42 protein-coding genes and 1 tRNA gene are annotated in these 48,257 nt (G+C 56.4%); 22 read left to right on the top strand and 21 right to left on the bottom strand.

Annotated features, from left to right (window positions below):
- The coding region (locus AC5RE1_RS05345) for a nicotinate phosphoribosyltransferase (protein ID WP_179370261.1) at window positions 1-1,340 on the bottom strand (1,340 nt) is incomplete at its 3' end.
- Between the two features lie 81 nt (window positions 1,341-1,421).
- Between AC5RE1_RS05345 and clpS the strand changes: the two genes are divergently transcribed.
- The 4 genes from clpS to AC5RE1_RS05325 are packed head-to-tail and all read left to right on the top strand — an operon-like array spanning window position 1,422 to window position 3,930.
- Window positions 1,422-1,709 carry an ATP-dependent Clp protease adapter ClpS gene (clpS, locus tag AC5RE1_RS05340; protein WP_179370262.1) on the top strand — a complete coding sequence of 96 codons (288 nt, stop codon included), beginning with the start codon at window positions 1,422-1,424 and terminating at the stop codon, window positions 1,707-1,709.
- Complete coding sequence (locus AC5RE1_RS05335; RefSeq protein WP_006681847.1) at window positions 1,706-2,281, top strand: DUF2017 family protein; 576 nt, start codon at window positions 1,706-1,708, stop codon at window positions 2,279-2,281. Before clpS ends, AC5RE1_RS05335 begins: the two co-directional genes overlap by 4 nt.
- A gap of 9 nt (window positions 2,282-2,290) precedes the next feature.
- A complete protein-coding gene (gene murI / locus AC5RE1_RS05330) occupies window positions 2,291-3,127 on the top strand; it encodes a glutamate racemase (protein WP_006681846.1) in 837 nt (278 codons plus the stop codon).
- Window positions 3,124-3,930, top strand: coding sequence for an MBL fold metallo-hydrolase (locus AC5RE1_RS05325; protein ID WP_006681845.1), 807 nt, complete (start codon window positions 3,124-3,126; stop codon window positions 3,928-3,930). The genes murI and AC5RE1_RS05325 overlap by 4 nt, the downstream gene beginning before the upstream one ends.
- An 18-nt stretch (window positions 3,931-3,948) precedes the next feature.
- Here the strand turns inward: AC5RE1_RS05325 and AC5RE1_RS05320 are convergent, their stop codons facing one another.
- A complete protein-coding gene (locus AC5RE1_RS05320) occupies window positions 3,949-4,881 on the bottom strand; it encodes a LysR family transcriptional regulator (protein WP_103632397.1) in 933 nt (310 codons plus the stop codon).
- 140 nt (window positions 4,882-5,021) lie between these two features.
- Between AC5RE1_RS05320 and AC5RE1_RS05315 the strand changes: the two genes are divergently transcribed.
- Window positions 5,022-5,150, top strand: coding sequence for a hypothetical protein (locus AC5RE1_RS05315; RefSeq protein WP_006681843.1), 129 nt, complete (start codon window positions 5,022-5,024; stop codon window positions 5,148-5,150).
- Between the two features lie 123 nt (window positions 5,151-5,273).
- Here AC5RE1_RS05315 and rdgB read toward each other — a convergent pair whose 3' ends face one another.
- Together rdgB and rph are read right to left on the bottom strand one after the other, a co-directional pair.
- The gene (rdgB, locus tag AC5RE1_RS05310) at window positions 5,274-5,897 is read right to left on the bottom strand and encodes an RdgB/HAM1 family non-canonical purine NTP pyrophosphatase (RefSeq protein WP_006681842.1); all 624 of its coding nucleotides are present in this window, start codon (window positions 5,895-5,897) and stop codon (window positions 5,274-5,276) included.
- Window positions 5,897-6,664: a ribonuclease PH gene (gene rph, locus AC5RE1_RS05305; RefSeq protein WP_006681841.1), complete on the bottom strand. Its 768-nt coding sequence runs from the start codon at window positions 6,662-6,664 to the stop codon at window positions 5,897-5,899. Before rph ends, rdgB begins: the two co-directional genes overlap by 1 nt.
- Window positions 6,665-6,719: 55 nt before the next feature.
- Here rph and nudC point away from each other — a divergent pair, with 55 nt between their 5' ends.
- Together nudC and AC5RE1_RS05295 are read left to right on the top strand one after the other, a co-directional pair.
- Window positions 6,720-7,727 (top strand): NAD(+) diphosphatase, encoded by a 1,008-nt coding sequence (gene nudC / locus AC5RE1_RS05300; protein ID WP_179370263.1) that lies wholly within the window; start codon window positions 6,720-6,722, stop codon window positions 7,725-7,727.
- Between the two features lie 40 nt (window positions 7,728-7,767).
- Window positions 7,768-9,804, top strand: a complete 2,037-nt coding sequence (locus tag AC5RE1_RS05295) for an ATP-dependent DNA helicase UvrD2 (protein ID WP_179370264.1) — start codon at window positions 7,768-7,770, stop codon at window positions 9,802-9,804.
- A 15-nt stretch (window positions 9,805-9,819) separates the two neighbouring features.
- Here AC5RE1_RS05295 and AC5RE1_RS05290 read toward each other — a convergent pair whose 3' ends face one another.
- Window positions 9,820-10,728, bottom strand: coding sequence for a hypothetical protein (locus AC5RE1_RS05290; RefSeq protein ID WP_493938433.1), 909 nt, complete (start codon window positions 10,726-10,728; stop codon window positions 9,820-9,822).
- 140 nt (window positions 10,729-10,868) lie between these two features.
- A complete protein-coding gene (locus tag AC5RE1_RS05285; RefSeq protein WP_493938432.1) occupies window positions 10,869-12,401 on the bottom strand; it encodes a zinc-dependent metalloprotease in 1,533 nt (510 codons plus the stop codon).
- A 132-nt stretch (window positions 12,402-12,533) separates the two neighbouring features.
- On the opposite strand from AC5RE1_RS05285, the gene AC5RE1_RS05280 reads away from it, so the two are divergent.
- Window positions 12,534-13,745, top strand: coding sequence for a YlbL family protein (locus tag AC5RE1_RS05280; RefSeq protein WP_285069770.1), 1,212 nt, complete (start codon window positions 12,534-12,536; stop codon window positions 13,743-13,745).
- Between the two features lie 16 nt (window positions 13,746-13,761).
- Here the strand turns inward: AC5RE1_RS05280 and AC5RE1_RS05275 are convergent, their stop codons facing one another.
- Complete coding sequence (locus AC5RE1_RS05275) at window positions 13,762-14,328, bottom strand: PPA1309 family protein (protein WP_006681835.1); 567 nt, start codon at window positions 14,326-14,328, stop codon at window positions 13,762-13,764.
- 194 nt (window positions 14,329-14,522) lie between these two features.
- Between AC5RE1_RS05275 and AC5RE1_RS05270 the strand changes: the two genes are divergently transcribed.
- From AC5RE1_RS05270 to AC5RE1_RS05255, 4 genes are all read left to right on the top strand, one after another.
- Window positions 14,523-17,570 (top strand): UPF0182 family membrane protein, encoded by a 3,048-nt coding sequence (locus AC5RE1_RS05270; protein WP_493938436.1) that lies wholly within the window; start codon window positions 14,523-14,525, stop codon window positions 17,568-17,570.
- Between the two features lie 121 nt (window positions 17,571-17,691).
- Window positions 17,692-17,768: transfer RNA gene (locus AC5RE1_RS05265), tRNA-Met, on the top strand.
- 146 nt (window positions 17,769-17,914) lie between these two features.
- Window positions 17,915-18,085, top strand: a complete 171-nt coding sequence (locus AC5RE1_RS05260; RefSeq protein ID WP_285067980.1) for a hypothetical protein — start codon at window positions 17,915-17,917, stop codon at window positions 18,083-18,085.
- A complete protein-coding gene (locus AC5RE1_RS05255; RefSeq protein WP_006681826.1) occupies window positions 18,082-18,897 on the top strand; it encodes a sulfite exporter TauE/SafE family protein in 816 nt (271 codons plus the stop codon). Before AC5RE1_RS05260 ends, AC5RE1_RS05255 begins: the two co-directional genes overlap by 4 nt.
- Window positions 18,898-19,027: 130 nt before the next feature.
- Here the strand turns inward: AC5RE1_RS05255 and AC5RE1_RS05250 are convergent, their stop codons facing one another.
- The 8 genes from AC5RE1_RS05250 to AC5RE1_RS05215 form a co-directional block, all read right to left on the bottom strand.
- Complete coding sequence (locus AC5RE1_RS05250; RefSeq protein ID WP_050998834.1) at window positions 19,028-19,444, bottom strand: rhodanese-like domain-containing protein; 417 nt, start codon at window positions 19,442-19,444, stop codon at window positions 19,028-19,030.
- Window positions 19,445-19,681: 237 nt separating this feature from the next.
- Complete coding sequence (gene fumC, locus AC5RE1_RS05245; RefSeq protein ID WP_006681824.1) at window positions 19,682-21,088, bottom strand: class II fumarate hydratase; 1,407 nt, start codon at window positions 21,086-21,088, stop codon at window positions 19,682-19,684.
- Between the two features lie 48 nt (window positions 21,089-21,136).
- Complete coding sequence (locus AC5RE1_RS05240; protein WP_493938435.1) at window positions 21,137-22,363, bottom strand: MFS transporter; 1,227 nt, start codon at window positions 22,361-22,363, stop codon at window positions 21,137-21,139.
- A gap of 65 nt (window positions 22,364-22,428) precedes the next feature.
- Window positions 22,429-22,959, bottom strand: a complete 531-nt coding sequence (locus tag AC5RE1_RS05235) for a dihydrofolate reductase (protein WP_103632411.1) — start codon at window positions 22,957-22,959, stop codon at window positions 22,429-22,431.
- Window positions 22,956-23,714, bottom strand: coding sequence for a thymidylate synthase (locus AC5RE1_RS05230; protein WP_218840569.1), 759 nt, complete (start codon window positions 23,712-23,714; stop codon window positions 22,956-22,958). The genes AC5RE1_RS05235 and AC5RE1_RS05230 overlap by 4 nt, the downstream gene beginning before the upstream one ends.
- 210 nt (window positions 23,715-23,924) lie before the next feature.
- Complete coding sequence (locus AC5RE1_RS05225) at window positions 23,925-24,674, bottom strand: hypothetical protein (RefSeq protein ID WP_006681819.1); 750 nt, start codon at window positions 24,672-24,674, stop codon at window positions 23,925-23,927.
- A gap of 1 nt (window position 24,675) precedes the next feature.
- Entirely contained in the window at window positions 24,676-25,122 is a 447-nt protein-coding gene (locus AC5RE1_RS05220; RefSeq protein WP_103632423.1) for an OsmC family protein, read from the bottom strand.
- Window positions 25,123-25,243: 121 nt separating this feature from the next.
- Window positions 25,244-25,723, bottom strand: coding sequence for a DUF2505 domain-containing protein (locus AC5RE1_RS05215; RefSeq protein ID WP_006681817.1), 480 nt, complete (start codon window positions 25,721-25,723; stop codon window positions 25,244-25,246).
- Window positions 25,724-25,767: 44 nt separating this feature from the next.
- Here AC5RE1_RS05215 and AC5RE1_RS05210 point away from each other — a divergent pair, with 44 nt between their 5' ends.
- Window positions 25,768-27,228, top strand: coding sequence for a sensor histidine kinase (locus AC5RE1_RS05210; RefSeq protein WP_006681816.1), 1,461 nt, complete (start codon window positions 25,768-25,770; stop codon window positions 27,226-27,228).
- A gap of 92 nt (window positions 27,229-27,320) precedes the next feature.
- Here the strand turns inward: AC5RE1_RS05210 and AC5RE1_RS05205 are convergent, their stop codons facing one another.
- Window positions 27,321-27,569 (bottom strand): WhiB family transcriptional regulator, encoded by a 249-nt coding sequence (locus AC5RE1_RS05205; RefSeq protein ID WP_006681815.1) that lies wholly within the window; start codon window positions 27,567-27,569, stop codon window positions 27,321-27,323.
- Window positions 27,570-27,686: 117 nt separating this feature from the next.
- Window positions 27,687-30,854, bottom strand: a complete 3,168-nt coding sequence (locus tag AC5RE1_RS05200) for an FtsK/SpoIIIE domain-containing protein (protein ID WP_179370548.1) — start codon at window positions 30,852-30,854, stop codon at window positions 27,687-27,689.
- Window positions 30,855-30,993: 139 nt separating this feature from the next.
- Between AC5RE1_RS05200 and AC5RE1_RS05195 the strand changes: the two genes are divergently transcribed.
- Entirely contained in the window at window positions 30,994-33,552 is a 2,559-nt protein-coding gene (locus AC5RE1_RS05195) for a DNA ligase LigA-related protein (protein WP_179370547.1), read from the top strand.
- Between the two features lie 41 nt (window positions 33,553-33,593).
- On the opposite strand, the gene AC5RE1_RS05190 is transcribed toward AC5RE1_RS05195, so the two are convergent.
- Complete coding sequence (locus AC5RE1_RS05190) at window positions 33,594-34,811, bottom strand: phospholipase D-like domain-containing protein (RefSeq protein WP_493938434.1); 1,218 nt, start codon at window positions 34,809-34,811, stop codon at window positions 33,594-33,596.
- A gap of 129 nt (window positions 34,812-34,940) precedes the next feature.
- On the opposite strand from AC5RE1_RS05190, the gene gatC reads away from it, so the two are divergent.
- From gatC to AC5RE1_RS05160, 6 genes are all read left to right on the top strand, one after another.
- Window positions 34,941-35,237 carry an Asp-tRNA(Asn)/Glu-tRNA(Gln) amidotransferase subunit GatC gene (gatC, locus tag AC5RE1_RS05185; protein ID WP_040318742.1) on the top strand — a complete coding sequence of 99 codons (297 nt, stop codon included), beginning with the start codon at window positions 34,941-34,943 and terminating at the stop codon, window positions 35,235-35,237.
- Window positions 35,237-36,742: an Asp-tRNA(Asn)/Glu-tRNA(Gln) amidotransferase subunit GatA gene (gatA, locus tag AC5RE1_RS05180; protein ID WP_006681810.1), complete on the top strand. Its 1,506-nt coding sequence runs from the start codon at window positions 35,237-35,239 to the stop codon at window positions 36,740-36,742. The genes gatC and gatA overlap by 1 nt, the downstream gene beginning before the upstream one ends.
- Window positions 36,742-38,238 (top strand): Asp-tRNA(Asn)/Glu-tRNA(Gln) amidotransferase subunit GatB, encoded by a 1,497-nt coding sequence (gatB, locus tag AC5RE1_RS05175; RefSeq protein ID WP_179370545.1) that lies wholly within the window; start codon window positions 36,742-36,744, stop codon window positions 38,236-38,238. The genes gatA and gatB overlap by 1 nt, the downstream gene beginning before the upstream one ends.
- A gap of 343 nt (window positions 38,239-38,581) precedes the next feature.
- On the top strand, window positions 38,582-40,150 hold the full coding sequence (locus tag AC5RE1_RS05170; protein WP_006681808.1) for a sugar ABC transporter ATP-binding protein: 1,569 nt from the start codon (window positions 38,582-38,584) through the stop codon (window positions 40,148-40,150).
- A gap of 17 nt (window positions 40,151-40,167) precedes the next feature.
- Complete coding sequence (locus AC5RE1_RS05165; RefSeq protein ID WP_006681807.1) at window positions 40,168-41,424, top strand: ABC transporter permease subunit; 1,257 nt, start codon at window positions 40,168-40,170, stop codon at window positions 41,422-41,424.
- 156 nt (window positions 41,425-41,580) lie between these two features.
- Window positions 41,581-42,708 (top strand): substrate-binding domain-containing protein, encoded by a 1,128-nt coding sequence (locus AC5RE1_RS05160; protein ID WP_006681806.1) that lies wholly within the window; start codon window positions 41,581-41,583, stop codon window positions 42,706-42,708.
- 182 nt (window positions 42,709-42,890) lie between these two features.
- Here AC5RE1_RS05160 and AC5RE1_RS05155 read toward each other — a convergent pair whose 3' ends face one another.
- Both AC5RE1_RS05155 and AC5RE1_RS05150 read right to left on the bottom strand, forming a co-directional pair.
- On the bottom strand, window positions 42,891-43,640 hold the full coding sequence (locus tag AC5RE1_RS05155; protein WP_179370544.1) for an ATP-binding cassette domain-containing protein: 750 nt from the start codon (window positions 43,638-43,640) through the stop codon (window positions 42,891-42,893).
- Window positions 43,637-44,824 (bottom strand): ROK family transcriptional regulator, encoded by a 1,188-nt coding sequence (locus AC5RE1_RS05150; RefSeq protein ID WP_040318749.1) that lies wholly within the window; start codon window positions 44,822-44,824, stop codon window positions 43,637-43,639. Before AC5RE1_RS05150 ends, AC5RE1_RS05155 begins: the two co-directional genes overlap by 4 nt.
- 151 nt (window positions 44,825-44,975) lie before the next feature.
- On the opposite strand from AC5RE1_RS05150, the gene AC5RE1_RS05145 reads away from it, so the two are divergent.
- Complete coding sequence (locus AC5RE1_RS05145) at window positions 44,976-46,178, top strand: sugar ABC transporter permease (protein ID WP_493938431.1); 1,203 nt, start codon at window positions 44,976-44,978, stop codon at window positions 46,176-46,178.
- 321 nt (window positions 46,179-46,499) lie between these two features.
- The gene (locus AC5RE1_RS05140; RefSeq protein WP_493938430.1) at window positions 46,500-47,924 is read left to right on the top strand and encodes an NAD(P)-dependent malic enzyme; all 1,425 of its coding nucleotides are present in this window, start codon (window positions 46,500-46,502) and stop codon (window positions 47,922-47,924) included.
- A gap of 55 nt (window positions 47,925-47,979) precedes the next feature.
- Here AC5RE1_RS05140 and AC5RE1_RS05135 read toward each other — a convergent pair.
- The coding region (locus AC5RE1_RS05135) for a hypothetical protein (RefSeq protein WP_493938429.1) at window positions 47,980-48,257 on the bottom strand (278 nt) is incomplete at its 5' end.

The following is a 48,257-nucleotide window of genomic DNA, read 5'->3' as shown; positions in this document are numbered from 1 at the left end:
CAGAGCTTCACATAGCGTGTCGGGATCGCGACCTCGCCCTCGGACAGGCGCCAGGCCTGATAGGGAAGTTCGTTACGCGAGCGCACGTGCGTTGCTTGTGCTTTCTCTAATGCGTCGTCTCCCCAGAGGGAAGAATCGATTGTGCCGTCAGTGATCAGCGGAATTTGAAGTTCGCGTGCGCCCCGCTTGGCAAGTTCAGCCTTCGCATCGGCTTCAGAATCGGTGACAACCAGGATCTCTTCGGCTGCGTATCCGTCTTCGTCGATAACACGACCAGCGAACTTCTTGCCACCGACCGTCGACTTGGATTCCGATTTCTTCGCGACAGGCTTCGGATTGCCGTTCTCGTCTTCGCGGGACACGAGTTTGTACACGAGGGCCGCTGTGGGCACGCCCGAACCGGTGACCAGCTTCGTTCCAACCCCATAGGAGTCGATCGGCGCGGCGCCTAGGGCCGCGATAGCGTACTCATCCAGATCGTTGGTGACCGTGATCTTCGTGGTCGTTGCACCAAGAGCATCAAGCTGACCGCGAACCTTGAAGGCGGTGGCAACAAGGTCGCCAGAGTCCAAACGAACGGCGCCTAGTTCACCGCCGGCAGCGCGTGCGGCCTCAACAGCGTTGATGACGCCCTGTTCGACATCGTAGGTGTCAACGAGCAGCGTCGTCGATGGGCCAAGCAGTGCAATCTGAGCGTCGAATGCTTCGCGTTCCGAATCGTGCAGGAGTGTGAAAGAGTGGGCTGCGGTGCCAATCGCGCGGATTCCGTAGCGCTTGGCTGCTTCCAGATCGCTGGTTCCAGCAAATCCGCCGATGATTGCTGCGCGCGCTGCGGAAACAGCGGCTCGTTCGTGGCCTCGTCGAGCTCCCATATCCATGCACGGGCGACCGTGGGCGGCGATTGTCATACGTGACGCGGCCGACGCGATCGCGCAGTCATGGTTCAGGATCGACAGAAGAAGCGTCTCGAGCATCGTGCACTCGGCGAAGGTTCCCTCCACGGTCAGCAGAGGAGAGCCTGGGAAATAGCATTCGCCTTCGGCGTAGCCGCGAATCGAACCGGTGAAGTGGAAATTCTTCAGATAATCGAGTGCGTCATCGGAGACGATTTTCTCGGCGTGAAGCCAATCGATCTGAGCGGGCTCGAATTCGAAGCGTTCGAGCGCTTCGAGAATGCGACCAGTACCTGCGACAACACCGAAGCGTCGGGTTGCGGGAAGACGACGCCCGAAAACCTCGAAAGTGGATGTGCGCCATGCGGTGCCGGCTTTCAAAGCAGCATCAAACATGGTCAGTTCATACATGTCCGTCAGCAGTGACGTTGAAATTGATGAGGGCATATAGCAAACCTAGCGCGATATACCACAAGTTCGCGTGTTGAAACCGCACCATGGTACGAAATCGTTGCTTAGGCTTGAAACATGCCAACGACTTCATCGACGCCACTTGAACGCCCGGCCCCCACCTTAGCTGGGCTCGCGCAGTGGCGTACTGTCGTTTGGGACGACCCGGTCAATCTGATGTCGTATGTGACCAACGTGTTTGTCCGTCACTTCGGCTATTCGCACGATCGCGCTGATTCCCTGATGCGTGAGGTCCACGTGCTCGGCAAAGCAACCGTATCTACGGGACTTCGCGAACGCATGGAAGCCGATGTCGTGGCGATGCACGGGTACGGTTTGCGCGCGACGCTGGAACTCGACTCGTGATTGGTCCTTTTGTATACGAGGCCGGCGCTTTCAGCGCCGAATTGCACCCCCCGTATTCGACGTTGATTGCGCAGCTGATGCGTGAGATTCTTGTTGTCCTTGATGATCCAGGGGATATGCCAGCGTTCGTTGCGGCGGCAACCTCGTTGGAGAATCATCGCGAGGCTCCAGAAGAACACTCCCTGGACTATTTACTTCCAGCGATGAGCTCTGACCCTCAGGACGCAACGGGTTTGCGTGCGCTGACGGAAGATTTTTTGCGGGCAGAAAAGTCTGCTCGACTGCGTAAAGTGTGCGCGCATATTGAGCGCGCCGAAGCCCTCGGTATTCAAGAAGTCAGTTTCGATGCTGACGAGGTCTGGGATTGGCTTGGTGCGCTTAATGATGTTCGTCTCGGACTTGCCGGTGAACTTCAGATCGCTTCCGATGATGACGTGGAGCAAATCGCGAAGATTGCAAGCGAAAAACCGAATGGGACCCGTCAGCAGTCGGCAAGCGCTATCTACATGCTCCTTACCTGGTGGCAAGACTCACTGGTGTTAGCCCTGAATTCCCAAGGCGGTAGCAACTAGGGTCAAAGCATGGATAACGCGCCTATCGGTATTTTTGATTCTGGCCTCGGTGGCCTGACCGTCGCGCGTGCCGTCATTGATAAATTGCCGGACGAGGAAATCCTCTACCTCGGCGACACCGCCCACACCCCCTACGGGCCTCGTGCAATTGCAGAAGCGCGTCGCTTCACATTGGAATGCTTGGATGAACTCGCTTTCCGTGGTGTGAAAGCGCTGGTGATCGCCTGTAATACGGCAACGGCTGCAGCCCTTTCAGATGCGCGCGAACGCTACTGGATTGACGCGCATATCCCCGTCATTGAGGTCATCACTCCGGCCGCCAAGCAGGCTGTCGCGACCACGAGGAATCGTCGTATTGGCGTGATTGGTACGCAGGCAACCATCCAGTCGGAAGCATATCGAAACGCGCTTGCGGCCGTTCCAGGTCTCCATGTCTCACAGCAGGCGTGCCCTGATTTTGTTCCCTTTGTTGAGCGTGGTGTGACAACCGGAGTTGAACTGGAAGCTGTCGCGCGCGAGTATCTTCAGCCACTCAAGGACGATGGCGTCGACACTCTTATCCTGGGATGCACGCACTACCCGTTGTTGACCGGCGTTATCGGCCGTGTCATGGGCGAAGGAGTGTCCCTTGTGACCTCGTCAGAAGCGACTGCCAACGTGACGTACAACGAACTGACCGACCGCGATCTCTTACATGAACCATGGGCGGAAGGTGACGGTCCCCATCACCAGTTCATGACAACCGACTCCGGCGATACGTTCCCACGTCTGGCCCGACGTTTTCTTGGCCCCGAAGTTGGCAACGTGCAAGAAATCTCGATTGCGTCAGGAGCCAGTGCCCAATGAAACTGACAACGATCGGGTGCACCGGTTCCATGTCCGGTCCGAAGTCTCCGGCCTCGTGCTACTTGGTTCAAGCGAACGGCGTTGATCCGAGCACCGGTGAGGATCGCGTGTGGAACGTGGTTCTCGAGATGGGCCCCGGTTCTTTCGGTGCTCTCTGGCGTTGGATTAGCCCCCGCGATATTGATGCGGTGGTCCTTTCGCACTGCCACGCTGACCATATGGCTGACATCATCTCGCTACAGGTGTACCGCAAGTGGGGCCCCGGCTCTGATTTGCCTCCGCTGATGGTTGTCGGTCCCGAAGGTCTGTTGGAACGTATCCGCCAGATCGACGGCGTCGTCGAAGAAGAGCTGTATGCGAACGAATTCAATATTCGAACCGTTGAAGATGGCCAGTCCTATCAGATTGGTCCGATGACTCTGACATCGTTCAAGGGTATCCACACAATTCCCTCGTTCGGAACGCGCATTGAGGGGCCGAGTCAGTCAGATCCGTCGACCGCGGTGTCGATGTTCTTTACCGGCGATACGGATGAAAGCCCTCGTATCGATGCTGGAGCTATGAATGTGGATCTTCTTCTGAGTGAAGTTGGTTTCACTCGTGAAGATTCAGTTCGTGGAATCCACATGGATGGGGTGCGCGCAGGTAGCTTTGCGACGCGAGCACATGTTGGTCGACTGGTTGCGACGCACATTCAACCGTGGACAGAAACTGAACAGGTGCTTGCTGAACTGCGTCAGACCTGGTCTGGTCCCGTTGATTTCGCCTGCCTTGGATCTTCGTTCGTGGTGGGTGACACGTAGCGCTCATCGCTGGGACTGCTACTGAGTGGTCTCGTATGTGTTGCCACGCCAGTCATTGTGGTGGGTTGCAACCCACTGGAAGAGGGCAGCAAGGACCTGGCCGGTTGCAGTGTTCGGTGAATCTTCTCCGTTGCGGTGACGCACCAAAATGCGCCTGAAGCCCAGTGCTGGCAGAGTTGTGACACGCATACCTCCCAGTGCAATTCCTTGGATAGCCATGTAGGGCATGATCGTTGAGCCTTTACCGGCGCGAACAAGGGCGTGCGCCGCCTCGTAGTTGATGTACGAGTAGGGCACCCAGTGGATGTGTGACGTTGCAGCTGCCACACGTTGCATGGGGAGTGCGCCGATCGTGTCCGGTGCGACCCGGAGCCATTGGACGTCGGCAAGGTCGCGTTCGGATCCCACTAGCGGGGCGTTGGAGGGGCTGACCAGTACCCAGGGTTCGTCGATAAATTGGACATCGGTGAAGCCGCGTGGCGCGTTGCCGGGGGCGGTGTCACGTTCCAGCATGAGCAGGTCGAACTTGCCTGAACGCATCTTCGTCATGCCCGGGCCTTCGCCGGATTCATCGATGTGGATTTCGACGCCGGGAAGCTCTTGTTCCAGCTGGGAGGTGAGGGGGAGGAGGACGTTACGAATAACCGTGTGAAAAGCGCCGATGTGTACGACACCGGTCAGGTGTCCGGCGATGGGGCGAAGATTTCGGGCAATGTCGTTAAGGTCATTCTCGATGCGTTCGGCGCCGTTGACAAGAATGCGCCCTGCGGGGGTAAGAAGAGCGCCGGCTGGGTTGCGATCGACGAGGTCCAGACCGACTTCTTCCTCGAGTTTTTTGATTTGTTGTGACACCGCTGATGCAGAGACCCCCAGGTAGTCTGACGCGGCGACGATTCCACCTTCTCGGTGAACTTCAAGAAGAACTTGGAGTCGTTTTGGATCGAGATGCATCGGAGCTCCTATTGCTTAAGTAAAACTTAAATTACAAAAAAGAATAGTTCAATTGAACTGTATGTGAGTGGCGTGCATACTTATATGTATCGAGTCGTGAACAGTGAGGCATACGACACAGAGTTGAATGGAGAAACGTCATGATGTCATTGGTCCGTCGTCAGCTAGACCGCTTCCGTTCCTATGTCACTCGCTATCGCAGACAGCAGCGTGATGAACTGCAGTTCTGCATGGATCGCCCGATTTACGGCAATCTGGTCGCCCGCTGAATCCGGCTTGGTGATAAACACCGCTCTCGCTAGCGTGACAACTTAATAGACAAGAGAGGCGATGCCACCGGTGGCATCGCCTCTCTTGTCATGCCTGCTTACTGAAACAAGGATGAATTGAGATCACTGGCTCTGTTGGAGCGCATCGACAACCGCGGGAGTGAGGGCGCGGAATGCAATGCCTCGATGGCTGATCGCATTCTTCTGCTGGGGCGTCATTTCCGCTGTCGTCACGTTAAAGCCATCGGCAACGAAGATCGGGTCGTAGCCAAATCCGCCACTACCACGGCGCTCGTGAAGCAAAGTACCACGAACCTCTCCGCGCTGAACGAACTCGCGCCCGTCAGGCAGAACCAATACAGCAGCAGAGACGAATGCGGCACCTCGTAGCGCATCAGGCACATCGGCCAACTGAGCAAGGAGCAAATCGAGGTTTGCTGCATCGTCACCGTGGTGGCCACACCAGCGAGCAGAGAAAATGCCGGGCGCTCCACCCAGAATGTCAACGCACAAACCGGAATCGTCCGCGATCGCCGGCAACCCGGTCAGCTTCACCAAAGAACGAGCTTTGATCAGAGAGTTTTCTTCGAAAGAGGCACCGTCTTCTACCGGTTCGGGCGCATCAAAGTCACTCATCTTGGCAATGATCCCGGCCTCGTACCCTGCGTATGCGGGGGCCAGAATTGCTTCCAACTCCGCGATTTTGTGGGCGTTGCCGGTGGCGAAAACCAGTTTGGGGGTCGTCATCAGAGGGTGACCGTCTCAAGTTCGCCAGCGGTCAAACAACGACGTTGCAGATCGGCCAGTTGCGCGTTGCCGATCGCTGCCAGGTCAAGCAGGTCTCCCAGTTCATCACGGTTGAAGGGCGCGTGCTCGGCAGTGCCCTGAATCTCGATGAAGTTGCCGTTGCCGGTCTGAACGATGTTCATGTCAGTTTCTGCGCGGACGTCTTCAACGTAGGGGAGGTCGAGCATCGGGGTGCTGTCGATAATGCCAACGGAGATCGCCGACACGGAGTCGGTCAGCACGGACGTGCCAGCCTTGGGTGTGATGAGACCTTTTTCGGTGCCCCAGCGGACCGCTTCAGCCAGCGCAACGTAGGCGCCGGTCACGGACGCGGTGCGAGTGCCACCGTCTGCACGCAGAACGTCGCAGTCGAGGACAATTGTGTTTTCGCCCAGAGCTGTCACGTCAATGATTGCGCGCAGGCTTCGACCAATGAGGCGTGAGATTTCCTGTGTGCGTCCACCGACCTTGCCCTTGATGGATTCGCGCTGTGAGCGTTCAGCGGTTGCGCGTGGCAGCATCGAGTATTCGGCGGTGACCCAACCTTCTCCGCTCCCTTTACGCCAGCGCGGAACACCCTCTGTCAGCGAGGCGACGCAGAGGACGCGAGTATTTCCGAACTCGACAAGGACGGAGCCTTCACCGACGCCCGCCCAACCGCGGGTCATGGAAATGGGACGGAGCTGGTCGAATGAGCGCCCATCGGCGCGAGATACATCATGAGTCATGCCTCCAGCCTAGTTCACTTCGCGAAGCGAACCCCAGGAGGGTTAGCGTTGAGGTATGACACTTCACCTTCCCCTTGTCCGGCTAACTCCTCGCGCCCTGGTTTCCGTGCGTGAGAATGTCAGCCCACGCGCGCTCCTTGAACGCGGCGTAAAGGCTTTGGGTGCAGGGGTGAGTGAAGAGGATCGCGCAGGGCTGTCGTCCGTCCGCGCAGTTGTAGTAAAGCCAAATGGCGCGATCGGCGTTATTCCAGTTCGCGATGCCTGTGCAGAGATTGAGTTGGCAACGATTTCCACCCCGGTCGCCCTCTCTCTGATCGACGAGGCCGCCCCCGCCTATTTCGTCGGTGCCACTGATGATGGGGCGGGGCAGATTGTGCTCTGCCTTGACAATGACGCTGAGCTTCCGGGCGTGCAGTGGGTTCACCTGCGATGGGGCGGGCATATGTTGAGTGCTTCGGATTCTGGGGTTGCGATAGTGGGTGTGTCTCTTGCTACTTGGCATGCCTCCTACCGTTTCTGCGCTCGTTGTGGGAAGCCTGTTCGCTCGATTCTGAGTGGCTGGGCGACGGAGTGTTCCGGGTGTGGGCACGTGGAATATCCGCGACAGGACCCGGCAGTTATCGTGCGCATCCACGATGATGAGGATCGTGTGTTGCTTGCGCACAATACGGCGTGGCGCACCACAATGTGTTCTCTGATCGCCGGCTTTGTCGAGGCCGGAGAATCGCCTGAACATGCAGTTATTCGCGAAGTTAAAGAAGAAGTTGGTCTGGATGTGGCCAGCGTTGAATATCAGGCGACGCAACCGTGGCCGTTCCCTCGTTCGCAGATGATTGGGTACACCGCGCGAGTAGCTGTTGGAACACCGGTTGTGCCGATTCCCGATGGGGAAGAGATCGAATGGGCGAGGTTCTTTAGCCGGAGTGAATTGCGCGATGCTCTTCACAGCGGTGAAGTGAGTGCGCCGGGCCCAACATCCATTGCGTATGCCCTGCTTGTGGATTGGTACGGAAGCGACTTGCCTGAGAGCCCAAGCTCGCTTGACCCGCTTCGGCGCCCATGATGCACATTGGTTTCTCCATGGTCAGTGGGACAATCGTTCTATGAATTTGCCAGACCCGAATGCTCTTCTTGACGCGCTTGACCCGGATCAGCGCGCTGTTGCCCTGCAAGTGAAAGGGCCATTGGCTGTTCTTGCTGGCGCAGGGACAGGGAAAACGCGTGCGATCACCTATCGCATTGCGTACGGTGTGGCAACGGGTGCGTTCACGCCACATTCGGTTCTTGCAGTGACGTTCACGCGTCGCGCTGCTTTTGAAATGGGGCAAAGACTTACCCAGCTTGGCGTTCCCGGAGTTCCTGCTCGAACCTTCCATTCGGCTGCACTCAGTCAGCTGAAATTCTTCTGGCCAACAGCAATTGGTGGTCAGATTCCAGAGCTCATCCCCAGTAAATCATCGCTTGTTTATCCCGTGATGTCCCGCCTTGGAATAGCGCAGGGAAATGTTGAATTCCGCGATGTTGTTGCCGAAATTGAATGGGCGAAAGTGTCGATGGTTAACGCAGAGCGCTACGGCGAAGTAGTGCGCGACGGACACCCTGTTCCAGATGGCTTAAGCGCTGATGAGATGGCAACGATACTTCGCCTGTATGAGGACGCTAAGCGCGAACGTGGTGCGATCGATTTTGAAGACGTCCTTATTTTGATGGCCGCCATCATGCAGGATCGTCCTGACGTTGCTAGGCAAGTGCGTAACCAGTACCAGAACTTCGTGGTTGATGAATTCCAGGATGTGTCACGCCTGCAACAGTCGTTGTTGGATCTATGGATCGGTGATCGTCACGACGTGTGTGTCGTTGGCGATGTTGCCCAGACAATTTATTCATTTGCAGGTGCTCAATCATCATTTCTTGTCGATTTCCCAAAGAAATTCAAGGGCGCGCACGTCCTTGAACTGACCAGAGATTATCGGTCGACCCCTCAAATTGTTGATGTCGCTAACTCGGTCATGGTGGGGGCAGGAAAAACCAGTGGCGCTGTCATACTCAGCTCTCAACGACCTTCGGGTGCGCATGTTGAATTCGCAAGCTATTCGTCAGATAGGGAAGAAGCTGAAGCCATCGCGTCGAAGATTCAAGAGCTCATACATCGTGGAACACCTTCCCACGATATCGCTGTCCTCCTTCGTATCAACGCTCAATCCGAACTCTACGAAGAAGTGTTTTCAGCGCGTCAGATCCCGATTGCTCTTCAAGACGAGACCCCATTCTTTGATAGAGAATCAGTTCGCCGTGCAGTCAGCCATCTGATCGCGGTGTCGAAGTCTGGCCAGGATTCCCCTGGCTCTCTGCGCGACCACATAGAAGAACACTTGGGAGCCATCGGCTGGACGCCTCAAGCTCCCAATGGAGCAAATGCGCTTGAACGCTGGAATAACCTCAATACGTTGATCGCATTGGCTACTGATTCATCTGCTCCGGATCTTGCTGGGTTCATTGAAGAGCTCACGCACAAGCGCAAGGCAGCAGAAGAGCCAAATAAAGAGGGCGTGGAAGTCATGACTCTTCACTCGGCGAAGGGGCTGGAATGGTCAGCTGTTTTTATGCCGGGGCTCAGCGAAGGTCTGCTCCCTATTTCCTACGCTCAGACCCCAGAAGCAATCGAAGAAGAACGTCGCCTTCTCTACGTTGGTATCACTCGTGCGCGGGACATTCTTGAAGTGTCGTGGGCGCGAAGCCGGCGTGATGGGGATCGTTCGAAGCGTAAACGTAGTCGTCTGCTGAACAGCGTGTGGCCGCAGAGCCCCTCGATAAAGACGAAGAAGCCCGCTCACGCTCACGCATCATCATCGAAGCAAGCGACACGCGAGTTCCAAGCAACAGCGTCGAAAGAGACCCTCGATCTTTTCGAAGCCCTCCGCTCGTGGCGAAGTGATGTTGCAAAGCTCGCTGGTAAGCCTCCCTATACGGTTTTTTCGGATGTCACGCTTCGTGAGCTTGCGACAAGGCGTCCGAAGAACCATCGTGAGCTTCTTGGGATTTCCGGCATCGGCGAGATCAAAGCAGATGCGTTCGGATCATCCGTTTTAGCGATCCTGGACGGCGAAACAGTTGAAGTGACTAAGGACGATCTTCTTTAATACGTTCTCTTCGTACTATCGATCGGAAGTACGCTCGCTTAGACTGTTCTCCTTACACCCGCAGTTCGCTTCAGGTACAGCTTGTCGTATCGAGAAGCCACCGTGAGCATCAATATGGTGAATGCTTGATGTCATCAGGTGATCATTCCCCATAAAAGTCTGGATAAACCTGGCAATCGACCAGGCTGCGCCATGGGTGGCAAGAGGGGTGGGAGCAACCAATGGTGTCCGCATCGCTGTCTTACGGTGATCAAGAAAATCAGGATCTCTAGCGTTTTCTTGGGAGAGTAAACACGCTCCACACGCACTGAGTCCTGGGATGACAAGAGGCCCGACGTCATAGCCGTCTTCCAGTTCAGTGACCAGAAGGTGGGGGATATCTTCTTTCACGAGCATCCAGGAGTCTTCGAACGCGGGAAACCGCTGAGAGGACACAATCGTTAAAGCCTCATTTTGACCATGAGTATGAGGTGCATAGCGGGGGAGTAAATCATAGCGATTTGATAGTGACCGTTTCAACGGCAACCCTAGAAAGCCTTCACCAATCACCCTGGCAATCCGGTCATCAACCCGACGTGGTTGCAGGGGAATGACCTCAAGATAGAAGTCATTTTTCACCAGATCCAAAACTCGCGCGGATACGTCATCGAAGACGGTGAACGTCAACGCGAGGTGTTGGGGCAGAGTGACATCTTCTAAGAATCCAGCGTGTTGCAGGCGCATCCGAAGACGAATCGGCAAAGTGCTCGGCAAAGGATCATCTTGATCGGCATCCAAAGACACAGAATGATGACTGCACGCGATCAAGGCATTGATCTGACGATCATGCAGGCCACGAAGGACCATGTGGTGACCGTGATCTGTTCCAACCTGGACCGAATGATCCCCAACCCTCAACACCGTGACACCGGGCTTCAACTTCATCGCACACCTCTTCGTGAGAACTCGATGGCGATGAGTATGCCAGCCTTCAACCCGGCTCAGCGTTTATCCACAGGCCGAGCGTGCTCGCGCGAAAAAGTTATCCACAAGCATCAGCGCGGAGGTGACGAGGGGCTTCATCGTTAGGCCTGAGTATCCCCCGAAGAAGGATCAGAATCCTTGTCTTCAGAACCGTCAGCAGAATCATTGAACTGATCCTCGGCCTGATCGTCTGGAGCAAATCCTGCCCGCGCCAACGTTTCACTCTCGGGATCACTCTCCGGAGAAAGCCCTTCAGCCCACCCCATCGTGCCGTCCAACAGGGCATTGAGAGCAGCATCGATATCCGCGTCTTGTTCACGAGCCGCCTGGCGGATCGTCAAGAAGGTGTCGGGAGAATCAAGCTCTGCCTGCGTCGGCACCATGTCAGGATGTGACCAGAGGGCGTCGCGAGCTTCCCTCCCACCGTCGGCTGCGACAAGACCGAAGATCGATGCGGCGCCTCGTGCACGACGCGGACGCATCTGCAATCCGATCAACTGACCCAGCACCCGCTCGGCTGGGCCGCCGGTAGCGCGACGACGACGGATCATTTCGCGCAACTGATCGGCGTGAGGAAGATACGGGGCGGTCGCTTGAGTCGTCACAACTTCAACCCAGCCTTCGATCAGCGCAAGCATCGTTTCAAGACGCTCCAAACTACGCTTCTGCTCGGGCGAAATATTCATCGCAAACACGCCACCCGACAGGGCTTCCTCGATCGACTGCTGATCCGTCGGATCCAACGTGCGGGCAACATCAGAAAGAGCTTCCATGTCGATCTCGATATGAGTCGCGTAGTTTTCGACGGCTCGCATCAGATCGCCCTCAAGCCACGGAACTGAAGCAAAAAGACGACGATGAGCGCACTCGCGAACAGCAACGAACTGTAGAACCTCTTCGAAAGGAATATCCAGCCCGTCTGCGAAATCCTCAACGTTCGACACCACCAAACCAGTTGTCGGCTTCGTCAAGAGGGGAATACCCACGTCATTCGTGCCGAACGTTTCGCGCGCAAGCGCGGTCAGTGCCATTCCAAGCTGGGAAGAAAACATCATTGTCGCCAGCTTCGGAGTCAGGCTCTTCATTTGGCTTGCCATAGAGGCAAAGCCCTCAGGAAGAAGCGAAGGATCACCTGAGATCCCGCCCATCTGGTTTTCAATCACAGACGTGAGCGCACGAGAAACATTCAGCGCAATTGGTTCGCAGATTCGTTTCCACTGCTCAAGAGTAACCTCGGTCCACTCAATGCGACTCCACGCCGCGCGCTCGACCTGTCCGGGGGCAAAATCGGTGACAGTATCAAGCCACAAGTCAGCAACGCTCAACGCTTGACGTGCGCGCCCCGCCTGGGCTGCACTCACAGCTGGATCGCCCGCAGAGTAGATCTGTTGCCGTGCAGAATCATTCACGATTCGCCAATCAACGGGACCCGTGGACGTATTCATAAAGAACTGCATCTGCTTCAATGCGGCGTTCAAAGCGTTTGGATTCTGAACCTCCGGAGGCAACATTGAAGGATCGAACCCTTGTGCGTTCAACGCCCGCATTGCTTCTTCCGCTGCGTTGGCACCGAGCATATTGCGCAGAAAGTCTTCGAATGGATTGTCCTGGGGGAACGTTTCGTCCTCGTTCATACTGCGAGCCTACCCGCGCCACCTGTAGAATCGCGCGATGAACCATGGGCGTGCGCTGAAAGAGGAATTGGAAAACACTGAAATAGGCATCCCAGCGTGCCCTCGGGGCAAGCCATGGGTGACAATGATCCGGTGAGTATTGATGAACAGCAGGATCACAGCCTCCTAACCGGCGAGCTTGAAGACGCCACGGTGCGGTCAGAAAACACGGCCGACACCCCCAGCCAGCGGGTAAAGAAATGGATGCCGAGTCGTCCCACCATCGCCGCGATCGCCGGTGGCGTGATTCTAGGAGTCACACTATTCGCTCTACCAATGCCGTATGTACTGGAATCGCCGGGACCGACGTTCAACGTCGTTGGGTCATATCGAGGCACCGACCTGATCACAATCTCCGGCACCGACCCTGATTCGGGACAGTCCGTCGCTGTTGAACCTTCGACGGAAAGTGAGGACGGTGTCGGACAGCTTCGGATGGTGACAGTGTCTCAACGAGGTGGGCCGAGCGCCCGTTTGAATCTTGCTGAGCTGATCATGGGCTACTTCGATTCGAAGTCCGTCCTTGTTCCCTACGACGAGGCATATCCCTCAGATGTCAGCCAAGAAGAGGTTGACCAAGCCCAATCAGCGATGATGTCGAATTCGCAGTCGACCGCGGAAGTTGCGGCTCTGGAATCGCTTGGCTGGGACGTGCCCGCATCAGTGCGTGTCGTCCAAGCGGTCAAAGGAACAAACGCAGAGGGTAGCGTTCAATCGGGTGACTTGCTTGTGTCACTCACTGATGCCCAAGGAGTCGTCCATCCGATTGATCGAGCCTCAACTGTTTTTGCGCTGGTCAAGACTATCCCCGCTGGCACAACACTGACATTGACCGTTGAACGCAACGGGGAACAGGTCGATATTCCGATCACGACGGTGGCCGCTCCCGAAGGACAGCAAGGCTCCCGCCTAGGCGTTTACCTGTCTGTTGAAGCCACGTTTCCGCTTGATATTCAGTTCAATCTGAAAGACGTGGGCGGTCCCAGCGCAGGCATGATGTTTGCGCTTGGAATTATCGACCGCATGACCCCTGGTGCCCTCGCAGGAACTGAGAGCATTGCCGGAACAGGGACTGTGTCCTACGACGGTGAAGTGGGTGCGATCGGTGGCATCGTGCAGAAGATGTGGGGAGCCAAGCGCGACGGGGCTTCGTGGTTCCTTGCCCCCTCTTCGAACTGCGATGAAGTTGTCGGAAACGTCCCCGAAGGCCTCAGTGTCGTCTCTGTCTCGACCCTGTCAGAAGCCAGAAGTGCCGTAGAAACAATCGCGGCCGGCCAGGGGGATACCCTGCCGACCTGCGAGTGATGTTTGGAAATAGCCGTCAGTCGACGTCCGGTTCGAGTGATGCGAGAAGAGCGTCGACGAGGTTCGGAATAAGGTTTGTTCCCTGACCAACCTTGTCGTCGGAGTCGAATGCTTTCGTGCGCAGAGCACACCAGGATTCGCCGGTGCGAAGCGCGCCAACAGCAAGACGAACATCCGCGCGTGACGGGTGGTTCGAAATGAACTGGATGGCTTCTTCGGGATCTTCGGGAGCCTGATCTTCAACCTCCGGGGGTACGACAAGACGTTCAACCGTAATCGCAGCACCAGCAACCTGCTCTGGCCAGCCAAGATGTCCGAGCACCTCTTCGAGGTCGTCTTCCCGAAGATCTTCCTGAATCACGGCAGACAGGTGTTCTTCGCTCCCATCCCACCCCTTGCGGATCTGCTGAGCAATATCCTCGGGCAAGTCCGGCTGGGCAAGAAGCTGGGACGTGTGGACAAGCGCATAGAGCGAGGGGGCATGATCCCAACCGATTCGTGCAGCGCTACGTTCAATGTCGACAACAACATTCGCAAGTGCAATCTGACGCGCGCTCGGCATCTGAGGTTCTTCGATAGTCATGGAATGTATGTTCTCACGTCGAGCACGCAAAGGTGTCACCGAATTGTGAGTTCTGATGAATGCCAGTCAAGGCTAGCGTTCCAACAGGAGCCTCGTCGCGCACTCTCACGCGCACCGCGGGTAGGATGAGGGCACGATAATCAACGTAGAGGAGTGACGCTGTGAGCGCCTTTCCCATGCCCGAACCTCAGTCAATGAAGCCACAGAGGGGAGGGAACAACACTGACCGTCCGCGTTTGGGCCCAATGACTCTGACGCTGCTGATTCTGGTTGGAATTGGCGCGATCATCTATGCGGCCTCAGTCGTATGGACCGAGATCCTCTGGTTCCGCCAGATGCATTCAGTGCGTATCGTGCTGACCCAATGGATTGCTCACGCCGGCCTCTTCGTCATTGGTTTCCTTGTCGTGACCGGCCTGATTCTCTGGTCGCTCAACTATGCGTATAAGCACCGCGAAGCCTCCACGCGAGGTCAAGCGTCCGCAACCCTTCGCGAATACCAGAAGGCACTGGACCCGGTTCGTCGTATCGCGTTCTGGGTGGTCGCGCTGTTCCTCGGTTTCACGAACGGTGCCAGCCTGGCGAATGATTGGCAGACGGTTCTGCAATTCGTGAATCAGACACCCTTCGGGAAGACGGATCCTCAGTTTGGTTTCGATATCGCCTTCTTCGTCTTCACAATGCCGATGCTGAAACTAGTCGTCGGATTCCTGCTGAAAATCTCGGTCCTCTGCTTGATTGCAGCATTCGTTGTCTCCTACGTGTACGGCACCGTTCGCCTGCTTCCGCGTCCTCACGCGTCAAAGCCCGCTCGTCTACAGACGGGAGTCTTCGCTGCACTGGTTTCTTTCTTCATCGGAGCGAACTATTGGCTCGGCCGCTATGACCTGCTCACTCAAGACGGCGCCAATATTGATGGCGCCCTCTACTCCGATATCCACGCAACGCTTCCAGCTCATTCGATCCTGGCCGTTATCTCGTTCCTGATAGCTCTGCTTTTCCTTGTCGCAGCGTTCAGGGGCTCCTGGCGTCTGCCCACGATCGGTGTCGCCGTGACCGTGATTTCTGCTGTCATCATCGGTGGCGCGTACCCCGCGCTCATCCAGCAGTTCCGCGTCACCCCGAACGAACGAGCCCTAGAATCTGAATACATTCAGCACAACATTGATGCCACCCTCGCAGCATACGGCCTCGATGATCTGGAATACACCAACTACGACGCCGCAACCAGCGCTCAGCCCGGACAGCTGCGCGAAGACTCTGAATCAACGTCGCAGATTCGTCTGCTTGACCCGCAGGTGATCACGAAGACCGTCCAGCAACTGCAACAGTCGCGTCCCTACTACGGTTTCGATTCGGGAATGTCCGTGGACCGTTACACGGTCGGTGATGAGCGTCGAGACACGGTCATCGCAGTGCGCGAAATGAACCTCGCCGGTTTGTCTGCGGAACAACAGACCTGGGTGAATACGCACACCGTATATACGCACGGCTACGGTGTTGTCGCCGCCTACGGTAATTCGCTGAACTCTGATGGCCTGCCCTCATACTGGGAGCAGTCGGTGCCCTCGGTCGGCGAAATGGGGGAGTATGAAGAACGCGTTTACTTCTCCCCGAACGCCCCCTATTACTCGATCGTCGGTGCTCCGGAGGGTAGCGATCCGCAAGAACTCGACTACCCGGATGACAACGTCCAAGGCGGTCAGGTTGCCACAACCTTCACTGGCGACGGTGGCCCAAGCGTCGGCAACGTTTGGAACAAACTCCTCTACTCGATCAAGTTTGGTTCCACCGACATCTTCTTCTCGTCTCAGACCAACTCTGCTTCGCAGATCCTCTACAACCGTGATCCGTTGGACCGCGTCGCTAAGGTTGCCCCGTTCCTGACTTTGGAACAGGAAGCCTACCCGGCTGTCGTCGACATGGATGGGGATCCGTCAACCGAGAAGCGCCTGGTTTGGATCGTTGATGCCTACACGACAACAGACTCCTACCCCTACTCGCAACACCAGTCCCTGTCCAGCTCAACCGTTGACTCCCGATCCTCGCAGGTTGGCGAATATGTGCGCGCAGAGACGATTAACTACATGCGCAACTCAGTGAAGGCTGTCGTTGACGCATACGACGGGTCCGTTCACCTCTACCAGTGGGATCAGGAAGACCCGATCCTCTCGACGTGGATGAAGATCTACCCGGGTCGTGTTGAACCCCTGAGTGGAATCAGCGGTGACTTGATGAGTCACATGCGCTACCCGGAGGACATGTTTAAGGTCCAGCGTGAGCTTCTTACCAGCTACCACGTCACCAATGCATCCGACTTTTACGCCGGTGGTGACCGTTGGCGCCTCGCCGAAGAAACATCAACCGCAGTGTCCGCATCCTCGAACGCATCGCAGTCGGGCGGAGTTTCTTCCGGAGTGACGGCTCAGCCTGCCTATTACCTGACAATGCAGATGCCGACCCAGGAAACCGCGGAGTTCTCACTGACCTCCGTGTTTGTTCCCGGTGGTGAATCCAAACGTGAAGCAATGGCAGGCTTCCTCGCCGTCGACTCAGAGACAGGGAACGAGGCCGGAAAGATCCGCGATGGGTATGGAAAGCTCCGGTTGCTAGCCTTGCCGTCATCGACTACCGTGCCCGGCCCAGGCCAGGTGCAGAACGCATACGACTCGAATGAGACTATCGCGCGCCAGCTCAACTTGTTGAATCAAGCGGATTCGCAGGTTATTCGAGGCAATCTCTTGACTCTGCCCGTTGGTGGCGGTCTGCTTTACGTCCAGCCTGTCTACGTCCAGGGCACCGGCTCAGCGTCCTACCCGGTTCTGCGTTCAGTCCTGACTGCCTTCGGTAATCAGGTCGGTTTCGCGCCGACTCTAGAAGAATCCTTGGATCAGACCTTCGGCGGTGACTCGGCCGCGACAGTCGCGAACAACGCAGGTGGAGAAACCGCAGAAGGTGACGATACTTCAAACACCGTCACCCAAACTGCTCAACAGCGCTTGAATCAAGCACTGACCGACGCCTCAGCGGCCATGCAAGCCGGCCAAACAGCCTTGAGTAGCGGAGATTGGAGTGCGTACGGCGAATCCCAGAAGAAGCTCAATGACGCATTGGCGCGAGCCCTTGCCGCACAAGAAGAACTTGGACAGTCCACTGGCGTCACATCCGGCTCCACCGATACGCCACAATCCGGTTCGACCCTCGGCTCTCCGGGCGCTGACGCAACGCAGTCAAACGGCTGATCTTCCCCCGCGCACTCAGCCCTATCCTTGACGAAACCCGGGCGGTGAGCTTCTACGAGACGAAGCTCACCGCCCTCCGTTTGAAGCTCTGTCGCGAGCACGCTAGGGTAGTAACTACCGACGCGGGGTGGAGCAGTTCGGTAGCTCGCCGGGCTCATAACCCGGAGGTCGCAGGTTCAAATCCTGTCCCCGCTACCAAGTAAGGTCGGGACCTCAATCGAGGTTCCGACCTTTTTATATTCGGCCTTCAGTTTGTACATGGTTCCCTCTATCGTTAATCGTGGAATGGTCAGAGAGAAAACAACCGTGAACATCACCGCATACTTCACCCGCTCAACAGGCGGATGGAGCATTATTGTTCCATCGCCGACGGATACACAACCAAGGTCCAACGCCTCGCAGAAGCCGAACCCGCAGTCAGTGGCGCATGCGCTAACCACGGAATCGTCATCGATAATCTGACACTCATCTACGCTCACCCAAGCAACACAGCAAAGGACTGCGACGCCTTATGACTCAAACACTACAACCAGCGAAAGACCAACCAGCAGGACACTTCTCTCGCACACTCCTTGTCATCCTCACCGGGCTACTTGCCGGCTTCCTCGCCGGCCTCTTCGGCGTCGGCGGTGGACTCGTTATCGTTCCAGCACTCATGTCCGTCCTCGGGATGGATCAACGTCGTGCCTCAGCAACTTCATTGCTTGCCCTCATATTCACCGCGCTCACGGGCACAACCTCATACGCCCTCAGTAGCAACGTCTCCTGGAGCGCAGCAATCATCCTCATCGTCGGCGCACTTGTCGGTGCCCAAATCGGCGTCTGGCTCCTACGCAAACTACCAGACCGAATCCTCCCCTGGATCATCGTCGTCTTCGCACTCTTTGTGATTGTTTCTCAGCAAATCAACATCCCCGTACGCGACGCCGGACTCACCCTCGATATACCACGCGGAATAGGACTCATCTTCGTCGGCGTCCTCTCCGGAATCCTCGCCGGACTCGTCGGCATCGGTGGTGGATCAGTCCTTGTCCCTGGCATGGAACTTGTCGTCGGCCTCGGCGACCTCCTTGCCCGCGGAACCTCACTACTCGTCATGATCCCCACCGCCATCTCTGGAACCTGGACAAACGCAAAACACGGTATCGTCGACCTCAAAGCCGGTATCATCGTCGGCATCTCCGCAGCATTCAGTGCACCCGCAGGCACATTCGTCGCAGGCTGGATTTCACCCGAAACTGGCAACATTCTCTTCACGATCTTCCTGATCGTGGTCATGCTCAATACTCTGCGTAAAGCCGGAATCTTTAAACGACGCCAGAAATAGCTATCTTGTGCTCTCGGGAAGGCTCGGCTGTCCACAGCCTCGGCTCATTCTTTGTCGATTCTGATGCCCAACTGAACCATCTGAACCTCCCCGCGATTGCCTTTACGCATTGGTTGGGGGACGCGTTTGACTACTCGGTGACCAGCTCGATGCCCAGATTCTTGGACGCATCTTGAAAGCCACCAGCATTCATGACGTTCGTGAAGCCGGCTTCTTGCATCAGCTTCAGTGCCTGACCCGCACGGTTGCCGGAATGGCAGTGCAGAGTGTAGGTGCCGTTCTTATCAAGCTTCGTAATGTCATTGGCGAAAGCGTCGGAGTTGAAATCGATATTGGTCGCACCCTTGATGTGGCCGTCAGCGTATTCATCGGGAGTACGCACATCGATCACCATGCCGACCTCAGTTGCTTGAGAGGCGCTGGCCGAAGACTGCGAAGTCGTTGAAGCTCCATCTGATTCGCTGGTCAAAGCTGAAGAACAACCAGCGAGTAGTGCACCAGTAAGTCCGACGCTCAAAACGGAAGCGAAACGGCGAGTGAACAACATGGAGCCTCTTCGATCACAACTCATCTTATGGCTGCGATATCGCCTCCTTGTGAGAGGAGAAAGTCCTGTTCACCTCCGCGCAGAGAATGGCAAGGGGCCGGTGGGATTCAAATCCCACCGGCCCCTTCGCGACCGTGGTTGCGGCCTCGTCAATCAGAAACGAGAACTACACCCACTGGCTGAACGTCGCTGGTGTCGACGTCTGGCCGAGCAGGTCAGAGGCCGCCAATGCCAGGCTCACTCGCCGGCAGCGCTCGGGTGCGTCATGTCAACCGGAACAACCCAGGCATCGAACTCAGCGTCGGTGACAAAGCCGAGCTCCAAGGCAGACTCGCGTAGCGACAGGCCCTTGTGGTGAGCATTCTTCGCAATCTTCGACGCCTTGTCGTAGCCGATGTGGCGGTTGAGGGCGGTCACCTGCATGAGGTTGATGTCCAAGTTGTGCTGGATCTTCTCGTCATTCGGTTCGATGCCGTATGCGCAGTTCGTGTCGAAGGAAACGCACGCATCGCCGAGCAGGCGGATGGACTCCAGAACGTTCCATGCCATAACCGGCTTAAAAACGTTCAGCTGGAAGTTGCCCTGCGAGCCAGCGAAACCGACGGTTGCGTCATTGCCGAAGACCTGAACGGCGACCATGGTCATGGCCTCACACTGGGTCGGGTTGACCTTGCCGGGCATGATGGACGAACCGGGCTCGTTCTCGGGAATGATCAGTTCACCGATGCCGTTACGCGGGCCAGAAGCGTACCAGCGGACATCGTTGGCGATCTTCATCAGGGCATCAGCCAGGACGCGCAGGGCACCGGAGACCAGGACCAGTGCGTCGTGTGCGCCAAGGGCTGCGAACAGGTTGTCTGCCTGCTTGAACTCAATGCCGGTTTCCTCGGAAATCTTCGTGGCGCAGAGCTTGCCGAATGCCGGGTGGGCATTCAGGCCGGTGCCGACCGCAGTGCCACCGATGGCGAGCTCGCGTGCACGTGAATCTGCGTAGCGGATGCCGTCGAGGGCGAAATCAATCTGAGCAACCCAACCGGAAATGACCTGACCAAGGGTGATCGGGGTGGCGTCCTGCAGATGGGTGCGACCGACCATGACGATGTCTGTGAAGTCTTCAGCCTTCTTGGCCAGGGTATCGCGCAGCTGCATGACGCGCGGGTACATGGCCTGCAATTCGCAGACGACTGCGATGTGCATGGCGGTGGGGAAGGTGTCGTTCGAGGACTGACCACGGTTCACGTGGTCATTCGGGTGAACGGGGGTCTTGGTGCCCATCTCGCCACCGGCGAGTTCGATGGCGCGGTTGGAGATGACCTCGTTGGAGTTCATGTTCGACTGCGTACCAGAACCGGTCTGGAAAACAACCAGTGGGAAGTGATCGTCGAGCTTGCCTTCGATGACTTCGTCGCCGGCCTTGGCGATCAGGTCAGCGATCTCCTGGGGGAGTTCGCCGAGCTCAGCATTGGCCAGTGCAGCAGACTTCTTCAGGACACCCAGAGCATGGATCATGGGACGGCCCCACACGAAAGTGTTACGGCCGATGTCGAAGTTGTGCAGGGAACGCTCGGTCTGGGCGCCCCAGTAGCGGTCGGTGGCGACCTCGACGGTGCCCATTGAGTCAGATTCAGTGCGCGTTGTTGTCATGTGGGTTGTTCTCCTTTGAAGAAACGTACCGCTTCAGGTTAGGCGAACCTAATGGGTTTGTGCTACCCGAAGACGCGAGTGGAACCATGCAAAACTGACAGAAAGAGCGACGAGAGCCAGGGCTAGGACGAAAGGAACAATCGGGTGCCATCCGTAGAGTGCAGTTGCACTCACCGGAGCAAAAATCCAGGTGACGGCGCCGGTCGCGTTGATGATGCCAGCAACGCCCCCCTGTTCCTCGTCACTGACCGCCAGTGAGGCACCCGCGCTAAAGCCTGGGCTTGCCAGACCGCTGGACGCGCCGAGCGCGAAAGTTGCGATTGAGATGGTCGGTCCGTGGGACGCAAACGTCAGTGTCGCTAGCGCGATAAAGCCCAAGGTCATGCCGGTGCGTAGCAGAATAACCGGCGGAAGAGACAGCCGTGGGACGACCAAGAGCTGCATGAGCATCGCGCCGGCAGCATTCGCCAGTAGCATCAATGCCGTCACGGAGACCGCGTGCGCTGGGTCAAGATGCAGGCGATCCTGAACAATGAAGCCCATCGTGATCTGAACGACGCCACTGGCAAAGAAAATACCGAAGATGCCGGTAATCCACGGCAGGATGCGCGAGTCATTCCACTTCACGCGAGGGGGAAGCACCACGGGTTCCGGGGTCTCCTCGTCCGGGTCCTTGGTGGCAGGCGCATCCTTTGGCACTGCAACAAGCGCGATGATCAGCGCGATCGCGATGAACCACGGCGTGGCGTGCACGGGCGCGTAAATCCACCACGTGCCAAGCGCCGACGAAATCAGGGAGCCGATCATGATCGATAGGTTGATTGCTCCAGAGAACGCTGACATACCACGCACACGCGACGCTTCGTCAGGAGTGTTCTCAGCAATGAGAGCTTGTCCGGTCGGCGGAATCGCTGCGACTGCGGAGCCGAAGAAGGGGCCTCGTGCCAGCAGAATGATCGAGGCAGTCAAAACCGTGCCGGCGATACCGGCTGCGCGCAGAGCGACGACGCCGGAGAACAACGTGCCCGCAATGAATGCGAGGAAGAGGGCGGTCAGCAGAACTCGCCTGCGTCCCCACGCGATCGAGCGACGACCCCAGAACTGGCTGAGCATCGCAACCGCAACTGCTGCCAGCGATACCGCGGCGCCGACGATCCATTCCGGAATACTCATCGCCCTCGCCAGAGGCGCGATCGACACGTTGATCATGTTCTGCGCCGTGTACGTAAACAGGGCGATCGCAAGTAGCGCGCGCAGTGTCGGGTGGGCAAGCACCGACGAGGCTCTGGGTTTTTTAGTTGACGAGGCTACCACCACGTTTTCAATCTCTTCTTCTGGTTCTAGCGTCGAACGTAGGTCGTAACCTTCCAGCGGGCGTCGCCAGACTTGTCGTTCCATTCAGAATCGGAGCGCTGAGGGTCAACGGCCCACACGGTCGGGTCAATTGCCGGCGCATGAACCAGTGGAGTATCAGGATTCGAGGCCTCAATATCAAGGTCAAGGTCGGTGACAACCAGTTCATCTACCAGATCCATCGTCTGGGCATACAGATGTGCTCCACCGGTGATCCAAATGTAGGGAGCCTCGTCTGCTTCAGCCTTGTCCTGCGCGTGCTTTAGGGCAGCCTCGATGGAATACACCAAGTCGATACCGTCGGCCTCGTACAGGTGTGAACGCGTAATCACAATGTTGGTTCGTCCCGGCAGTGGAGTGCCCAGTGCCTCGAAGGAACGACGTCCCATGATGATCGGGCATCCCAACGTGGAAGCCTTGAAATGTGCGAAGTCTGCGGGCACGTGCCACATCATCGACGTTCCAGTTCCAAGAACGCCATTCTTGTCCTGCGCCCAGATCGAAGCAACGGTTGTCATACTGCCACCGGAGCCTTAATCGTCGGATGGTGTTCGTAGCCTTCAACGATCACGTCATCGAAGGTGTAGTCGAACATTGACGGAGCCTTATTCAGCTTCAAAGTCGGGAACTCGTAAGGTGTGCGCGACAGCTGTTCAGTCACCTGTTCCACGTGGTTGGAGTAGATATGGCAGTCGCCGCCGGTCCAGATGAATTCGCCCACCTCAAGGCCTGCCTGCTGAGCAAACATGTGAGTGAGAAGCGAATAGGACGCGATATTAAACGGAACACCGAGGAACATGTCGGCGCTGCGCTGGTAGAGCTGCAGGGACAGGCGACCGTCGGCAACGTAGAGCTGGAAGAATGCGTGGCAGGGTTCCAGCGCCATCTTCTCTAGTTCACCCACGTTCCATGCGGACACGATCATGCGCCTGGAATCAGGGTTTGTCTTCAACGTTTCAAGAACCGAAGAAATCTGATCGATCGTCTGGCCCTGAGCGGTGCCCCATTTGCGCCACTGCACTCCGTAGACCGGGCCGAGATCGCCGTTCTCATCCGCCCATTCGTTCCAAATACGGATGCCGTTTTCCTGAAGCCAGTGCACGTTCGAATCGCCGGAAAGGAACCAGAGAAGCTCGCCGACAACCGACTTCAGATGAACGCGCTTCGTCGTGATCAGCGGGAATCCCCTGGACAGGTCGTAGCGAAGCTGGCCACCAAACAGGGAACGCGTGCCTGTACCGGTGCGATCCCCTTTGAGAGTTCCCTCTTCCATAATCCGCGCCAGCAGATCCTCATACTGACGATCAATAGTCACAGTCAGTTGTCTCCTTAAAGGTCATCACCATATCTTGTTGCTTCCTATTGTCTGTCTTTTAACGTGCAACGGAAAGTGCGCAGGCCAGCTGCTTGTCCTTATTATCGCGTGCGTACTGTCGCACAGGCGACGACACCATGGGTAGATCAGCCAAAAATGATGGTGAAGTCAGTCGAGGACGCTTGCCTTATCATCCATCGGCAGTGCCAGGTGAGCGAAAGCATCAGACTTTTGTGCATCGCCATTCAATGAAACATCAATAATGCGAGTGTGCGAGAAATCAGCGGGAGGCGTTCCCAGCGCAATCTCCAGCCCCTCGATCGTCTTATTCGCCAATGCTGCGCCGGCCTTCCATCCGACGACCGCGCCGATTCCGAAGGGGACTAAACGTCCGACAGAAGACAGTGCAGCGTGTTTTGCAAGCTTACGCTTCGCCCACTTGACCATCATCTGATTGAACTGGGTCGCTGCCTGAGAACGAATGTCAACAAAGGAAGACGCGAACCACGATGCTGCCTGAATACCGACGGTTGCCGTGATTGCTTCAGCCCCTTCTTGCCCCGTAATTGCAGCCAATACCAGCGCGTTACGCTTCGCGGGATCCTTCACGTCAATCCCGTACAGGTGCGCGACGACCATGCAGTGGTGTGCGGCTTCAGTCAGGAACGTGCCGAATTGCAGACCGGAGGCACCAAGGCTGAGCGCAGTGCCAATTCCGGGCCACGCTGAGAAAGCCCCGGCAGCCCCAGACTCACGTTTCACGCGCGCTTTGAAACGCTGGTTGGCAATCTCAACCAGTTCGTTGGGGGTCGCTCCCGGGTGAGTATCGCGCAGTTTTTGCGCACTACGGGCAGTCGACGCATAGGGCACATCAAGCGCGCGCTGCCACACATCGACTGCCCGGTGACGCACAGACATGTCAGTCCTCTGAAAGGGATTCGTTCGTGAAGGTCTTTTCATAGGTGGCACCCTTGGTCACGGTGTGACCGATGGTGCAGTTACGCTCGATGGCGCCCGATGCGCGACGAATCATCTTCTCGCGCTCTTCCTCATCCACGCTTGAGAGGTCCTGGATCAGTTCCACATCAAAGTGGGTGAAGCGATCTTCGCCTTCGAGGTACTGCGCGGAGACAGCCACGACCTGCTCAAAGTCTTCGCCAAGGCGATCGGTCAGACGCTTGTCGGACGACATTGCGTTACAGCCTGCGACCGCAATTTTCAGAAGTTCACCGGGAGAGAAACGGCCGGGGCCCTCACCAACCAGAACTTGGGCGCCACGAGGATTAGTCGCCGAGTACTGGCGGATGCCTTCACGCTGCAAGTAGAGGGCGGGGGACAAAACAGGGGTCTCTTGTGTTTCACTCATGCCATTATTCTCACCGATTATTCGCATCCGTGCGCGTTGAGAAGGCGATGAAGATATCACGAGAAAAAGTGGAATAAATCCGTTTTCGTCGCGTTTTTACCTTCCCAGTTGACGAGGCAGGTCAGACTTCGCTACTTCCGCGCTGAAGCCAGGCGGAAGCGAGCTTCAGCTCTTCATCGAGAATCTCATCGACGTGCTTCAACACTTCACTTTCAATGCGAGCGCCAAAGAAGGGAATTGCCACTTTCACTTCACCTTCAACCTGGCGAAGCGTTTCGCTCGACCCAGAAAAATGCGAGGTCATAGTGACTGTGACGGGCGCGCCCTCAAATGAGAGCTGCGTCGAGGCAGTGAGCGCGGCCTCGTGAACAAACTCTTCACTCAACGCAAGGCGCAACTCTCCGCGAATCATCTGACGCACTTGAGCTGGCAGAACACCAGGATCAACACTGCCGTGAGCTCGAACGCCCGAGGCGAAGTGTTCAACCTGAAGATCCTGACAAAAATGCGCGAAACGCCCACGGACAAAATCGGGGTCAACGCTCATTGCTTGAAAGTCGGCAAGGGGCACCGGATACGTCAACGACTTTGAAAACTCCATGGGCACTCATCTCTTCACGTTTTCCAACGGCTACTATCAATCCTATGAGAAGCCTGACACAACTGGCAGAGGTAGCCTCGAGCGATGCCCTGACCGAGAAGGACATTGAGTGGCTCCACCTGCTCCTCGCAGACTGGCAAGTCCTTGCAGACTTGAGCGCAGCAGACCTTGTTCTCTGGCTTCCCACCGACGATGAACGTTTCATCGCAGTTGCCCACTCTCGACCGGCAACATCAACAACCGTTCACATCGATGACATCATCGGCCTCCACCTACCCGTAGCGCGCGAAATCGAATTCCGTCGCGCGATCGCAACCGGACAAGTCGTTAAATCCCCGGCTGCACGCTGGGCAGGCACCTACTCGATGATGGAAACCTGCATCCCCGTCCTTCACGATGGGCGCGTCATCGCAGTTGTCACCCGCGAATCCAACCTTTCTTCACCGCGATTCTCCCTAGGCTTTGACTCGTGGGCAGCCCAGGTCTCAGACAACCTCTGCCAGATGATCTCGCGCGGTGAATATCCCTATGACACGACCCCCGCGGTGACTGCTCGTGGCGTCCCGCGTGTCCTCGATGGTGTCATCCTGATCGACCCCGACGGCAAGGTCCTCGAAACAACGCCGAACGCCACCTCGTGTTTGCGACGCCTCGGTATCCGCAACGCAGTGCGAGGCAAGATCCTCGCCCAAGAGATCACCAACGTGATCGCCGACGAATCCATGATCGAAGAATCCATGGCGGTTGTCGTCATGGGACGTGCCTCGTGGCGAACCGAAATCTCAAGCCATGCTTCCACCATTACGATGCGCGCTCTCCCCCTCACGGAAGGCCGTACGCGTCTTGGAGCCGTCATTCTGACGCGCGACATTTCTGAAGTTCGACGTCGTGAACAGGAACTCATGACGAAAGATGCGACGATCCGCGAGATCCACCACCGCGTGAAGAACAATCTGCAGACCGTTTCGGCTCTGCTTCGACTGCAATCGCGTCGCTCGGAACGCCAAGATGTCAAGGATGCGCTCGCGGAGGCAGAACGTCGAGTTCAGGCAATCGCAACGGTCCACGCGGCCCTATCTCAGAACGTCGATGAAACTGTTGACTTTGACGAGGTCGCGCGCTCGGTTCTGCGTCTTGCGGGTGCGGTCGCTGTTACTGATCGAAGCGTGGAAGTTATTACCGACGGTTCCTTCGGGGTTATTGCCGCTGATCAAGCTCAAGCTCTAGCAACCGTTTTGAACGAACTGGTCACAAACTCTGTTGAACACGGTCTGGCAGAACGTGATGGAACGATTGTCGTGTCCGTTCAACGCGAGGGTGAAACGATGACGGTCAAGGTCGCTGATGACGGCGTCGGTTTTGAACCGGGAACCCCGATGAGTGGTCTGGGAACTCAAATTGTCAAGCAGATGGTGCGTGGTGACCTGAATGGTTCGATTGACTGGTCGTTGCGCCCCGAAGGTGGAACGGTTGTCACCTTGAAGATCCACTTGGATGAGGTCTGATTCCGAACGGATGTGTGCCTAGTAGGTAAGGGGCGTTAAAAGCGTGTGGGGGTCGGCTCTCGAGAGCGACCCCCACACGCTGAACGTTTAAATCAGGATGCGCGTCGTGCACGTGCTGCACGACGCTTGAGCGAACGACGTTCCTCTTCGCTCAAGCCACCCCACACACCAGAATCCTGGTTGTTTTCGATTGCCCACTGCAGACAGGTCGCTTCGACTGAGCAGCTGTGGCACACGGCTTTGGCTTCCGCGGCCTGAGCAATTGCCGGACCTGTATTTCCGATCGGGAAAAACAGTTCGGGGTCAACACTCAAGCAGGCAGCCTTACTCCGCCAGTCCATTTCACAGCTCCTTGGATTCGTTCACGCATTTTCGACTGCGCCCATTGGCGCGCCGAATTCCATTGATAAGTGTCGGTGAATAAATGTGCGGGGGCAAGAGGTGCAGGGCACAACCCATCAAAATTTGGTGTGCAAGTTGTCACGTCGGTGCCCAGAGCAACTCAATGCAACTCGATCGAAGTGTCCAGCGACACGAATAATGCCTGTGTTTTCCTTCCACCGTCGGGCTAAAAGTGAGGTTTGGAGCCGATTTGTCGAGTGTTTGAAAGATCGTATGAAATCTGGTGGCGGATCAATGATGAGAAGGTTCGTTTGCTCTTGGATAGCCAGGCGAGGCCATTGAGCGGGACTCAGAGTCTCAATGTGTGGATTGTTAATGCCGAGTGAAGTGAGGTTGTGTCTCAAAATTGTCTGAATTACCTGCGACTCGTTATGCATAATTATCCAATCCGAAAGCCTTTTGTCCTGTTCAGGCTGGGTGTGCGCAGTGAATAGGTGTGTGCAGACGTAGACGTCGAAGTCCTCCCACCCGGGGCCAATCAATAGCTGAGCACTATCTGGGTGGGTGAAACCTCCGTAGCAATCTTTGGTCGGTGCAACAAGCGATGCCTCCGCTCCCCGGTTTTTCTTCGCGAGGTCTGTTGAAGGAAAAAGAGCCAGGGTTCGCTGATGATCCGCTTCAACCCACCACTGGCCAGGTTCGCACGGCTCCTCGGTCGCGGACGAGGCGCGATAGTGAGGTTCGGACGTATCGGGTCGTTCAATGAGGAGCGAAGCCAGTGAACGATCGAAGCGAGTAAGAGGGTGAGTATCGAGGCTTCCCATGATGAAGACAACGCCACGTTGGGTACATTCTTCGATTCCGTTCGTCCAGATCTCTTCGGCAACAACAAGTCCGTAGATTCGTTCAAGTTCGTGGCGAGAGGCCGCGATGTCAGTGATTGCAATGATTCGAGGAGTATGGTGTTTCGCTTGCTCGAACAGGGTGGCAATATCTTGACCTTCCCGGATCGTTAGTCCACGGGTAGTGGGCGAGGGGGGTGCCTGAGCATCAATCAGGTCGATCTCCCACGATGAGTGGGTTGAAATCCGAGTTGCTATCTGGCGAACAAGTGAGCCAGTTTCGGTTGTGTGATGTGCTGGGGCACGGACGATGATGTTCCCGCTTTTCCATCTCACGGGTGTATGTGCTCCAGAATCGACACCATCGCCCAGCCCAAGCGGTATTCCTGCAACGTGTGGAGCTTCTTTCGAAAGGAGGTCGAGTTCTTCCCAAGTGATGGACGGAGGAAGGAATGGAGCCCACGCCAATGGTTCCCACTGTTCGTTCTGAGTCGTCGTGCGCGGTATTGATGTGTCGCAACTCTTCGGCGCACAGTGTGGATCTGCGCGTTGCACAGCGGTCGTGCTGTTGGGGCTCCATGCGGATTGAAAAAGCCCGCGATCAGCCCATATTGCTCTTCCGGGAATTCGTTCGAGGTGAGAGGCTCTCGCATCGCCAATCACGTCGATTGAATCTGAATCCGACAGGCAACGAAGTGCAATGCGGATATCGATGTTTGCTCGCATGGCAGAGCTGACGGCTCCGCCGGGACGTTGTGTAGCGATAATCAAATGCACGCCCAATGAACGTCCTTGGGCTGTAAGTCGGTTGATGATGTCGCTTCCATCTTTGTGTGCGTCGACGAGGACTCTGAATTCGTCGATGACGATGATAATTCTGGGCGGTGGACAGGTGGCGGTACCGTCACGATGAGCGCGGGCCCAGGTTGCGTAGTCGGGGAAACCAAGGTGCGAGAACTCTTGTTCGCGTCGCAGAAGTAGCGATGTTAATCCTCTGAGAGCCCTTCGCGTCTGGGCGGGATCGAGGTCAGTGAACACTCGGTCTACGTGTGGAGCCGACTCGAAGCGGTGAAAGGTTGCTCCTCCCTTGTAATCAATCAGGATCATGCGTATTTCTGCTGGCGTGTATGTGCTGATTAAGGCTTGAATCCAGGTGATGAGGGCTTCTGACTTCCCCGATCCCGTTGTGCCTGCCAGCAACGCGTGCGGTCCATCATTGACGAGGTCAATGGTGAGGGTGCCGGCATCATTGACTCCGATGGGGATGCTTAAATGTGTTCCATCGTGGCTGGAATTGCCGGTGGTGGGTGCAAGCAATGAACACAAATCGACGCTGGTGGGCAAGGATGAGCCGGTGGATACGGGTTCAAACTGCTCCCACCAGCGTGGAGCACATGATATTCGTTTTTCAACGTTGAGGGTGCACCAGGGCGGAACATCTTCTAATCCCATGCCAATGGCAACGTGCCAAGGATTGTCATCGCGTTCCCGATCGCTCAGAGAGGCGGGTGCAGTATCCAAGGAGGTCATGCAGTGGGGACACTGGTGGCCACGCATGATGTGGATTGTTGGTCCGCCGTTGCCAAACGCGTATTCCTCTGAGGAGTCTGTGATGACGTATCCGCCACGAGATACTGCGATGATGTTGCCAGCAATCCACGATGCGGTGGCGCGTGCGTCGTCTCCGATACACGCGATTGCACAGGGAGAATCGAGCTGGAGCGTGAGTCGACGGAGGGAGCCGGGGAAAGAAACGCGCACTCTTTGATTGATTGGAGATGTATCTTGAGGTGTCCTGTTCGTTCTGCATTGCCAGCGATCAGGATGCGAGCGTTGCCTAGCGGTGTGTCCGCCACGTGCAGATTGTCCTTGCGCTTGAAGAAAAGCCAGCATGATGGCAAGCCCAGCTGGGTCGAGTCGAACGCGCTGTTTCTTTCGTCGCAGACGAATTCCCAGCATCACCAGGACGAGTCCGACGGCCAAAGCTCCTAGTCCGTATGTAACGTAACGGAAAGATCCCAGCCGGACGCCTAAGAATAGTGCCATTGTGATGAAGGGGAAGAAAGCAAGGAAAGCGCGCATGGACACTTTTCGGCTTTCCTGCCATGTGTATTTTCGAGGCCTGCCACGCAGGACGAATGTATCGCGTCCTAAATGCAGGACCATCCGTTGCCGGAACTTTCGAGGCTTCCCTTGTACCCGACGACGCAGTAGTCCCAAGGTCAATAGGGTTCCATTTGTTGAGCCCGTATCGTAAAGGCGAAACCCTTTCTTTGCCCGAATGATGTTCGCGTGATCGCGCGATATCTGCTGGTCGACGATGAAATGATCGCGGCCTCGTCCCACGGAAGACGGAAGAGGGAAAACGAGACCAGCGTCCACTCCGCGCACACAGGCTAAATGCATGGGAGATGCCATGGCTTGTAGCGCGATGTCACTCATCATTCCTCCTTCAGTGTCAGTGTGGCGAGGGAAGAAGCAGGGAAACAAACGCAAAAGAGACGAATTGTGGATAACTTGAAAAGTATCCACAGGCATGCCTGCAAAGACATTCCTCCATGGCTAATGGAACAATGAATCCATGAGTGAAACAGAGTCTCTAAAGAAACGTCACGACGGCCTTGTCCAGGTCATCCAACGGGCGAATGCCGCCTACTACGACTTTGACTCACCCGAAATGTCAGATGCTGACTACGACATTATTTTCCGCGAGCTTGAGGAACTCGAACGCGACCACCCCGAACTTGTCACCCCGGATTCTCCCGCCGCGAGTGTTGGCGGCACCGCCGACCAGACAACAACCACGATCCGTCACCTGGCTCAGATGACGTCCATTAACGACGTCTTTTCTTTCGAAGAACTCGGCGAATGGGAAGCTCGGATGCGGGCAGATTCTGGGCTCGATGAAGTTCAGATGACAACCGAGGTCAAGATTGACGGTCTTGCCATCAACCTGACATACGTAGACGGCAAACTCGTTAGCGCGGCCACCAGGGGCGACGGGTTCGTCGGTGAAGACGTGCGCTCAAACGCTGACAAGATCGCGACTATTCCGCAGTCATTGCAGGGGAAAAATATTCCGCACCGCATTGAAATCCGCGGAGAGGTCTACATCCCGATCGCTGATTTTGAAAAACTGAATGCTGATATCGAAGCCGAAAATGCCTGGCGTATTGCCGAGAACGGTCGCCGTGAGGTCGCCAACGCAACCCTGGATGCGGATAACGCGCAGATCGCCCGAAAGAACAGAGAGATTCGCGCGCAGAACAAGGATGCCCTTGGCGGGTTTAAGATTCCGCTACTTGAAAAGAAGAAGCGTCAGCGTCCCTTGACGATGCTTTCCACGTTCGTGAATCCGCGTAATGCGGCGGCTGGCACCCTTCGTTTGAAAGAAACATCCGACGAGGTCACAAAGGGCCCCGACTACGAGATTCAGCTACGCGCACGCGCGTTGCAAGACCAACGTGTTTCATCGTTGTCCATGCTTGCGCACGGTATCGGATTCGTTGAAGAGGGGGATAGTTTCTCGGCGCCTACCACTCAGTGGGAACGATACCTTCAGCTCAAAGAATGGGGTTTCACGGTTCCAGATCAGACGCGTCTGCTGACGGGGCTCGATCAGATTGTTGCCCGTATCGGCGAGTTAGGGAAGCAACGCTCTCAGATGGACTACGGCATCGACGGTGTCGTCATGAAAGTGAACGATGTTGCCCTTCAAGAAAGCATGGGGTTCACGTCGCGCGCACCCAGGTGGGCGGTCGCGTACAAGTTCCCGCCCGAAGAGGTCCACACTAGGCTCCTCGATATCCGTGTCCAGGTTGGGCGCACCGGCAGGGTGACTCCGTTTGGCGTCATGGAAACAGTACTGGTTGACGGTTCCAATGTTTCGCGAGCAACGCTCCACAACGCCGAGGAAGTTCAACGTAAGGGCGTTCTGATCGGCGATATCGTTGTCCTGCGTAAAGCGGGGGATATCATTCCGGAAATCTTAGGCCCGGTGTTGGCTGCGCGAACAGGGGAAGAACGCGCTTTCGTCATGCCGACCGCGTGCCCTTCGTGCGGTAGCCCGCTTTTAGCTGAGAAGGACGGGGATGTGGACCTTCGATGTCTGAATAAGGCACACTGTCCTGCTCAGCTGACCGAACGAGTTGCCCACTTGGGTGCTCGTTCCGCGTTGGATATTGAAGGTTTGGGTGGGGAAGTTGCGATGGCTCTGACCCAACCTGAAAACCTCAGAGAAGATGTTGCTTCCGCACTTGTAGCGGGCCACGATGTGTTCTTAGAAGATGGAACGCGACTGCGTCTTGATAATGCTGACGATCTTTCTCCGGCGGATCAACTGGCCAGCGCGGAAGCTCTTCTGCCAGCCCCGCAGACTCCGGTGCTCCACGGCGAAGCGCAAATCTTTGACCTCAAGGCCGAAGACCTTCGTGACGTGTTCGTATGGAGGGCTGTTAAAGACGATGACTCCGATGTGTCACACTACAAGCAGGTTCGCTTCTTCTGGACAAAAGCATTCATTGCCAAAAAGGACAAGGACGGGGACACAACGTATGTACCTCGTGAAACGGAAGCCTCGAAGGGAACTCTTGCCCTTCTTGACGAGCTAGAAAAAGCAAAGTCCGCTCCGCTGATGCGAGTTCTTGTTGCCCTGTCGATTCGCCACGTCGGTCCGACGGCTGCCCGTGCAATTGCAGATCATTTCGGTTCGATGGATGCCGTTCGCAACGCCTCACTTGATGAACTATCAGGAATCGAGGGCGTCGGACCGGTCATCGGCGGGGCCCTGATTGATTGGTTTAGTGTCGATTGGCATCAGGAACTCGTTGAGCAATGGAGTCACGCTGGTGTGAAGATGGCTGATCAGCCACCGCAGCAGGTGTCGCAGGTTCTTGCCGGGCTCACGATTGTTGTCTCGGGAACGATGCCCGGTTATGACCGTGAAGGCGCGAAGGAGGCAATCGTGGCGCGCGGTGGTAAGGCAGCCGGTTCTGTTTCGAAGAAGACATCGTTGGTCGTCGCAGGTCCGGGCGCAGGGTCAAAGGCTACAAAGGCCGAGGCTCTGGGGGTGCCCGTGATCGATGAGACACGCTTTAATGACCTGCTGAACGGTGGGCTTGAAGCCTTGAATCTCGGATGAAAACGTGTCTGAGCGTTGCCGGCCGGTAGCTCAGATGGGTTTTAGACCATGAATTCAAAGGGATGCAGAAGATACTCGGTGATACGAGTGAGCATATTCCGGCCTTCCCATTCGCCGATCGTGTATTGACGAGCGGTGGTGAGGTCGTTGTCGAAGATTTCTTCCATGTGCTGGGCAAGCTCGCGCGAATGGAATTGCATATTGACTTCGTGGTTGCCTCGCATGGAGAGGCGGTCGATGTTGGCAGTACCGATCGTTGACCACATGCCGTCGATGCTCATCGTCTTGGAGTGAACCATGGCGTGCTGGTAGAGCCAGATCTCGATGCCTTCGCGAAGCAGGGAGCCGTAGTAGGGGCGTGCTACCCAGTCAGCCATGATGTGGTTGGAGTATTCGGGGATCAGAACCTTGACCTTCACTCCGCGTTTTGCTGCTGCGATCAGGGCTTGAAGAATCTCTTTATCGGGGATGAAGTAGGCGGTGGTAATCAGAATGTGGCTGGTCGCGCGCTCGATCGCGTCGATGTACATTCCACGAATCGGGTAGAGGATTCGCTGGGGTGCATTGAATGCGGCGGTGACTTCTGCATGCCACTTCTTCGCTCCGGTGTCGGGCAACTGGGGCGCACAATGGGGTTTGAAGTGATTCCAGAAATCGACGAACCCGTTTTCTAGCTCCCACACGGCATCGCCAGTCACGCGAACGTGGGTATCGCGCCATTCGTTGGCGAAGGGGTTGCCAATGTTGTAGCCACCGACGAATCCAACGGTGGAATCAACAACGAGGATCTTGCGATGGTCCTGGCCCGTGTTCCGCAGATTCAAAGTCAAGAGACCAGAACGAATCGCGGGGAAGCGACGAACCCATAGGTGTGGAATATCGGGGAAGAAATAGAAGCGTGGATCTTGATTGAGAACTCCAAAACCGTCGTACACGCAGTAGACGTTGACTCCACGTCGGGCTGCTGCGATGAGCGCGTCTTTAAAACGCTGGCCCCATTCGTCTGCGCGCCAAATGAATGATTCAAAGTAAATATGGTCTGTCGCGTTCTGGATTGCGTGGAGCATATCCGCGTATAGGGAATGCCCCTCCGTATAGGTTCGCACCATGCCACGTGGGATTTGTATGTCAGCTGGTTCGAGGGTCGGGAATCCGTGTCGGCCACCGGGGACACGTTGCTTACGCATATGGTCGATGGCGTGGACGGTGACGATGGCGGTTGCCTGTGCGATGGTGATGCCGATCGCCGTCTTCTTCATCAGTCCTAAGGTTTCGGCGCTGATGAGTCTTTTACGCGGGAATCTCATGAAGCTGATTCTACGGCCTCGTGTGGATTACGGCGTGGGCGCGAATCCCGCTTATTAGTGCTAGGCGCTAAGATTGCGACTATGTCACGAATCAGTACTGACGAGGTCGCCCGCGTCGCGGAGCTGGCCCGAATCGCATTGACTCCAGGCGAAATTGAACGTATTGCTGGGGAACTCGACGTTATCGCTACTTCAGTTGCCAAGGTGTCCGAGGTTGCGACCCCGGATGTTCCCGCAACCTCTCACCCGATTCCGCTGACGAATGTCTGGCGTGAAGATGTGGTCACGGAAACTCTTGACCGTGATGAAGTTCTTTCGCAGGCGCCTGCAAGCGAAGATGGGATGTTCCTTGTTCCGCAGATCCTGGGGGAGGAATGATGAACGAACTGCTGAAGAAGTCCGCGCTTGAGCTGGCTGACATGCTGGCCGCAGGTCAGATCACGTCGGTTGAACTGACAACTGCGTGCTTGGACCGTATTGAGGCACTGAATCCTAAGATCAATGCTTTCCTTTTCATCGACCGCGAGGGCGCTCTGAAGACCGCGGCCGAGGTTGATGCGAAGCGCCAGGCCGGCGAGGAACTGCACCGCCTTGCGGGTATTCCGATTGCTTTGAAGGACAACATGGTGACCCGTGGAATCCCGACGACGTGTGCGTCGAAGATTCTGGGCGATTGGTGTCCTCCGTATGACGCAACGATCGTGAAGAAGATCCACGAAGCTGGTCTGCCGGTCGTTGGTAAGACGAATATGGATGAGTTCGCAATGGGCTCGTCGACCGAGCACTCCGCGTTCGGTCCGACCCTGAACCCGTGGGATATCGAGCGTATTCCCGGTGGTTCTGGTGGCGGTTCCGCTGCTGCGGTTGCTGCTTACATGGTTCCGCTGGCGCTGGGCTCTGACACCGGTGGTTCGATCCGCCAGCCGGGTGCAGTGACGGGCACGGTTGGTGCGAAGCCGACCTATGGTGCTGTTTCGCGTTACGGCCTGATTGCCATGGCCTCGTCGCTTGATCAGATTGGTCCGGTTACCCGCACCGTCGCTGACGCTGCAGTTCTGACCGAGCTTGTGGGTGGCTATGATCCGCTCGATTCCACGTCTCTCAACGAGCCTGTTGGGAACCTCGTCGACGGCGTTGAAACTGTCGCAGGCACCAAGTCCATGGCTGGCCTGAAGGTAGGCGTGGTGAAGGAACTGTCGGGCGAAGGCTACGAAGCCGACGTTCTTAAAGCCTTCAACGCGACCGTGAAGAAGCTTGAAGAATCTGGCGCAGAGGTGAAAGAGGTGTCGTGCCCGAGCTTCGACTATGCGCTCGCGGCCTACTACCTGATCATGCCGGCTGAGGTTTCTTCGAACCTTGCTCGCTTCGATGGTATGCGTTACGGCATTCGCGTTGAGCCCTCCGAGGGGCCCGTGACTGCTGAGCGCGTGATGGCTGCAACCCGTGAAGCTGGCTTCGGCGACGAGGTCAAGCGTCGTATCATCCTCGGCACGCACGTCCTGTCGGCCGGCTACTACGACGCCTACTACGGCAGCGCTCAGAAGGTTCGTACCCTGATCCAGCGCGACTTTGCGCGTGTTTTCGAAGAGGTCGACGTTCTTGTTTCGCCGACCGCTCCGACGACGGCGTTCAAGTTCGGCGACAAGATTGACGACCCGATGGCGATGTACCTCAATGACATTGCGACGATCCCGGCGAACCTCGCCGGTGTCCCCGCGATGAGTGTTCCGAATGCGCTTTCGTCCGAAGGCCTGCCGATCGGCTTCCAGATTATTGCCCCTGCGCACCACGATCTGAAGATGTACCAAGCCGCTGCTTTGGTTGAAGCGCTCAGTGATGATGTGGCGGGCGCTTGCCCGGCGAGCTCTTGGGAGGAAAACTGATGAGTGAACTCATGGATTACGCGGATGTGACCGCGAACTTTGATCCGGTTCTTGGCATCGAGGTTCACGTTGAGCTCGGTACGAAGACGAAGATGTTCGATGCGGCGCCGAATGCCTTTGGTGGAGACCCGAACACCTACGTTACGCCGGTTTCGCTGGGTCTTCCCGGTTGTCTTCCGGTTGTGAACCACACTGCAGTTGAATACGCGATCAAGATCGGTCTTGCGCTGAACTGTGAAATCGCAGAGTACTGCCGTTTTGCGCGTAAGAACTACTTTTACCCGGACTTGACGAAGGCATTCCAGACGTCGCAGTTTGATGAGCCGATTGCTCACGATGGTTACGTGGATGTCGAGCTTGAAGACGGTAGTCTGTTCCGCGTTCAGATTGAGCGCGCACACATGGAAGAAGACGCAGGTAAGAACACGCACGTCGGTGGTGCTGAGGGTCGTATTCACGGAGCCGATCACTCGCTGGTTGACTACAACCGTGCGGGCGTTCCGCTGGTGGAGATCGTGACCCGCCCGATTGAAGGTGCGGGGGAGCGTGCTCCTGAGGTGGCTGCTGCCTACGTTCAGACTCTGCGTGATATTTTCCGTGCACTCGGTGTGTCCGAGGCTCGTATGGAGCGCGGTAATGTTCGAGCAGATATCAACGTTTCTCTTCGCGATACTCCGGAATCTCCTCTGGGTGTTCGTACGGAAACGAAGAATGTGAACTCGTTCCGCGGTATCGCTAGCGCTGTTCGCTACGAGATGCAGCGTCAGGGTGCGATCCTTTCTGCCGGTGGGTCGGTGAACCAGGAAACCCGTCACTTCCACGAGGAAGACGGTTCCACCTCGCAGGGCCGCGATAAGTCGGATGCTGAAGACTACCGTTACTTCCCCGAGCCGGACCTGGTTCCTGTTGCTCCTTCGCGCCAGTGGGTTGAGGAACTGCGTGCCTCGCTTCCTGAGCTTCCTGTTGCGAAGCGTCGTCGCCTGCGCGAAGAGTGGGGCTATGCCGATATGGAGATGCGCGATGTCATCAACGCTGGTGCGTTGGAGATTATCGAGGCCACCGTTGAGGCTGGTGTCGATCCTGCGTCCGCTCGTAAGTGGTGGATGGGCGAACTCAGCCGTCGCGCGAAGGAACGCGAACTGTCGCTCGAAGATATGCCTGTCACGCCCGCTCAGATTGCTGAGTTGCAGGGCTTGATCGATTCTGGTCGCATCAATGACAAGCTTGCTCGTCAGGTGCTGGAAGGCGTTTTGGCTGGTGAAGGCTCGCCGACCGAGGTTGTCGAGGCTCGCGGTCTTGAGGTTGTTTCTGACGACGGTGCGCTTTCGAAGGCTGTTCAGGATGCGCTGGATGCCAATCCTGATGTGGTCGAGAAGATCAAGGGTGGCAAGGTCGCAGCTGCTGGCGCACTTGTGGGGGCTGTCATGAAGGCGACACGTGGTCAGGCGGACGCAGCTCGCGTGCGTGAACTCATCATGGAGATGGTGGGAGCCTGAAGCGTCGCGCTTGATTGAAGTGTCGCTGGGCGGTGGATGATAATCCACCGCCCAGCTTTCTATTCCCTCAGGCCCGTGAGTGGCCTCGTTGATGGCGAAAACTGAGCGTATGGCGCACGAATGACATGGCTGTAATTTGGTGAAAACCCTGGATTTCTGCGGGAGATAGATATCGTGCAGTCATTGAGTTTATGTCGTGAATTCAATATAACGGTTTAGTTACAGTTCGTGTAGATAAGGCTTTTTCGCCCTCCGCACAGTGCACACTATGAGTCATGGAAAAGCGCCAACGGTGGTGACTTTCCATCACACAACTATCTGTCAACAGTTCAGCGGAGAACCAATGACCAACACACGTCGTGAGCGCATCGTCCTGGAGATGCGCAACATCACGAAGGTCTTCCCGGGTGTCGTCGCACTTGATGACGTCAACCTCCAGGTACGCAACGCTGAGATCCACGCGATCTGTGGCGAGAATGGTGCTGGCAAGTCGACCCTGATGAAAGTGCTGTCGGGCGTGCACCCGCACGGCACTTACATGGGCGACATTTTCTACGAAGGCAACGAAGTTCGATTCTCGAACATTCGCGACTCTGAAAAAGCCGGCATCGTCATCATTCACCAGGAACTTGCTCTTATCCCGCAGCTCAGCGTCGCTGAGAACATGTTCATGGGCAACGAGGTCAAGAAACACGGCGTCATCGATTGGAACGAAACCAAGCAACGCGCCCTTACGTACATGGCCGAAGTTGGATTGGATGAAAACCCAGACACTCTGATTAAAGACATGGGTGTCGGTAAACAGCAGCTTGTTGAAATTGCCAAGGCACTTGCAAAGGACGTCAAGCTCCTGATCCTCGACGAGCCCACTTCGGCACTCAACGAGGAAGAATCAGCCCACCTTCTCGACCTGATGCGCAAGCAGCGCGAACGCGGCGTCGCGATGATCATGATCTCGCACAAGCTCGACGAAGTTGCTGCCGTCTCTGATGCCATCACGGTTATTCGTGACGGCAAGACGGTCGGCTGGATGGACGCCGACAAGGAAAAGATCGACCAGGATGAGATCATTCGCCTGATGGTCGGTCGTTCCCTTGAAAACCGCTACCCGGACAAGAAGTCGCATCCGGGCGAAGTGAAGTTCGAGGTCAAGGACTGGTGGGTACGCCATCCGCTGAACTCCGAGCGTTTCGTCTGCAAGGGCTCGTCCATCAACGTCCGTGCCGGTGAAGTGGTCGGCCTTGCGGGTCTGATGGGTGCCGGTCGTACAGAGCTGGCTCGTTCCGTCTTCGGTCATTCCTACGGTATCCACGAGGGTGGCGAAGTCTTTATCGACGGCAAGAAGGTGAAAGCGAACTCCGTCCCTGAAGCTATCGACGCTGGCATTGCTTACCTTTCTGAAGACCGCAAGATGCTGGGTCTCAACCTTCTGGAACTGATCCACCAGTCGGTTGTTTCAGCCAAGCTTTCGAAGATCCGCCACCACGGCGCGTTGAACATCGAAGAGGGCAAGAAATTCGCTGAAGAATCCCGCCAGAACCTGCGTATTAAAGCGCCCTCAGTGATGACGGGCGTGGGAACGCTTTCCGGAGGTAACCAGCAGAAAGTCGTCCTTGCAAAGTGGATGTTCACTGACCCCGAGGTTCTCATCTTGGATGAGCCAACCCGCGGCATTGACGTCGGTGCGAAGTACGAGATCTACACGTTCATCCAGGAGCTTGCCGCTCAAGGAAAGGCTGTTCTGGTGATCTCGTCCGAACTCCCTGAGCTTCTGGGCATCACAGACCGCATCTACACCATTTTCGAAGGCGAAGTGACGGGGTGCGTGCCCACCGAGCAGGCAGATCAGGAAAGCCTGATGCACCTGATGACGTCCACCTCATCCACTCCCACTGGCAGCAACGAAAACTGAAAGCTAAAGGCACTTCAATGAAGAAGAATCTCACAGCACTATTCGGAGGAGACTTCCGACAAATCGGAATGATCGCTGCTCTGGCAGCGATTGCCCTGTTCTTCCAGTTCAAGACGGACGGCAAGGTCTTCCAAGCACAGAACTTGATGAACCTGGTCATGGGTAATACCTACGTCCTCGTTCTCGCCATCGGCATGGTTCTGGTCATCATTGCCGGCCACATTGACCTGTCAGTCGGTTCTGTCGCAGCAACCGTCGGCATCGTCGTTGCCGTTGCTATGCGTGATTGGGCCCTCAGCCCCGTCTTGGCCATCGTTTTGGGTATCGGCGTCGGTCTGCTCATCGGCATCTGGCAAGGCTTCTGGGTTGCAAAGTGGGGAATCCCCGCCTTCATCGTGACCCTGGGTGGCATGCTCCTCTTCCGCGGTACCAACCAGCTGATCGGCAAGTCTTTGACGGTCCCGGTTCCCGAACTGTTCCAGACCCTCGGCGCTGGCTACCTGCCCGATATCGCTCCGGATGTTATTCCCTTCAACCTGCCGACCATGATCCTGGCTGTCATCGCAGTCCTAGCGATCGTCTGGAAGGAAATCTCCGGCGTGAAGGCTCGTCAGCAGTTCGAAGCTGAGCCGGCCCCGATGTGGGTTCCGATTGTTCGCATGGTTGTCCTCGGTGGCGCAATCCTGATCGTCGCCTGGATCTTTGCAACGGGTCGCCCCGGCACCTCGTTCCCAATCCCCGGTGTTATCGTCGTCATCCTGGCTCTGATCTACTCGTTCATCGCTGACCGCACGGTCCTCGGTCGCTCGATTTACGCCATCGGTGGCAACAAGGCTGCTGCAGAACTGACCGGTGTGAAGGTCATCAAAACGAACTTCTTCGTCATCTGCAACTCCGCATTCCTCGCCGCAGTTGCGGGAATGCTGTTCATCGGCCGTTCGACGGCCTCGGGTCCTGCTGACGGTAATGCATGGGAACTCGACGCCATTGCCGCCGTGTTCATCGGCGGTGCCGCCGTTTCCGGTGGTGTTGGCACGATCATGGGCACCATGGTTGGCGCACTTGTCATGGCCTTCCTGAACAATGGCCTTCAGCTGATGGGCGTGGGCTCCGACTGGACGCAGATCATTAAGGGCCTCGTCCTCTTGATCGCAGTCGCCGTTGACGTCTACTCGAAGCGCCAGGGCAAGCGTTCCATCATTGGCACCTTCCAAAATGCCTTGAGTAATCAAAAGGCAGTTCGGCAAAGCGAAACAAAAACTCCCTCCAAGTGATGATCGGGCGGTAAGGAGAAACCGTATCGCCATGTCAACAACGGGCTCAACAAACGTTGAGTCATCCACAAAGCGTAGATATTCCCAAGCAAGCCAGCTGGGGAACATCGAATGAATCATCAAGAATCACCAAACAAACACACGAAAGAAGAGACAATGAAGACTCTGAAGAGTGCGGTTGCCATCAGCGCAGCGGCAGCGATGGCATTCTCTATGGCAGCTTGTGGTGCCCGTGATACGGGTAGCTCATCGGGCGATCAGTCCGGCGCAGCGGCCTCGGCTGACAAGATGTCGGTCGGCATCGCAATGCCACAGAAGACCTCGCAGAACTGGGTTGAGGCTGAAGACATGTTCAAGGCCAGCTGCGAAGAGCAGGGCATTGAATGCACCATTCAGTTCGCAAACGGTGGCGTTGCTGAGCAGCAGAACCAGGTTGCAGCCATGATCGAAAATGGCGTGCAGGTTCTGGTGATCGGCGCAATCGACGGTTCGCAGCTGGGTACCCAGCTGAAGGCAGCCAAGGATGCCGGCATCAAGGTCATCGCATACGATCGTCTGCTGACGAACACGACCGACCTTGACTACTACATCGCCTACGACAACTTCGGTGTTGGTCAGCTTCAGGGCAAGGCATTGCTTGAAGGTCTCGAAGCCAACGCTGGCGAGAGCCCGTGGGATATCGAGCTCTTCGGTGGCTCCCCGGATGACTCGAACTCCTTGAAGTTCTTCGGTGGCGCAATGGACGTCCTCCAACCGAAGATTGATGATGGCACGCTGGTTGTGAAGTCCGGGCAGACCGAATTCACGCAGGTCGCCACCCAGGGCTGGTTGCCGAAGAATGCTCAGGACCGCATGGCAGCACTGCTGACCTCGACCTACCAGGGCGACGCGGTTCCGGATGGCGTTCTTTCCCCGAACGACACCCTTGGCCGCGCAATCATCACCGCTGTTGAGCAGGCCGGCAAGCCGGTTCCGGTTGTGACTGGTCAGGACTCCGAAGACGAGTCGGTCACCTGGGTCACCCAGGGCAAGCAGTACTCCACCATCTTCAAGGACACTCGTCCGCTGGTGAAGGCAACTGTTGATCTTGCTATCCAGCTCGCCAAGGGCGAGGCAGCCCCGAAGGTCGACGGCGCAACCCTCGACGATTCCCAGTACGAGTCGATGGAAGGCAACCCGGTCAAGTCCTTCCTGCTGACCCCGAAGATTGTCACCAAGGACAACGCTGCAGACGTCTACAAGGATGACTCGCACCGCATGGAGCTCGTCAACGCTGCCAAGTGATTGACCCGCTAGGTATCGCCTAGTTTTCTCACCTTTGGTTTCGCCCTCGTCGGTTTTTCGGCGGGGGCGAAACTCGTGTATGCCAAGTCGCTCAAGCGTCGTTCGCGCAAACACGTTGCGCGCCGTGACAGGGGTATAACGGCCAGTTGGTCGCCGAAAAGAAGTGACGAGGCCGGGAGCGTTTACAGCGCGATATGTGAAGCGCCAGTGATAGCGGCTATGAGTTCGTCGGTTGAGGTATCACGCGAGTTGAAGGAACCGTTGTTGTGTCCGTGACGGAGAACTTCGACCCTGTCGGCACTAGCTTGAACGTCGGTCAGATTATGGGAAATGTAGATGACCCCCATTCCCATATCGCGCAGGTGCTCAATCAGGATGAGTACTTCCGCAGTTTGTGCCACGGACATAGAGGCCGTGGGCTCGTCGAGGATCACCAGACGCGGGTGAGTCACCAGGGTGCGCGCGATTGCAACGCATTGACGCTGTCCGGCGGCGAGCTGGAAAAGGGGGACTCGCACGTCGGGGATATGCGAACCCAACTGATCAAGATATTGGCGTGCTTTGAGTTCCATGCCCTCGTCATCAAGGGCGCGGTGCGAGAACACTTCACGCCCAAGGAAAATATTCGATACAACGTCCAAGTTGTCGCAGAGCGCAGTTTCTTGGAAGACGGTGGCAATACCGAGTTTCAATGCGTGCTGCGGGGAATCGATGCTGATTTCTTCCCCGTCGAGCGCGATCGTTCCCTCATCCGGAGGAAAAACTCCTGAGAGCATGCGGGCGAGCGTTGACTTCCCTGCCGCATTGTCGCCGACAAGGGCAACGACTTCGTGACGGTTCACGATGAAATCAACGTTAACGAGTGCTTCAACACCGCCGAACGTTTTTGTAAGTCCCCGTACTTCAAGAAGGGGAGCGCCTTGGATCGTCATTGGTCCTCCTGGCGGTGAGTTGAATAGCTGGGAACAAAAGCGTCTTGTGCAAGGATCATCGCGCCGATGGCTTCGGCATCAGCGCCGAGCTTCGACGGATAGGCCGTGATTCCTTCGTCGCGCAGGTAGGGGCGTTCGAAGAGAGCGTTTTGAATAGGGGACAAGAATGTGTCTCCCGCATTCATCAGCTCACCACCGACAGCGACGGCTTCGAGATCGAATACCGTGACAAGGTCAGAGATGACTCGTCCGATTGCGCTTCCTGCGTCAGAAAGAACCTGCTGGCATCCGGGGTCACCTTCATTCGCGTGTGACAGTAGGTCACGCAGTGTCATGGGACCTCGTGACAGGCGAAGAAGGTCAACAAGGTAGTCCGCCCCAACAACCGTGTTCAGACAGCCACGAGCACCGCACGTGCAGATAGGACCGTGAGGATCAACGATAACGTGCCCGATTTCCCCGGCAATACCGGTGGCACCGGAATAGGCTTTTCCGTCGACCAAAATTCCCGCGCCGGTTTGATACGAGGCTCGGATATAGGCGCACGATGAGAACCCGCGTAGCGAACCAAATCGGTTTTCAGCGGCAACAGCAGCGTTCGCGTCGTTCATCACGATCGTGTCGCGTCCAAGTCTGCGTTGGAAGACCTCAGCAATGTTGATGTCTTCCCAGCCTCGCATGATTCCCTTTCGGGTCAGAGTGCCCGTTTTCGGGTTAATAGGGGCAGGTAAAGCAACACCGATACCAGCAAGATCATCCAGCGATTGCCCTGCCTGTTCAAGAAGGTCAAGAACCAGAAGCGTTGCTCGGTCGAGCGTCGTATCAGCCTTATGGTCGACCGGTAGTGGCAGAACTTTCGTGAATTCGCTGGTGCGGGACTCGTCGGAGATGTAAATATCCAGTGCTCTGCGTCCGATTGAGATACCCGCGGTAAGAGTTGACGATTGTGTGAGCGAAACCAGTTGAGCGCGCCTGCCCGAACGAATCGTTGACGTGAGTTCAACGCTTCCTTGTGCCGAGAGCTGTTTAATGATGTTCGAAATGGTTGCGGGAGCAAGACCTGTTGCTGCCGATAGCTCGACCTGGGTGATACGCCCGTACTTTCGGATCGCGTCAAGAACGCGCGCGGAATTTGCCTCGCGGAGCGAGGATTGAGATCCGGATCGGGCGTTCAAACGTGGCACGTTTCTAGGATAGTCAGTGAAGTGGGCTGATGCGTGGATGCCCGCTGGGCGAATCGGTTCAAAAATGTGCGTTGAACTGTCAAGATGGTGCACTATAGGAAAACAACACGAGCCTTTGTGCGTTCATATTCCACTCAACGAGGAGAGCGAAGTGAGCCGACTACCCTTTGACGCTTCACGCTTAGGTCAAGCGGGAATCATGGGAATCCTCGTTCTTGCCCTGATGATCTTCTTCCAGTTCATCACGGGATCGCACATGCTGGCGTCTGCGAACTTGCAGAATATCGTCACCGGTAACGCTCATATCTTTGTCCTCGCTATCGGCATGGTCCTGGTGGTGACGACCGGTCAGCTGGATTTGTCAGTTGGCTCCGTCGCGGCGTTCTCATCAATGTCCATGGCGATCATCATTGCCAATCTTGGCTTGCCCTGGTGGGTTGGCCTTCTTCTTGGCATGCTGATCGGAACTTTTATTGGCTTGATTCAAGGCCTGTTTGTTGCGAAGGTCGGTTTGCCTGCTTTTATTGTCACCGTTGGTGGAATGATCATTCTGCGCGGTGGAGTCCAGTGGGAATCTCAGGCATTGTCGGTGCCACTTCCTCACAGATTTCAAACGCTAGGTTCGGGTTATCTGCCTTCTTGGGGGAGCATATTCGGCATCGATACGGCAACGGTGATCGTGGGTGTCATTACTGCCGTGGTAGCGGTTACCTCGATTGTTCGTACCTATTTTCGCCGGCGCGCTCGGCTAGGACTGCGGGGAGTTGATTATCGACCCTGGGTGAAGTCCGCGATTGTCGTCGTGCTGGTGGGGGTCTTCACCTGGCTGTTTGGTACGGGACGTGAAGGAACATCTTTCCCCGTTCCGGGTGTGGTGGTTCTTGTTCTGATTTTCATCTACCACTTCATGTTGACGAGGACCCAATTTGGTCGCCATCTTCAAGCTGTCGGCGGAAACATTCAGGCGGCATCCCTTTCCGGTGTGCGCGTGACGAAGATTCAATGCCTTGTCATGGTGAATATGGGGATGCTGTCGGCGCTCGCGGGCATGATGTTCGCAGGCCGGGCGACGGCTGTGGGGCCTCAAGATGGTCTCTTATGGGAGCTTGAAGCTATCGCTGCCGTGTTCATCGGCGGAGCGGCAGTTGCCGGTGGTCGCGGGTCGGTTTTCGGTGCTGTCCTTGGTGCCACGCTGATGGCGGTTCTTTCGAACGGGCTGTTGCTTGTTGGACTCGGCTCTGATCGTGCTCAGGTAGTGAAGGGCATCGTTCTTCTTGCTGCTGTGACCCTTGATGTCTACGGGAAGAAACAGTCTCCGCTCCACGAGCTTTCGCGAACGCAATTCAGCTTCTAGAGCCTGTTCGTTTATGCCTCTGTCACCTTCTCGCCTGCTATCTCTGCCAAGAGCAACGATGAACGGGCACGTGTCGGTGTCATCGATTCGTTGGTGTGCCCGGCCTCGTGAATCGAGAGTTGTGCGTGCGGAACAGTGGGAACTCCTTAGCGCCCAACTAAAACGGGACGATCGCGAAGGTAGGAAATCACGCTGGCGTTACGTAGCTAATTGTTGACAATTGTCCACCTGGTGATGCGCACTATCCGTTCTGTCGGCACGTACGTACTATGGGAACAACGATTGATCTACGGCCAGCGCCGATCGAAAAGAGAGAGCACCATGCGAACTTCTCCGTCATACACCGCCTCATACCGCGTTGAAATCGACGAAGCGAAACTATCTATTGGATCGCTTGTCGAAGCGGTATCAAAAACCGGTGCTCAGGTGAGAGGCCTCGACGTCGCCGATTCCAACCGAGGCCGAATGCTTCTCGACCTCACCTGCGACCTGCGCGATTCGGAGCACCGTCGCGAGGTTCGCAATCTGCTGAAGGGGCTGGTAGGTGTCACACTGTCGTCTACTGCAGACCAGACTTTCCTTGCTCACGTCGGTGGCAAGATCGAAATCAACTCGAAGGTTCCGCTCCGTAATCGCGACGACCTGTCTCGTGCGTACACGCCCGGCGTGGCCCGCGTCTGCACCGCAATCCATGACGTTCCTCAGAAGGCTCACCTTCTGACGATCAAGGCGAATACGGTTGCTGTCGTTTCTGATGGCACTGCGGTCCTCGGCTTAGGAGATATTGGCCCGGAAGCGGCTCTTCCTGTCATGGAAGGTAAGGCGGCTCTGTTTAAGGAATTCGGCGGTGTGGACGCATGGCCGGTCGTTCTTGACACGAAGGACACTGAAGAAATCATTTCGATTGTTAAGGCGATTGCCCCCGCATACGGTGGTATCAACCTTGAAGACATCTCCGCGCCTCGTTGCTTTGAAATCGAAGAACGCCTGCGTGCAGAACTCGATATCCCGGTCTTCCACGATGACCAGCATGGCACCGCTATCGTCGTGCTTTCCGCACTGATCAACGCGCTGAAGATTGTCAATAAGAAGATTGAAGACGTTCGCATCGTGGTGTCCGGCGTGGGTGCTGCAGGCAATGCGATTATTCGTCTACTTCTGGCGCAGGGGGCTAAAGACATCGTCGGTTACGGTCGCTCGGGTGCGCTTGCCGCCGACGATACTGAGGGCATGCACCCCTCGCGCAAGGCTCTTGCCGAGGCAACGAATCCGCGCCTCGTTCACGGAAATCTGAAGGAAGGTCTGAAGGATGCCGATGTCTTCATCGGTGTCTCGCACGGCGACATTTTGGATCCCGGCGATATTGCCACGATGGCTGACGGGGCAATCGTGTTCGCCCTAGCCAACCCGACGCCCGAAGTTGACCCGATTGGTGCGGGGGAGTACGCGGCGGTTGTTGCGACGGGCCGCTCCGATTACCCGAACCAGATCAACAACGTGCTGGCATTCCCAGGTTTATTCCGAGGCCTGCTGGATGCAAAGGTCAAGGAAATTACCACCGAGGTTTTGCGCGTCGCAGCAGTTGCTATCGCTGACGTCATCGAGGAAGAAGAGCTGTCACCCAGCTACATCATCCCCGGCGTTTTCGATGGACGTGTTGCTCCAGCGGTTTCGCGCGCGGTCCGCACCGCGGTTCGTGATCTGCCGACGCTGAATATTCCCGTCCAAGAGGACATAGATGCTTGAGGGCCTGCACGCTGTCGGGTGCCTACAGCAAGGCGCTGCAACGTGGGTGTGCGTGTCACGTAGTGCGCGGCGCGTTCGCTGAATAATTGACGAGGTCCGGGTGGGCGCAGACATAAAGGCTGCGCCCACCCGGATTGTTTTCGTCTATAAACCTGCTCTGACGTGCGCAGATTACCGGATAATCTGGCGAGACCTGCGTCGCTTTTTGTCCGAATTCTTGTGTGTTGCGAAACAAACGCAGGTCACATTTTAGTGTTTTGATGCTGGTGCTGGCCTGTATTCGTTGAAATTTAGGGATTTTTCGCGGTGTGGTGTCGCTCGGATCGAAGCGAC

It is taken from the genome of Actinotignum sp. usb-actsch-rep-73 (assembly GCF_059082735.1).
This window is presented reverse-complemented; position numbering and strand designations above follow the sequence as displayed.

Coding starts and splice junctions, on each gene's coding strand:
- clpS (WP_179370262.1), top strand. CDS start 1,422: ATGCCAACGACTTCATCGACGCCACTTGAACGCCCGGCCCCCACCTTA.
- murI (WP_006681846.1), top strand. CDS start 2,291: ATGGATAACGCGCCTATCGGTATTTTTGATTCTGGCCTCGGTGGCCTG.
- AC5RE1_RS05325 (WP_006681845.1), top strand. CDS start 3,124: ATGAAACTGACAACGATCGGGTGCACCGGTTCCATGTCCGGTCCGAAG.
- AC5RE1_RS05320 (WP_103632397.1), bottom strand. CDS start 4,881: ATGCATCTCGATCCAAAACGACTCCAAGTTCTTCTTGAAGTTCACCGA.
- AC5RE1_RS05315 (WP_006681843.1), top strand. CDS start 5,022: ATGATGTCATTGGTCCGTCGTCAGCTAGACCGCTTCCGTTCCTATGTC.
- rdgB (WP_006681842.1), bottom strand. CDS start 5,897: ATGACGACCCCCAAACTGGTTTTCGCCACCGGCAACGCCCACAAAATC.
- rph (WP_006681841.1), bottom strand. CDS start 6,664: ATGACTCATGATGTATCTCGCGCCGATGGGCGCTCATTCGACCAGCTC.
- nudC (WP_179370263.1), top strand. CDS start 6,720: ATGACACTTCACCTTCCCCTTGTCCGGCTAACTCCTCGCGCCCTGGTT.
- AC5RE1_RS05295 (WP_179370264.1), top strand. CDS start 7,768: ATGAATTTGCCAGACCCGAATGCTCTTCTTGACGCGCTTGACCCGGAT.
- AC5RE1_RS05290 (WP_493938433.1), bottom strand. CDS start 10,728: ATGAAGTTGAAGCCCGGTGTCACGGTGTTGAGGGTTGGGGATCATTCG.
- AC5RE1_RS05285 (WP_493938432.1), bottom strand. CDS start 12,401: ATGAACGAGGACGAAACGTTCCCCCAGGACAATCCATTCGAAGACTTT.
- AC5RE1_RS05275 (WP_006681835.1), bottom strand. CDS start 14,328: ATGACTATCGAAGAACCTCAGATGCCGAGCGCGCGTCAGATTGCACTT.
- AC5RE1_RS05270 (WP_493938436.1), top strand. CDS start 14,523: ATGAAGCCACAGAGGGGAGGGAACAACACTGACCGTCCGCGTTTGGGC.
- AC5RE1_RS05260 (WP_285067980.1), top strand. CDS start 17,915: ATGGAGCATTATTGTTCCATCGCCGACGGATACACAACCAAGGTCCAA.
- AC5RE1_RS05255 (WP_006681826.1), top strand. CDS start 18,082: ATGACTCAAACACTACAACCAGCGAAAGACCAACCAGCAGGACACTTC.
- AC5RE1_RS05250 (WP_050998834.1), bottom strand. CDS start 19,444: ATGTTGTTCACTCGCCGTTTCGCTTCCGTTTTGAGCGTCGGACTTACT.
- fumC (WP_006681824.1), bottom strand. CDS start 21,088: ATGACAACAACGCGCACTGAATCTGACTCAATGGGCACCGTCGAGGTC.
- AC5RE1_RS05235 (WP_103632411.1), bottom strand. CDS start 22,959: ATGACAACCGTTGCTTCGATCTGGGCGCAGGACAAGAATGGCGTTCTT.
- AC5RE1_RS05230 (WP_218840569.1), bottom strand. CDS start 23,714: ATGGAAGAGGGAACTCTCAAAGGGGATCGCACCGGTACAGGCACGCGT.
- AC5RE1_RS05225 (WP_006681819.1), bottom strand. CDS start 24,674: ATGTCTGTGCGTCACCGGGCAGTCGATGTGTGGCAGCGCGCGCTTGAT.
- AC5RE1_RS05220 (WP_103632423.1), bottom strand. CDS start 25,122: ATGAGTGAAACACAAGAGACCCCTGTTTTGTCCCCCGCCCTCTACTTG.
- AC5RE1_RS05215 (WP_006681817.1), bottom strand. CDS start 25,723: ATGGAGTTTTCAAAGTCGTTGACGTATCCGGTGCCCCTTGCCGACTTT.
- AC5RE1_RS05210 (WP_006681816.1), top strand. CDS start 25,768: ATGAGAAGCCTGACACAACTGGCAGAGGTAGCCTCGAGCGATGCCCTG.
- AC5RE1_RS05205 (WP_006681815.1), bottom strand. CDS start 27,569: ATGGACTGGCGGAGTAAGGCTGCCTGCTTGAGTGTTGACCCCGAACTG.
- AC5RE1_RS05200 (WP_179370548.1), bottom strand. CDS start 30,854: ATGAGTGACATCGCGCTACAAGCCATGGCATCTCCCATGCATTTAGCC.
- AC5RE1_RS05195 (WP_179370547.1), top strand. CDS start 30,994: ATGAGTGAAACAGAGTCTCTAAAGAAACGTCACGACGGCCTTGTCCAG.
- AC5RE1_RS05190 (WP_493938434.1), bottom strand. CDS start 34,811: ATGAAGAAGACGGCGATCGGCATCACCATCGCACAGGCAACCGCCATC.
- gatC (WP_040318742.1), top strand. CDS start 34,941: ATGTCACGAATCAGTACTGACGAGGTCGCCCGCGTCGCGGAGCTGGCC.
- gatA (WP_006681810.1), top strand. CDS start 35,237: ATGAACGAACTGCTGAAGAAGTCCGCGCTTGAGCTGGCTGACATGCTG.
- gatB (WP_179370545.1), top strand. CDS start 36,742: ATGAGTGAACTCATGGATTACGCGGATGTGACCGCGAACTTTGATCCG.
- AC5RE1_RS05170 (WP_006681808.1), top strand. CDS start 38,582: ATGACCAACACACGTCGTGAGCGCATCGTCCTGGAGATGCGCAACATC.
- AC5RE1_RS05165 (WP_006681807.1), top strand. CDS start 40,168: ATGAAGAAGAATCTCACAGCACTATTCGGAGGAGACTTCCGACAAATC.
- AC5RE1_RS05160 (WP_006681806.1), top strand. CDS start 41,581: ATGAAGACTCTGAAGAGTGCGGTTGCCATCAGCGCAGCGGCAGCGATG.
- AC5RE1_RS05155 (WP_179370544.1), bottom strand. CDS start 43,640: ATGACGATCCAAGGCGCTCCCCTTCTTGAAGTACGGGGACTTACAAAA.
- AC5RE1_RS05140 (WP_493938430.1), top strand. CDS start 46,500: ATGCGAACTTCTCCGTCATACACCGCCTCATACCGCGTTGAAATCGAC.